We start from the raw sequence: 55789 nt of genomic DNA, 5'->3' as shown, positions 1-55789 counted from the left end.
AGGGCAAGCCTTTATCGACGGAAAATTCACCGATGCGGCATCAGGCAAGACCTTTGACAGTATTAATCCGGCCACGGGCGCGGTTCTGACCCCGGTCGCCGAATGTGACGAAGAAGATATCAATCGTGCCGTTGCCGCAGGCCGTGCTGCCTTTGAGGATGGTCGCTGGTCGCGAATGGCTCCGGGTGATCGCAAAGCGGTAATGCTTAAACTGGCTGATCTGATCCGCGACAACCTCGAAGAGATGGCTCTGTTGGACAGTCTGGATATGGGCAAGCTGGTGACGGATGCCGCCACCATTGACGCACCGGGGTCTGCGCATTTCTTTCAGTGGTACGCCGAAGCTATCGATAAGGTCTATGACGAGGTTGCCCCAACCGGCCCGGGCGATCTGGCTCTGGTCAGTCGCGTTCCGTTAGGCGTTGTCGGCGCGGTGACACCGTGGAACTTCCCGCTGGATATGGCCACCTGGAAAGCGGCTGCCGCGCTGGCAGCTGGCAACTCGGTGGTGTTGAAACCCGCAGAACAATCGCCTCTGTCGGCGCTGCGACTGGCAGAATTGGCGGCTGAGGCCGGAATTCCGGACGGTGTGTTCAACGTTGTTCCAGGTTTTGGAGTGACTGCGGGCAAGGCGCTTGGCCTGCATATGGATGTCGACTGCTTGGCCTTCACCGGATCGACCGCTATCGGCAAAATGTTCATGCAGTATTCTGGCCAGTCGAACCTGAAACAGGTCTGGCCGGAAACCGGGGGCAAAAGCCCCAATCTGGTCTTCGCCGATTGCGAGGACTTGGATGCCGCCGCCGACATGGCCGCCTTCGGTATCTTCTTTAATCAGGGTGAAGTGTGCTCCGCGAACTCTCGGCTCTACGTGGAACGATCAATCAAGGACGCGTTTGTCGAGAAATTGATTGCCCGCGCGCAGGCGATGCAACCGGGCGACCCGCTGGATCCGGCCTCGAGAATGGGCGCAATCGTCGATGAAAAGCAAACACAAGGCATCATGCGCTTTGTGGAAGAGGGCAAGAAGACAGCCAATCTGGTGACCGGCGGCGAACGCGTCAGCGTCGAGGGCAAAGGCTGCTTTGTTCAGCCAACAATTTTTGACGACGTGGCCCACGACAATCCATTGGCTCGGGATGAGATTTTTGGCCCCGTCTTGTCCGTGATCCCGTTTAACACGGAAGAGCAGGCGGTAGCGATGGCAAATGACTCGATCTATGGGTTGGCCGCGTCGGTATGGACCGACAACCTGTCCCGCGCTTGCCGGGTGTCTGACAAGCTGATGGCCGGAACCGTTTCGGTCAACACGGTGGACGCGTTGTCGGCCATGACTCCGTTCGGGGGCATGAAACAGTCGGGCTTCGGCCGCGATTTGTCATTGCACTCGCTTGAAAAGTATACTGCTTTGAAGACCACTTGGATCAAGTACAAGGCTTAATCCACGGCTAAGCGGAGATGTGCCATTGCCTTTCAGATACACGCTGCGACAGCTTGAGTATTTTGTTGCGGTCGGAAAGGCAGGCAGTATCGCTGCGGCCAGCGACAAACTGAACGTGTCGTCGCCGTCGATCTCGGCGGCGATTACGCAGCTTGAGGTCGAATTCGGTGTTACTCTCTTCGTACGCGAACATGCGCGTGGCTTGTCTCTGACCAAGGCCGGGCACAAATTCATGGAGCGCACCGAATTTGTACTGCGCGAGGCCGAATTTCTGGCCACATTGGCCGGAGAGATCACTGGCAAGGTACAGGGTATTTTGTCCGTTGGTTGTCTGGTCACGTTCGCGCAGATCATCCTGCCGGGATTGCGGCGGGACTTTGAGGCCACCTATCCAGACGTCCGGATCGAGCAACGTGAATTGAACCAGGCCGATATCTTCAGCCAGTTGCGCCGCGCCGAGCTCGACATCGCCCTGACCTATGATCTGGATATTCCCGCCGATCTGGAATTCCAGCCCCTGCACGAATTGCCGCCCTATGTGGTTTTGGGCGAAGGGCACCCGCTGGCCAACCGTGCCGAACTGGCGATAGCGGACTTACAGGACAGCCCCATGGTTCTATTGGATTTGCCATTCAGCGGCGAATATTTCCTGTCCTTCTTCCGCGACGCTAATATCAAACCCAATATCGCGGAACGCACTGCAGATATGTCGGTCATGCGATCCCTTGTTGCCAATGGGTTCGGATTCTCGATTGCCAATATTCGTCCGTTAAATGCGATGTCACCCGACGGCAAGAAACTGATCAATGTCCCCCTTGCCGGAGAATTGCGCCCGATGCGGCTGGGTCTGCTACGCGCGCGTTCCGAGAACGAGACGAACACGTCCAAAGCTTTTATTGAACACTGTGCCAGGGCCGTTCGGTCCGGGACATTGCCGGGCCTTTGCGCGCGGTAACAAGAGTGATCGGCGTGGGTTAGAGAGCGCCTAACCGTTGCTTCGCGATTCCCGGATTTATGTTTTTGGCCGGTGGTATAGGTTTGAAATGAACGCCCCTTTGCAGCCAGTGCCGCGCTGGCTGTCCAAGCGAAAGCAGGTTCAACCCGATGACCTCGACACTGGATATTCTCGACCGGCTTGTAGGCTTTGATACGGTCAGCAAAAACTCGAACCTCGATCTGGCAGCCTATGTTGAAGAGTTTCTTGAGGTGCGTGGATTTACCGTGCATCGCATCACAGATCCCGGTGGCGACAAGACCGGGTTGTATGCCCAAAAAGGTCCCCAAGGCGATGGCGTGTTGCTGTCGGCCCATACCGATGTCGTCCCGGTCGAAGGTCAAAGCTGGACCAAAGACCCGTTTCGTTTGACCCGCGAGGGCAACCGCGTCTATGGGCGCGGCACCACGGATATGAAAGGGTACGTGGCCTCGGTTATGGCGCTGGCGGATCGCTGCGCCGGGGCTGACCTGCGCGAGCCCCTTAAGATCGCGCTGTCTTATGACGAAGAGGTCGGCTGCGTTGGTATTCAGCACATGCTGGACCGTCTGGCCCCTATGCTTGGCCAGCCCCGTGCCTGTTTTGTCGGCGAACCGACCGAGATGCAGGTGGCGGTCGGGCACAAAGGCAAGGCCGCGCTGCGTGCAGTGTGCCACGGCCAAAGCGGCCATTCGGCGCTTGCTCCGAAGTTTGTCAACGCGCTGTATCTGGCGACGGATTTCGTTGGGAAACTGCGGGCCCTGCAGGAAACATACGCCAAAAGCGGTCACAGCGACCCGGCCTATTCGGTGCCCTATACCACCTTTCACGTGGGTATGATGTCTGGTGGCAGGGCGTTGAATATCGTGCCGGATCGTGCGGAACTGACCTTTGAATACCGCCATTTGGCTGCAGACCGCGGCAAGGATATTCTGGCCCAGATACAAGATGCCGCCTTCAGGGTTGGTGCCCGGTACCAGTCCCTTTGCCCAGAGGCTCGGATCGAGGTTGAACAGTACAACGCCTATCCCGGGCTGGATGTTGCGGAGACCGAGGGTGTCATCTCGTACGCCCAGAAACTTGCCCAAAGCAATGATACCACCAAGGTAGCGTTTGGCACCGAGGCCGGGTTCTTCAGCGAGTTGGGTATTCCAACCGTTGTCTGCGGGCCCGGGTCCATGGAACGCCAAGGGCATAAACCGGATGAATATCTTGAAATTGATCAACTAAACGCGTGCGACGCGATGATGGATCGCATCCTCGAAGACATCAGCCGCTAAAAAACCTTTATGGAATCGTCAAAAGCCCCCGGTTGAACCGAGGGCTTTCGCGTTTGAGATATGGCCCGACTTATTTCTTCAGGTTGGTCCAGATCTGGTCATAGACCGCCTGGGTTTCCTCATCACAGACCTCGATGAACACGCCTTGGCCAGCATTGGCATGGGGGTTCTTTTCGGGCTGCTCGGCCAATGCAGGATCAAGGAATTCGCCAACTCCGTTCACACCAGCGTTGTACTGCGCAAAGTTGGACACGGCCGCGATGTTTTCAGGTTCCAACAGGAAATCCATGAAGATCAGCGCGTTCTCGCGGTTGGGAGCGTCTTTCAGCAGAACGACATTGTCCATCCACGCGATGTAGCCTTGCGTCGGAAAGGCGTATTCCACATTTGCGCCTTCCTCGCGCGCCTTGGCCGAGAACCCGTCATAGATCTGGCCTACAGCTGCGTCACCGGAAACCAGAACTTCTTTCGCGGTATCCGAATTGAACGATGCCCAGTGCTGCTTTGCTTCTTGCAGCATGGCGTTCAGTGCCTTTAGTTGCTCGCGGTCTGTGGAACACTGCGGGATACCCATGTGCAGCGCGGCCATGGCCATGACTTCGCCCTGGCTGTCCAGCATGTTGATGCGGCCCTGCAGCTCGGCCGGAGGGTTGAACAGGATGTCGGTGGTTTGAATGTCACCGTCATAGGCGTCGCGGCTGACTGCAAAGCTGGTCGAGCCCCACTGATATGGGATCGAGGATTGGCGACCGGGATCAAAAACGGGATCAGCCCATTCTTCGGCGATGTTGCCTTTGTTCTTCAACTCACCGTCGGCGATGGTGTCCAGCATACCTTCGCCGGCCATGATCGAAACCATGTAGTCGCCAGGCACGGACACATCATAGGTGCCAATGCCGCCAGCCTTGAGCGAGGCCAGCATCGCCTCGTTCGAGTCGTATGTGTCCATTGTGACTGTTATGCCGGTTTCTTCTGTGAACTTGTCCAGCAATTCTTGCGGGATGTATTCAAACCAGTGGTAAAGAACCAGCTCACCGTCGGCCGCGGCGGCGTTTGCGCCCAATGTCAAAGCAAGAGCAGCGACGCCGCTTTTCATCGTATGTTTCATGTGTCTCTCCATCTGTTGGTTATTTTGTGTTGTCAGATTTGCTGACGAAATAACTGATCGTGACCATGACTATGGACACACTCAGCAACATGGTCGAAATCGCCATGATATTCGGTTTGATTCCCTGCTTGACCGACCCAAAGATCGCCGTGGGCAAGGTCTCAACCCCCGCACCCTTCACGAAGTTGGTGATGATGAAGTCATCCAGGCTAACGATGAAGGCCAGCAGAAAACCCGAGATGATGCCCGGCATCATCAGTGGCAGCAGGATCTTGGTAAAGGCCTGCTGTTTGGTAGCGTAGAGGTCAAGTGCGGCTTGCTCATAGCTGTCTTCGATCCCTTGCATCCGTGCCGAGATAGGCAGGTAGGCGAAGGGAATACAGAAGGCGATATGGGCCAGCAGGATCGTCAGGAGCCCGCGCTCGAACCCGATCGAGTTGAAGAAGATCAGGGTCGCGACCGCCAAGACAATCTCAGGCACCATCAGCGGCAGGCTGATCAGACCGAAGGACACTGTGCGAAAGCGGAACTTGCCACCGCGCACCATGCCCGTTGCGGCGAGCGTCGCGATAGTGGTCGCTGTGGTGGCGGCGATGATCGCAATGATAAAACTGTTCTTGGCCGCCGTTTTGAACTTGGCGCTTTCCGGGCCGGTGAACACATCCGCGTACCAGCGCAGTGAGACGCCTTCCCAGTTGGTAAGCGATTGTGAGGCGTTGAAGCTGTAGATCGTGACCACAACCAGCGGAGCATAGAGGATGACCAGACACAGCAGGGTGATCCCCTTGAAGCCTGCGTAAGACTTGATGTCGAATTGCTTGCTTGCCATCGGTCAGCCTCCCGCCTTATCAGCTTTGGCCTGCTGACGGGCAGAGAACATCAGAATGATCAAAACCATTGTCAGCAAGATCATCGAGGCGGCTGCGCCAAACGGCCAGTTGCCTGCATTGCCCTTGAACTGTTCCTCAATCAGAGAGCCGATCATGAAGTTCTTGGCGCCACCCAGAAGGTCGGGCGCAAGGAACGACCCCATCGACGGAACAAAGACCAGTATACAGCCCGCAAAGACGCCCGGTTTGACCGCAGGAAGCAGCACGCGGCGCAAGGTGGTCCACTTTGACGCGTAGAGGTCGGCAGCAGCTTCGGACAGCGCGAAGTTGTAGCGCTCAACCGCCGCATAGATCGGCAGCACCATAAAGGGCAGATAGGAATAGAACAGGCCCAACTGAACCGCAAAGTTGGTGTTGATGATATGTAGTGGACTGTCGATCAGGCCGATATTCATCAGAAAATCATTCAACGGCCCCTGATCGCGCAGAAGGAACTTCATCGACACGGTCCGGATCAGCAGATTCACCCAATAGGGGATGGTGATCAGGAACACCCAAACCGGACGCATATTCTCGGACCGGGTGGCGATGAAATAGGCCGTTGGAAAGCCGATCACGAGGCTGAGCAATGTAGCAGCACCAGCCTGCCAGATTGAACGCCAGAAAATCGCGATATAGGTCCATTCGATCTTGGGGGGATCGTCGCCAAAAAGTCCTCGGTCAAAGAAGAACTGATCGTAAGCCGCCAGCGAGAATTCCCAGATTACGCCGCCCCGGAACTCTTTCGTCAGGAAAGAGTAGATCAGCATCATGATTACCGGCGCCAGAACCAGAATGGCCAGTGTCACCCATGCGGGCAGCAAAAGCCAAGTACGGGCCTCTTTATACGTGTCTGTCGTTGCGCTGCCGCCGCTTGCTGCACCCGCTGCCATCAGTCGACCAAGAGGCGGCCAGCCCCCAGCTCCATGTTGACGTACATCTCGGTGCCCGGCTCAAAAATCCGTTTGTTGCCGCGGTCCGAGTTTGAGGTGCGCACGACAAAATCCGGGCCATCCTGCAGATCCACGATGGTCGTTATATCTGTACCGACAAAAATGTTTTCCTTGATCCGGCCCTTCAGGCTTTCGGATTCTGCTGGCGTGTCAGACATATACAGGCGCTCTGGCCGAATCGACATATGCACCTTGGAACCTATGCCAATACCGTCGACCGCGTTACAGGTGAGTTCGTGCCCGCCGCCCAGATGGCAGGTTGCGCGTCCGTTCTCGATGCCGTCTACGGACACTTCCAGCAGGTTGGTCTCACCGATGAAATCCGCCACAAACATGTTGTGTGGACGTTCGTAGATATCCGTCGGCGCGCCCAACTGCTGCATCTCGCCAGCCGACATGACCGCTATTCGGTCGGACATGGTAAGCGCTTCTTCCTGATCGTGAGTGACGAAGATAAAGGTAATCCCCGTTTCGCGCTGCAGGTGCTTCAACTCAAGCTGCATCGCTTTTCGGAGTTTCAAGTCAAGCGCAGACAAGGGTTCGTCAAGCAGCAGAACCTTGGGCTGCGGTGCCAGCGCGCGAGCCAGCGCCACACGTTGTTGCTGACCACCTGACAATTGACTGGGCTTGCGCGCAGAGAACTGAGAAAGCTGTACCAATTCCAGCATCTCACCCGCCTTTTTGCGCGCATCAGATTTAGAGGCCCCACGCATTTCCAGCCCGAACGCCACGTTGTCCAGAATGGTCCTATGCGGAAACAGGGCATAGTTCTGGAAAACCGTGTTCACAGGACGCTTGTTAGGCGGCAGATTTTCGATCTCATCGCCAAAAAGGTAGATCGCCCCCTCGGTGACGGCCTCAAACCCGGCGATCATTCTGAGTAGAGTGGTCTTACCGCAACCGGACGGGCCCAAAAGAGTAAAGAACTCATTGTCCATGATCGACAGCGAAATCTTCTTGAGCGCAGTGAAATCGCCGTAGCGCTTCACCGCATCCCGCACGTCAATCGCGATATTTTCGTTGTCAGACAATTGCGCCTCCTGAGCACCGCGAAATTCCATTCGGTTATATACGGGCCGCGCTACCGCCCTAAGAACTGACTTCCTCACTAAACATTAGGATTTGCCTAATCATTGTTTTTATTGTTATAATATCAAGGTGTTATCTTGGGTGCGCGAACTTTTTTAGCAAAAAGAAAACCGACTATATGCGTAGGAACTACGATCGTTCTTACTTGTTGTGATGAGGAGGTCGGCCAGGAACCGATGCTTCGCTTCTTCTCAGTGCAGTACGTTCTGGTTTCGGAGTTGCGCCTCTCCCTCTTTGCGCTGAGTGTTGGCAAAAGGCTGATTGGCAGGCTCGCACCTAGACGGGTTGGCGCGGGCGCTCTACCAACATCCGAGCGAGAAACGCTGTCAAAAGGCTAGTTGAAAGCGATCCGGTCATACCAGCGGCCCGCCGGATCCGAAGCACGGATCTGCGACATGAACGTATCGCGGGCGTCGCCGGTGTATGGCAGCGCGAACACGCCCAGTGCCCACCCCGGATCTGGGGCACCACCGTTATTGGGATTCCACAACAATCCGACCCCGCGCGAGAACGTACCCGTTGACGCTGTGCCCCCGATCGTATGGTTGCCATAAGGCCAGGCGTGTCTGCCCCCACCGACCAGTGCCGCCGCAACTGAGAAGTAGGGACCCGATTATGTCGACTTCGCCGTTCGCGTTGATTTCCTTACTGCGCAACGCAGTTTGCACCATTGATGTTTATGAGAAAGTGATCTCGCTTTGCCCAAACTCGACGGCCCCTGCGCGAAATGCGGAAAACATTGCTAACAATACAGCAGGAATCGCAGCGGCGTTGTCTTTGGCAGCGTTGCAGCAGAACCCACATTATGATGGAATCCAGACGTCTTTCGGTCTTGGATATTATGATGGGAAGACCGGGTATTCCGGATTGGTCGGTATGAAGTTGAACGATCTCATTTATGGCAATGTCGGTGTTTCATACGGGACAGAGCCGGGTGCCGTGGCATCAATCACCATTAGCTGGTGATCGGGTAAAGGACCTGGGTGGTAGAATCCGATGTCAGCTGTGTTAGGTTGAAAAAGAGCGCCAGACGGCGCTCAATCATAATCAACAGCGGGACTGGAGTTTTTGGGGCGTTAACCGCCCCAGCTACGGACATCGCCGCAGTCCATGTGGACAAAGTTGGAACGGTAGTATTTGCCAACACCGCCGGCGCGGCAGGATATGGCCGCTTTGGCCATTTGCGAAACCGATCGCGAAGACAGGCGCAGGTCAGCGGCCTGACCCTTCATGTGTAGCGAGTTCTTGGCCACACGGCGCGAGCGCGAGCGCAGCATTGCGTTTGTTTGTGGTGAGCGGTAGCCGGACAGAAGCGTGTAGGGCTCGTTCACGTCCAGCAGGTTGTGCGAAGCGGCCATGATGTCGATGGTGCGCAGGTCCATGGATTTGACCTGATCCGTGCGCCAGTCGCGCATGAAGTGGTTCACTTCTTTGACGGCGTCCTTGATGTATTTGCCATCCACCCAATAGATCATGTCGATCCGTTCGCCGGTGCGGCCCGAATACATGCGAATACGACGGATATCGCCGCCGCCGCGCAAAAAACCTGCTGCGTTGGAATAAGTCGGTGCTGCCACAACTGCGGTTGCTGCAAATGCGCCCAATAGGGCACGACGGGTCAAGCCCGAAGTACTGCTCGTAGTCATTTTAGTTTCGTCCCGTACTGTTCCTGCCTGCACACGATGTTACGCGCGCGGTATTAATTTTTTCCCATCCCAGATGCGGGATTTATGACACAGTCGTGAGGAGCCGCCAAGAAGTCTTTGAAATTCACCTTTTCAAGGGGGAAATTTCGGCAGTTTTTTGCGCAGGTGATGCAAATTGGTATAATATTGAGGCAATTAGGCATTGGCATACAGCAGCCGATGCAAACGCGCATCAGGCGGGAGGGGATGCATCAATTTGATGCATTTGTGAATGGACAAATCCTTCGGCTGAAAACCATATTTTACCGGTATGCGCCTCAGAACGCGCAAAGTATTGAATAATCAGGGCCATCCCATGCGAGCTTTTTTACGATTGCCAACACGACTTATTTTCGCCGCTTGTGTTTCGGCGGCAGCATCCGTGGCAAACGCCCAATCCGTGCCGGATACAGCGTTTCAAATGGCTGTGGCCGAGTTTGCACCTTCCGGATCAGGACTGGCGGATTTCTACCGCGGCAACGATTTTGCCCCGATCTGGGTTGGGGAAAGCCCAGAGCATCAAGCGCGCCGGGCCCGTTTGATCCGGGCGTTGTCGTCAACGGATTTGCATGGATTGCCCCAAGGGGACTACGACGTTTCGTCCCTCATGGTTCAGATGCAGGACGCACGTTCGTTGCGGGATCTGGGTGCGGTTGAGATCGCATTGAGCCGCGCGTTTGTGCGCTATGCAGATGACCTCTATTCCGGTGCGTTGCGCCCTGCGCAGATTGACGACGGTCTGGTCCGCAAAGTCTCTCGACGGTCCGCCGCAGAACACCTGCAGGCGCTGACGGCCGCGAATGGCGATACATATTTCGACGAACTCGCGCCACAATCTGTTCAGTACCGAGCATTGATGAAACAAAAGCTGGCTCTTGAGGCGCTCGTCCATCAGGGCGGATGGGGTGCGTCCGTTCCGGTGGATAAGCTGGAGCTCGGGGACACAGGCCCCAATGTCATTAAGCTGCGGAACCGACTGATAACAATGGGTTATCTCAAGCCCACCGCTAGCCCGGAGTTTGATGACGCGTTGCTGGCCGCTGTAAAAGATTTTCAACAGGCGCATGGTTTGGCTGCGGACGGTGTCGCCGGACAGGGGACGATTACCGAGCTGAACCGGACCGCGTCCGAGCGCCTGAAGGCCGTCTTTGTCGCCCTGGAACGCGAGCGTTGGTTGCCGCGTGAGAGGGGTGAGCGGCATATTCTGGTGAATCAAGCGGATTTCTCGGCCAAGATCGTTGATGAAGGCCGGGTCACGTTTGAAACCCGCGCCGTGATCGGCAAAAACGTTCATGATCGCCGTAGCCCTGAGTTCTCGGACGAGATGGAGCATATGGTCATCAACCCGAGTTGGTATGTTCCGCGCTCGATCATCACCAAGGAATACTTGCCCAAACTGCAGTCGAACCCCAATGCTGTGGGGCACATTCAGATCACGGATCGCAGTGGCCGAGTGGTAAACCGGGGTGCTGTGGACTTCACTCAGTTCAACACCCGGAACTTCCCATTTGCGATGCGGCAGCCGCCCAGCAAAAGCAATGCACTGGGACTGGTGAAGTTCATGTTCCCTAACAAGTACAACATCTATCTGCATGATACGCCTCAGAAGTCTCTGTTCGCGCGTGAGGTGCGGGCGTTCTCGCACGGGTGTATCCGACTGGCGCAACCGTTTGAGTTTGCCTATGCGTTGCTGGCCAAGCAAGAGGAAGACCCCAAGGCGTTTTTCCATCGCATTCTGGCGACCGGCAAGGAAACGACGGTTCAGCTTGACCAGCATGTTCCGGTCCACCTGATCTATCGCACGGCCTATATCGGGCCGAAGGGTGAGGTTCAGTATCGGCGCGATGTCTATGACCGGGATCGGAAAATCTGGGAGGCTCTGCAGAAAGCAGGGGTAGCCCTGCCGGACGTTCAGGGGTAAGCACCGGGGGCAGGTCCTTAATTCGGGAAGCCCGTCATGCAGTATACCATTCAGCAAATCGCCGAAGCCCTGGGCGCCGAAAGTCAGGGTGATCTGAGCGTTGTCATCGAACGCGCCGCAGAGCCGGCGGATGCGGGACCTTCCGATCTGGCCATGGCGATGTCGCCGAAATACGCCGACGCGCTCAGCGCCGGGTCTGCTCGTGCTGCCGTGTTGTGGGAAGGTGCCGATTGGGAAGCTCTGGGTTTAGAGTCCGCGATTTTCGTTCCGCGCCCACGCATGGCGATGGCCGGGATCACTGCGATGCTGGATCGCGGGCAGGGCGTTGAACCCGGTGTTCACCCCTCGGCAGTGATCGACCCAACTGCGGAAATTGGCGAAGGGGCCTCGATCGGCCCGCTGGCGGTTATCGGCGCACGGGTTCGCATTGGAAAGGGCGCGGTGATCGGCCCCCATTGTGTGATCGGCATGGATGCGGTTCTCGGTGACAACGCCGTTCTGCGCGAGATGGTGAGCATTGGCGCCCGGGCGCAGATTGGGGACCGGTTCATAGCCCAACCCGGCGCTCGGATCGGGGGCGATGGGTTCAGCTTTGTGACGCCCGAGGTTTCGGGTGCCGAAAACGCACGCAAGACAATGGGTGATCAAGGTGAAGCCCGTGCGCAAAGTTGGCTGCGCATCCATTCCCTTGGTGCCGTTGAAATTGGCGACGATGTCGAGGTTGGCTCGAATTGCACCGTCGATAACGGCACTATTCGGAATACGCGCATCGGCGACGGCTCAAAACTCGATAACCTGGTCCATGTGGGCCACAACACGCGCGTTGGTCGCGATTGCCTGCTGTGCGGGCAAACCGGTGTGTCGGGTTCTGTCGAGATCGGAAACAACGTCGTGTTGGGCGGTCAGACCGGAGTGGTCGACAACATCTTTATTGGTGACGGCGTGATCTCGGGCGGGGGAACGAAAATCCTGTCCAATGTACCCAAAGGACGCGTGATTATGGGCTATCCGGGCATAAAAATGGAAAGCCATACAGACATTTACAAAGCGCAGCGGCGTCTGCCGCGATTGGCGCGTGACGTAGAGGCGTTGAAAAAGGCTGTTTCCAAATTGCCTTCGAGTGATTAAATCACCCTCAACAGGATAATCAGAGGATCGTCATGAGCATCAGCGACCGCGTCATCGCAATCATTGCAGAGCAGGCCGTGCTGGAGCCGTCTGATGTGACCCCCGAAAGCACGCTTGAAGATCTTGGTATCGACAGTCTTGGTTTGGTCGAAAGCATTTTCGCGATCGAGGAAGAGTTCGACATTTCGGTTCCGTTCAACGCTAACGAACCCAGCGCCAGCGACTTTGATATCACGAACGTTGCGGCGATCATCGCCGGGATCGAAAAGCTGGTGTCGGAAAAGGTCTGACGTAGTCTCATGAAACGCGTCGTCATTACTGGGGCCGGTACTATCAATTCGCTGGGCCATTCGGTGGCCGATACGCTTGAGGCCATGCGCGAAGGGCGTTGTGGGATCTCTGAGCTCGAATTTCGGGATGTCGAGCGTTTGGCCATCAAGATTGGCGGTCAGGTTCGCGGCTTTGAAGCTGAGGGCCGGTTCAACCGGCAGCAGATGAGCCTGTATGATCGTTTCACCCAATTCACGCTGACCGCAGCGAAAGAGGCGATTGATCAATCCGGAATCGAATTTCACGGTGATCTGGCTGCGCGGTCTGGTGTGGTGCTTGGGACCGCCGGCGGCGGCGTGTCGACCTGGGACGATAACTACCGTTCCGTTTATGAGGATGGCAAAAACCGGGTTCACCCGTTTGTCGTGCCGAAACTGATGAACAACGCAGCCGCCAGCCATGTGTCGATGGAGCATAATCTGAAGGGGCCAAGCTTTACGGTCTCGACAGCGTGCGCATCGTCCAACCACGCGATGGCGTTGGCGTTTCAGATGGTGCGTAGCGGCGCTGCTCCGGCCATGGTAACCGGTGGGTCGGAATCGATGCTGTGTTTCGGTGGGGTCAAAGCTTGGGAAGGGCTGCGCGTTATGTCCAAAGACGCGTGCCGACCCTTCAGCGCAAACCGCAATGGTATGGTTCAGGGCGAGGGCGCGGGAGTCTTCGTGTTCGAGGAATATGAACATGCACGCGCCCGCGGTGCGGATATTCTGTGCGAAGTGGTCGGGTTCGCCATGTCCTCTGACGCTGCGGATATCGTGATGCCCAGCAAACAGGGTGCTTCGCGGGCAATGTCTGGTGCGTTGGCCGACGCGCGGATCAGTGCAGACAAGGTGGGCTATATCAACGCCCACGGCACGGGGACTGCGGCCAATGACAAAACCGAATGCGCGGCGGTTGCTGATGTGTTTGGCCCGCACGCGGATGAGCTGATGATCTCATCGACCAAGTCGATGCACGGTCACCTGATCGGAGGCACCGGTGCGGTAGAGCTGTTGGCCTGTATAATGGCGCTGCGTGACGGGGTGATCGCGCCCACGATTGGGTACGAAGAGCCCGATCCGGAATGCGCGTTGGACATCGTGCCGAACGAAGCACGCGAGGCGAATGTTGATGTTGTCCTGAGCAACGCTTTTGCCTTTGGCGGCCTCAACGCTGTATTGGCGCTGAAACGCGTTTAAGCCACGAACTGGACACAAAAAAAGCGCCACCGAAGCACTTCGGCGGCGCCTTTTTCTTGTACGCAGATTAGTTCTGCAGAACGTTCAAACCATCAAATCCGGCGGTGAAGCCGGCCAGCGAAACTTCCAGTTCCAGCAACTGATTGGGGGCCAAAACCGACACCAGCGACAGCTTGGCGGTCGAGCCCGCTTTCATCGCGTCTACATCTCCTTGGGTAAAGCCCAACTGAGCGAGGCAGCCGACAGGGTTGCAATGATGATAGTCATAGCGTTTGCCTGGTCCGCCATCGATCGAAAAGGCGATCTGGGCCTGCAGCAGGGTTTCCAGAGGAACCACGACAGTTGCACCCGCAACGGCGGCAACACCTTCCGGCAGCCGTTCAATGGTGATCTCTGCGATTGGTTGGCCTTGCTCACCGGTCAGGACCTGACGCATCGCGCAGGGATCTTCTTCGTTATTGGTGTTGATGCAAAGGATGGCCCAGTCGCCTTGTTCCTCTTTGACGTATTGCTCTCCCAGACGGGGACCGGTTTCGCCCAGATCCAGGTCGGTGCCGACCCCGGTCTGAGGCTGAGTTTCAGCGTCCTGGGTTGCCTCCTGGGCAAATGCAGTGCCGCAGCACAAGGCGGCGGTCACTAGGCTGACGGATAGGATGTTCTTGATCATGAGTGCCTCGGCAATGTGTGTGTTGGACTTTTTCTTTCGTCTATCACCCCTCGCCAACAGTGTCAGCGGCTAAGGTGGCGCAATTCAAGATGTGATCGGATTTTCGCCACCTTTTGGGGGCGCAGAAAGGGCAAACTCACAAACGACAAAGGGAGCCGGTGGAGCGGCTCCCTTCGATATAATTTTCTCCCCGTCGGACTGGCCGACTTAGTTATGCGCAGACGTTACGAAAGGCAGACGCAGCGGTCAACTGCTAACCTGAAATTTTAATGTTATGACCATGATTTGTGAAAAAAACCGCGCCCGGAGGCGCGGTCAGTCGACAGGGAGGAAATATGCTGACCCGCAACCAAAGCCGGGGGACAGCAATTAGACTTTCGCAGCCAAAGGTTAAATTTGTATGCTGGCCGCAGATCGGTGGAAACAAGGCCTTACATTTATGGACAAAAACATCTTTTTGGGCGGCTCTGGCAACGACTATAGCCAACCGCAATCGCTGACGCTGAAATATGCCAATCGTCACGGCATGATTGCGGGGGCGACCGGTACCGGCAAGACCGTGACATTGCAAATTCTGGCCGAGGGGTTTTCGCAAGCGGGCGTCCCGGTTTTCCTGTCAGATGTCAAAGGTGACTTGTCCGGTCTGGCCAAGGCAGGCAGCGAAGACCACAAACTCCACCAGGCGTTTCAAGATCGGGCGCAGCGTATCGGTTTTGCTGACTACGCCTATGCCGCTTGTCCGGTTACTTTTTGGGATCTGTTCGGGGAACAGGGGCATCCCGTTCGAACCACCGTCACGGAAATGGGCCCGCTTTTGCTGTCCCGTCTGATGGACCTGAGCGAGGCGCAAGAGGGTATCTTGAACATCGCGTTCCGCGTGGCTGACGAAGAAGGTTTGCCATTGCTAGACCTCAAGGACCTGCAGTCTCTGCTGGTCTGGATCGGGGAAAACCGGGCGCAGCTGTCCCTGCGCTACGGCAACGTTTCAACCGCTTCGATCGGAGCGATCCAGCGCCGTCTGTTGGTGCTTGAAAACCAAGGCGGAACAAGGTTGTTTGGCGAACCAGCGTTGGAACTGGCCGACCTGATGCGTGCGGACGAAAACGGGCAGGGGGTGGTGAACATCCTGGCCGCCGACAAGTTGATGGGCTCACCGCGCCTTTACGCAACCTTTCTGCTGTGGTTGCTGAGCGAGTTGTTCGAGGAACTGCCCGAGGTTGGCGACCCGGACAAACCCAAGCTGGTTTTCTTTTTCGACGAAGCGCATTTGCTGTTCGATGACGCGCCCAAGGTGTTGGTGGACAAGGTCGAACAGGTCGCGCGTCTTATTCGCTCCAAAGGCGTGGGCGTCTATTTCATCTCGCAAAATCCTGCGGACATTCCCGAAGACATTCTGGGTCAGTTGGGCAACCGGGTTCAGCACGCTCTTCGCGCGTTCACAGCACGGGATCGAAAGAACCTGCGCCTCGCAGCCGAGACCTATCGGGAAAATCCCGCCTTCGACACCGAGCAGGCCATCCGCGAGGTTGGTGTGGGCGAAGCCGTAACCTCGATGCTGCAGAAAAAGGGTGTCCCGGGGATCGTCGAACGGACACTGATCCGCCCGCCGGGATCGCAGCTTGGCCCGATCACAAAGGCCGAGCGCAAGGCGCTGATGGATGCCTCGGCGATGAAGGCGAAGTATGGGAAACTGACTGACCGGAAATCGGCCTTTGAAATCCTGCAAGCCCGCGCAAATTCAGCGGCTCAGGCCGCGGCCGACGCAGAAGAACAGCTTGAGACGCAATCAACGGCAGAACGGGAATTCGCGACAGCGCGGCGGTATTCCGGTAGCCGCGTCGGACGATCTTCAGCTCGCGTCATGCGCAAGAAAGACACGTTCGCTACCGCGATGAGCGAGGCCGTGATCAAAGAACTGAAAGGCACAACCGGACGCCGCATCGTGCGCGGCATTCTGGGCGGTTTGTTCAAGGCTCGCTGACGGACAAACGGTCGGGCAGGTTGGGCCTGCCCGATGCCTGACAGGTTACTTCAGACGGCGCTGGCCTTCCTGACGGCAATAAGCGTCAGCTTCGGGCACTGACATTTTGGTCGCCGGGAAGTTGATTGCGCGATCCCAGGTCACACGGTCCTGACGATACAGCTGACAGGTCACTTCGCCTTTGGGCGTCTGCACTTTGACAGGAGTGGTCTCAAGGTCTTCCGGTGTCGGAATACAGCCGGCCAGGGCAGCGAACAGCGGAACGATGAGGATTGCTTTGGTGAGAGAAGTATTCATGTGCACTCTTCTTATACTCGTAGGTTTCCCGGATGATCGCGGGCCAAGTGTCAAGTTAGCGTAAATTCTGGCCAAAAAGAGGGCTGGATCAAGGCGGTACTCGGGTTCGTCTAATCGGTATACTTCATAAAATCAAGAAACCGCGCCAAAGGTTTAGCGCGGTTTCAGGAATTGTATATTTGTGATCCTATTTTTCCGGGATCAAACCTCTTGGGCTGAACCTGAGAACGATCAGAAGGATCAGGCCCATGGTGAACAGACGCATATGCGCGGCGCTTTCGATCAGATGCGCCTTGAGCGCGCTGCCATCGGGCATTCCGGCGGTGATCAGGTTCATCAGCCACAGCCCGATCGGTTCGACCTGAACCCACAGGAACCAGATCAGGAAAGCGCCGAGAACCGCGCCAAAGTTGTTGCCGGACCCTCCGACGATCACCATGACCCAGACTAGGAAGGTGAACCGCAGCGGGTTGTAGGTGCTGGGCGTCAGCTGTCCGTCTAGTGTGGTCATCATCGCGCCTGCGATCCCGCAAATGGCCGAGCCCAGAATGAAGATTTGCAGGTGGCGGCGGGTGACGTCCTTGCCCATTGCCTCGGCAGCGACCTCATTGTCCCGGATGGCGCGCATCATGCGGCCCCAGGGGCTGTGGAGTGCTTTTTGTGCCATCCAGAGCAGAACCAGCAAAACGATCACGAACAACAGCGAATAGCCCAGCTTGACCGACAGGGTCGAGGCGGTAACCGGGTCCAGCCCGAACCATTCGGCGCGGGCGATGAAGCCCGGGTCGCTCTGCAATTCGACCTCATATCCAACCACGGGCGAGGGGCGCGGGATGCCGTAAACGTTCTTAACGCCGCGAGCCAGCCAATCCTCGTTCTTCATGATCGCAATGATGATCTCGGCAATACCCAGCGTTGCAATCGCCAGATAATCCGACCGTAGGCCCAGCGCCGTTTTGCCAATCAGCCAAGCGGCACCTGCGGCTAGTAGACCGCCTGCAGGCCACGCCAGCAGAACAGGCATGTTTAAACCGCCCAGGTTACCTGCGATGGCTGGGTCAATCGCTTCGACGCCAGCCACGTTAGGATCAAAGACGGCACGGTAGATAAAGAACCCCACGATAAGGATGGCAATGATCGTCAGCGTGCGCATCCGGCCTTTGGGCATGCGTGTTGCGACCATGACGGCGGCCACAACAGTAGCTGCCCCCAGCAGTAATGCCAGAACGATGCCAAACCCGCCCGAGGACCAGGCCCCCGGTGTCGGAGGGGTCGAGATCAGCACGACCGCAAGACCGCCCAGCGCGACAAAGCCCATGACACCAACGTTGAACAGGCCCGCAAAGCCCCATTGCAGGTTCACCCCGATCGCCATGATGGCCGAGATCAGCCCCATGTTCAGGATCAGGATCGCAGTGTTCCAGCTTTGCGTGAACCCGGTCAGTAGGATAAGGCCGCCGACGACGACGAAAAGCAGCGTGTTTTTGACGGACTCGGTCATACCGCTTTCCCCTTAAACAGGCCCGTAGGCTTGAACAGCAGCACGATCAGCAGGATGACAAAGCTGACGGCGAATTTGTAATCGGTGGACAGGAACTGTACCAAACCTGACGGGGCCAGGCTTTCTGGCGCGATATAGGTCAGCACCTTTTTCCAGGCGTAGGTGATGGTCACCTCGGAAAACGCGATAATGAACCCGCCCGCGATGGCACCCAGAGGATTGCCAAGTCCGCCCACGATGGCGGATGCAAAGATCGGCAGCAGCAGTTGGAAATAGACGAAGGGCTTAAAGCTTTTGTCCAGCCCGTAGAGCACGCCCGCCGTGGTGGCCAGAGCAGCCACGATGATCCAAGTGATCATCACAACGCGTTCCGGGTTGATGCCTGACAGCAGCGCCAAATCCTCGTTATCGGAATAGGCGCGCATCGATTTGCCGGTACGCGTCTTGTTCAGGAACCAGAACAGCAGCGCAACGGCGACAACGGCCACGATCACAGTGATGCCCTGCGATGTCTTGATCGCCAGACCTTCGCGCAGGCCGGTCATCGCTTTAAAGTCACGGGCAGAAACAATAAACCGCGCCCCGTCCGAGAACCGCTGATCATCCGGTCCGATGATGAAACGCACAAGGCCATTCATGATGAACATGACGCCCATCGACACGATGACAAGGATCACCGGTTTGGCCTTTTGCTCCCGATAGAACCGATAGACCAACCGGTCGGTTATCAACACCAGAATGATGCAGCCCAGGATCGCAAAGGGCAGAGCCAACAGAGCGGTCGGCAAAGGCCCAAAACTGACGCCTGCGGCTTGCAGGCCCCACGTGACCAGCACCGCGACCATCGCGCCAAAGGCCATGGTGTCGCCGTGGGCAAAATTCGAAAACCGCAGGATGCCGTAGATGAGTGTGACCCCCAGCGCCCCCAGAGCCAACTGGCTGCCATAAGCAACCGCAGGCACGATGACAAAGTTTGCCAGCGCGACTAACGCGTTCAGTAAATCCATTTGATCGTCTCGTTCTTTCGGGTGCGGCTTTATGGCATGCGTTTTGCCATCTGCACAATCATTCCCGCGCGTTTTCTAGGGTAATTTTGGGAAAATTCTGATCTGAAAACCACAAAGTCGGACAGGGCCGGTTCATCGATCAACCTTTGTGCGATTTCAGACGTTTTCAGGCGGGCTTATCCCCGCCTGAATAGTCTTTCCTGGCTGGCTTGCACGGCCAAATGGAACCAAATCTTTTAGTTAATGACACATGTGCCGCGTTCGTTGCGGCTGTTGGCGCCTGTTGCCCGGATGGCCAGGGAACCACTGGTGTTGTTGACCGTGTAACCAATGCTTCCGCCATTTGCGAGTTGAAGGAACTCATTGGCACCAAGGCCTTTGAAGACGTGCAACTCGGCTTCTTCACCGTTGATGGTTACAGTGCCCTTGGACTGGCCCTCGATCCGCTTCAGCGTGATCTTGGTGGGCGTGGCAAGAGGGCTGCATTTTCCGGACTTGCAAATCTCTTCAATCTGACACTCGTAAACAAACTCAGCCCCCGGTGTTTTCTGCGTTGTGGCCTGCGCGGCAGCGGGCAGGATCAAAGCAGCAAGAGCGGCCAGATATTTCATAAAAGCTCTCCTAAAGGATGTTGGCCGATGGATCGGTCCGATTGTTGAAAAAACCGGCCTTGAACGGCCCAGGTTTGGGCGCCTGACTAGGTTGGGAAAATGGCGAGAATTGATCTTTCCGGGGTCAGAATTCTGAAGTGGAAAATTTCTTTTGCTCGACGAGAATCGTTAAGATGTATCGAAAATTCAGGTAAAAATCCGCGCTCGCTTGACTGTTCGAGCAGTAGGACGGAGACGGTTGCCGTGATTTAGCCACATTCTACAGTTCGAACCTGTAACGTCAGGCCGTAGTGGGCGCGCGGGAATTGTAATATCCAGAATCGGTGACGTCGGGTTTTGTTCGCGCTCAAGAGGTTTCTTGCGACCCACGCGCTCACGCAACCTCAAGATGAAGTGAAGCGTGCCAATAGCGGCTTTGATCCTGAATGGAATTGCCTAGCTTTTCTGAACGACCCGCGGCGTTCCGCGGTGCCGGGAAAAAGGAATACGGATCACACAAAAAAGGTCCGCGGAATAGGAAGGCAAGACATGAAATACGTGGTGACGATGCTTTTGGGACTCGCAGCGCCCGGACTGGCAGCTGCGCAGAGCGATCCGCTGAACGGAGCGGATTTTGTAGTGAACTGCGTGTCTGACAGCACCGGCGGATCGGTAACATTGGCGCGGTCGGGGGCCACGGACAAAGGTTTTATTGTCACTGACGAGATCAAGGGCGAGGCCACGATCATCTCGGGGCTGAATTCGCTGACCTTCCTGCACATCATGGACAAGGACGTCGTAACTTTTGTCATCGATTTCGAGGACCGGAACTACGACATGTCAATCAAAGGCCCACATGCCGCGCAGGATTTCGGGTCTTGTGGTGAGCCAATCGGGTAATTCGTTGAATGGGGGGATCATCCCCCCAAGAAACTTTTCCGCACTTCGGGATCAGCCAACAGTTCTTTGCCGGTACCGGTGTAGGCGTTGCGTCCCTGAACCAATACATATCCCTTGTCCGCGATCTCCAGCGCCTGACGGGCGTTTTGTTCGACCATCAGGATCGGCAGTCCGGTGCGCGAGACCTCGATGATCCGGTCGAACAGCTCATCCATCACGATTGGTGAAACACCGGCAGTTGGTTCGTCCAGCATCAGAACCTTGGGCTGGGTCATCAGCGCGCGGCCTACGGCGACCTGTTGACGCTGTCCGCCTGACAGCTCTCCGGCGGGTTGGTTGCGTTTGTCGCGCAGGATGGGGAAGAGGTCATAGACCTGTTCCATCGTTTCGCTGATGTCATCGCGTCGAATGAAGGCACCCATCTCAAGGTTTTCTTCCACCGTCATCGAAGTGAAGATGTTCGAGGTCTGCGGCACAAAACCCATGCCGCGGATCACGCGATCCTGCGGGGTGAGATTGGTGATGTCCTCACCATCCAGCCGCACCGCGCCCGAGCGGACATCAAGCATGCCGAACACTGCCTTCATCGCGGTTGATTTTCCGGCACCGTTGGGGCCGACGATCACTGCGATCTCACCCTTATCGACGGCAATCGTGCAATCATGCAGGATGTCCGGCCCTTTGCCGTACCCACCCGTCATGGTGTCGCCGATCAGAAACGGGCCGCCTTCGACTTTGCGCGTTTCGCCACTTTTCGTATGAGCAGGCGTCATGGTGCCAACCCCATGCGTATTGGTGATCGAGGCATCCTTGTTGCCCTTGTCATCCTGATAAGGATTGTCGCTCATGCTCCGGCCTCCAGCTTGTCCTTGTTCTTCAGGCCGGTGCCCAGATAAGCTTCGATTACGTGCTCATTGGCTTTGATCTCGTCCAGAGTTCCCTCTGCCAGCACTTTGCCCTCGGCCATACAGATGACCGGGTCGCAGATTTTGCCGATGAAATCCATGTCGTGCTCGATGACAACGAACGTATAGCCGCGTTCTTTGTTCAGGCGCAGGATTGTGTCGGCGATGGTCATCAGCAAAGTGCGGTTCACACCCGCGCCGACCTCGTCCAGAAACACGATCTTGGCGTCGACCATCATGGTGCGGCCAAGCTCCAACAGTTTCTTCTGACCGCCCGAGACCTGACCAGCCTTATGATCAGCCAGATGTTCGATGGTCAGGAACTCCAGCACTTCATCGGCCTTGGCCCTAAGCGCGCGTTCTTCATCGGCGATGCGCTTGCGGCCGAACCACGTGTTCCACAGCGACTCACCGGACTGCGCGCCGGGAACCATCATCAGGTTCTCGCGGCAGGACATCGACGAAAACTCATGAGCAATCTGAAACGTCCGCAGCAGGCCCTTGTGGAACAGATCATGCGGGGGCAGGCCGGTGATTTCCTCGCCATCCATGAAAACTCGACCACTGGTCGGCGGCAGAACGCCCGCGATCACGTTGAACAGAGTGGTCTTGCCCGCTCCGTTCGGCCCGATCAGGCCGGTGATAGACCCTTTTTGGATTTCCAGCGATGCCCCATCCACCGCGTGAAACCCGCCGAAATGCTTGTGCACGTCTTCGACGACGATCATCTTTTCCCCTAGCCACCGTTACCGGCGTTTGTGCTTCCCCGAACCAAAAAGGTGAGGTGCGGCCTTTTTTCATTGAAACAGCCCGGACACAAGGCCCGGGCTGCTTGAATTTATGGCGTTTAGCGCCGGATCAACGGAAGTTGACGGTCTTGTTCTCGCCGTCGGTCACTTCGATCTCGCGGTAAGAACCTGCGCTTTCACCGGGGCCGATCAGCTCGACACCGGACGCACCGACATAGTCGATTTCCTGGCCAGCGGCCAACAGTTCCAGACCCTTGGCCAGTTCACCCGGATAGATCTTTTCACCCGGCTCGTTGGCAACGTCCATGATCTTGGCACCGTAATCTGCCGGGTTGGTCGAACCCGCGGCCTGCATGGCCAGCATGAACAGGGCTGCCGCGTCATAGGACTCAGGCGAGTAGGGCGACGAGCCGTCGAAACCGGCAGCTTCGGCCATGGCAAAGTACTTTTCGGCACCTTCACCACCCGAACCGGCGATCTGACCGAACGAGCCGTTCAGGTCGGGGCCGACGTTCGCGGGCAGCGAGTCACCGATCATGCCGCCGGGCAGACCGAATGTGTCGAATGCACCGCTGTCCAGCGACGACTGGATGATGCCCAGACCGCCCTGGTCCAGATAGCCTGCAACGACCAGGATGTCGCCACCGGCCGAGGCCAGCGCGCCAACTTCAGCCGAGTAGTCGGCCTTGCCGTCTTCGTGCGCGGCAACGATGGTGACTTCACCACCGGCTGCTTCGAACGAGGACTGGATCGCGTCTGCCAGACCTTTGCCGTAGTCGTTGTTGGTATATGTCAGAGCGATCGAGTTGATGCCGCGGTCCTTCAGGATGTCAGCCATCACCTGACCTTCGCGCGCGTCCGACGGTGCGGTGCGGAAGAACAGGCCGTTGTCTTCCATGGTCGACAGGCCGGGCGAGGTTGCCGACGGCGAGATCATGACCATGCCATTCGGAATCGCGACGTTCTGCAGGATTGCGCCGGTGACGCCCGAGCAGTCGCCGCCGATGATACCCGCAACGCCGTCCGCGATCATGCGTTCGCCGTTCGACGTGGACAAACCGTTGTCGATGCAGCCGGTGTCGGCGCGCGACGCGGTCACGGTTGCGCCATCCAGCAGTTTACCGGATTCGGTGACTTCGGCCATTGCCAGTTCGGCACCCGAGCCCATGGCAGGGGCAAGCGATTCAATCGGGCCGGTGAACCCGAACAGAACGCCAAGAGTGACATCTTCGGCCAGTGCCGGACCAGCCAGCAGAGCGGATGCTGCAGTTGCTGTAAGCAGCTTTTTCATATGGTTACTCCCTCATTGGAACGTATTCGTTCTGGGCTAGACCCTAGGCAAGCTATCTGGAAAAGAAAAGTCCTAACGCAAATGTGTTTTTGTCAGAAACAATCCTATTTGTTCTTATGTACTTGTCGCTGATTTTCGGAAGTGGAGATTGAAATGCTGCGGGCAGTTGCGATTCTGGTCCTGTCGATTTTGGGTGCCCCAATTTATGCCGATACCCTGCAAACCTCGGCGGGTCCGGTACGTGTGACGGCTGTCGTACAGGGGCTGGACACACCATGGGCCATTGGCATTCTGCCGGGCGGTGGTCTTTTGGTGACCGAACGCGATGGGGACCTTCTTTTCGTGTCGCAAGGCAAAGCGACGCGCGTAGGCGGTGTGCCCAAGGTGGCAGTGAACGGGCAGGGCGGTTTGTTGGACGTCACAGTGGCGAAGGACTTTGCGCAATCGCGCGAGGTGTTTCTGACCTTTTCCAAACCTCAAAGCGGCGGAGCTGGAACAGCGGTGGCCGTTGCGCGTCTTTCCGACAGCGGTGAGCGGCTGGAAAATGTGCGCGTCATATTCGAGGCCGTTCCGGGTGGATCAACAGGCCGACACTTTGGATCGCGGGTGGTCGAGGCAAGGGATGGCACGCTGTTTGCGACGATAGGCGATCGGGGCGATCGCCCAACCGCGCAGGACCGGACGAACCATATGGGCACCGTGATCCGCATCAACCGCGATGGTACGGTGCCTGCGGATAACCCTTTTGTTGGTCACGCGGGTATCCGGCCCGAAATCTGGTCTTACGGGCACCGCAACCCTCAAGGCGCAGATCTGGATCGGCAGGGGCGTTTGTGGATCTCGGAACACGGCGCTCGTGGAGGCGATGAGGTCAATTTGGTGCAAGCGGGCCGAAACTATGGCTGGCCGGTGATTTCGTATGGAGTGCATTACTCGGGCCAAAAGATCGGAGAGGGCAGGTCGAAACCGGGAATGGAACAGCCCGAATACTATTGGGATCCGTCTATCGCGCCCTCGGGCCTGTTGGTCTATTCCGGCGAGCTCTGGCCGGAATGGCGGGGTGACATTTTTGTCGGTTCTCTCAAATTCGATTACATCTCACGTCTGGTTGGGTCGCCCCTGCGCGAGGTCGAACAGATCAAAGGCCCGGAAACCGAGCGTGTCCGGGACATTGTCGAAGCGCCCGACGGTTCGATTTGGTTTATTTCGGTGGGTCAGGGCGCCGTCTACCAAATGACCCCCTAGCTTTAGACAGATAAACGCCCGCTCTGAGCACCACGCTCGCGGTAGGGCGTAGTGTTGTAGTGCGCCCGGTAGCATTTCGAGAAGTGGCTGGGCGAAGCAAAGCCGCAGGCCAGTGCCACGTTGATCACACTCATATCCGTTTGCATCAGCAGGTTCCGGGCTTTGTGCAGGCGCAGCTCCATGTAATAGCGCTTGGGTGAGCGGCTGAGATACCGGCGGAACAGACGCTCCAGCTGACGCGTGGACATGCCGACATCCTTGGCCAGTATCGAGGGCGAGATCGGTTCCTCGATGTTTTTCTCCATCATGAGGATGACCTGGCTCAACTTGGGATGGCGTACACCGATGCGGGTCGGGGTCGACAGGCGCTGCGTATCCTGATCGGTGCGGATCGACGAATAGATCATCTGATCTGCCACGGCATTCGCGAGATCCTCACCATAATCATCGGCAATAATCTTTAGCATCAGGTCAATGGACGAGGTGCCGCCCGCGGTGGTCATGCGGTTTCCGTCGATCTGGAATACGGATTTGGTCAGCTCGACTTCATCGAACTCTTCGATGAAACTGTCCGAGTTTTCCCAATGAATCGTTGCGCGCTTGCCGTCCAGTAGGCCAGCTTTGGCCAGCGTATAGGCCGCAGTGCACAAGCCACCGATCCGCAAACCGCGCCGCGCCTCACGCCGGACCCAGTTCAAAACTTTTTTGGTCGTCGCCAACTGCACGTCGACGCCACCACAGATCAGAACGACATCGTCGCGCTGAAGCTCATTCAGATCCCCGTCCAAGGCAAAGGTCGTTCCGGCCGAACACGAGACAGTCTCGCCGCCCTCGCCAATCAGCGTCCACGAATAAAGTTGCTTGTCCGCCATGCGGTTGGCAATCCGAAGGCTATCGAGTGCCGAGGCAAAAGACAGCAGAGAAAACTTGTCCAAAAGGACAAAGACGAAATGGCGAGGATTGGCCTCAGTGCCTTCCACTGTGACAACTTGGCGTTGCTCTTGCATGGCTTGGTGTCCTTGATTCGGCGCCGTGTTCCGTGGCGTCCGGCGTCGTTATTGCCAGCCACCATGACCAAAGCTTGTTTGCGCCGTCAAGAGGCGCAAAAGGGATATGGTCAGTCTTCAATGCATTTTGTATAGAGACCACCTGAATACTTCAGCGGAGATCAAAGCTATGACCGAATGGCAAAAAACGAACTGGCGCAAAAAGCCCCGGGTTCAGATGCCAGATTATACCGACGCGGCCGCGCTGGCCAAAGTCGAGGCTCAGCTTTCGCAGTATCCCCCGCTGGTCTTTGCGGGCGAAGCACGGCGTCTCAAGCAACATTTGGGTGCCGCTGGTCGCGGCGAGGCCTTCCTGTTGCAGGGCGGGGATTGTGCTGAAAGCTTTGAACAATTCAGCGCGGATGCGATCCGAGATACGTTCAAGGTAATGCTGCAGATGGCGATGGTTCTGACCTATGGCGCAAAGGTGCCTGTGGTCAAAGTGGGCCGCATGGCTGGCCAATTCGCCAAACCACGCAGCGCCCCGACCGAGGTGGTGGATGGCGTTGAGCTGCCCAGCTATCGCGGTGACATCATCAATGAACTGGCCTTCACACCCGAAGCACGCATTCCGAATCCCGGCAAGATGCTGCAGGCCTACACGCAGGCTGCCGCGACGCTGAATCTGCTGCGCGCCTTCTCGACCGGTGGTTTCGCCGATATGAGCATGGTGCATTCGTGGACCCTGGGGTTCACGGATGAGCAGGACGTTCAGAAGTACTCGGAAATCGCGGACCGCATTCAGGACACGATCGACTTCATGGGGGCTGCTGGCATCACGGCAGACACCACACATGAGTTCTCGACCGTGGAATTCTACACCAGCCACGAAGGGCTGCTGCTTGAGTACGAAGAGGCGCTGACCCGTCTGGATTCGACCTCGGGCAACTGGCTGGCCGGGTCCGGTCACATGATCTGGATCGGCGACCGGACACGTCAGCCGGACGGAGCGCATGTGGAATTCTGCCGTGGCGTGCTGAACCCGATTGGTCTGAAATGCGGTCCAACCACGACCGCCGAGGACCTTAAGGTACTTATGGCCAAGCTGAACCCGGAAAACGAAGAGGGTCGCCTGACCCTGATCGCCCGTTTCGGAGCAGGCAAAGCCGGTGAGCATCTGCCGCGTCTGGTTAAGGCTGTGAAAGAAGAAGGCGCCAAAGTCACTTGGGTCTGCGACCCGATGCACGGCAACACGATCAAGTCGGCAACCGGGTACAAAACCCGTCCGTTCGACTCGGTCCTGCGTGAAGTGCGCGACTTCTTTGGCGTACACCAGGCCGAAGGCACCATTCCCGGTGGTGTGCATTTCGAGATGACAGGACTGGACGTCACCGAATGCACCGGCGGTGTTCGTGCGGTGACCGAAGAGGATCTGTCCGATCGCTACCACACCGCTTGCGACCCGCGCCTGAACGCATCGCAATCGCTGGAGCTGGCGTTCCTTGTTGCGGAAGAGCTGACAAACCTGCGCCGCAATGGCAGCAAGCGCGCAGCCAGCTAAGGCTTTTCGCGAGAGAAATGAAAAGGCGGGCTGAAATGGCCCGCCTTTTTCGTGGCTTATTCGTCTCTCGAAACAACCAATCTCAGATGAGGGCGGGGACGTTCAAACCGCCCTTGGTCTTCGGCGAATCCGGTCTCAAGGCTTTGTGGCTGTGATTGAGGCATCTGAACTTCGGTCACTGGGTGCAGGGTGTCCTCGGAAAGTGTAAAGCGCCGCGGCGTCGCACCTATTGCGCCATCGCTTACCATGACCCCGAGAATACGGCTGACATCGCCCAGATCGCTTCGTAACGGCAACAGGATCATCCGGGCCTGCAGTTGAGCGCGCCCCATACGGCCCGCCGAGATCAGGTCCAAATTGGCAATCGCCGGTTGGCTAAAGACCTGCTCCGAGACCTCTTTGACCCGATCCCGCGCGCTGGCCTCGAAAAAAGCGGTCAGGGGCATGCCACGTACTTCCATCCCGGCCAGTTTGTTCAAATGGCTACCCGCAAGGCGGAACCGTGTCAGTCCGGGGGCAATGCGTTCCAGAACGAATGTGTATTCCAGAATGTTCTCAAGCCCGCGCGGGTCGATTTGCGACCGCATGGGAACGCCGTCTCCGGTCAGAAGTGCGGTCCAATAGGCCTCGGCCTGTCGGATGGGCGAAAGGCTACGCCCGCTGTCAAAACGATCCATTGCGACGATCTTTCCAAAACTTGACCCGAAACCGTTCCCGAAAATGGTTTTCATCATTATCACCCTGGCGTCTATCGACCGTCATTTTCCTAAAATGCGAACTACTGGGGACTTTGGGCAGTGACCAGTCTTCGCAGGTGTAAGATTGACGCGGGTTGATTCAATTTTGGAGCAAATCTTTAACGAATGGTTAACGACTGGCGAACAAAGCCAAAGTCAGCAAACACTTGCCCTGAACGCACAGTTGGCATTAGGTGCGCGCAGCAAACTGAAACGGGCAGCTATGGAAAGGGCAGGCATGATAAAATCCATGACCGGTTTCGCCTCGGGCAAAGGGGCGTTTGGGCCTCATAGCTGGACGTGGGAGCTGCGCAGTGTCAACGGCAAAGGCCTGGATATGCGTCTGCGCGTACCCGAGTGGCTGACCGGGCTTGAGGCGGCGCTGCGCGCTGAGATGTCAAAGCAACTGAGCCGGGGCAATGTGACACTGTCCTTGCGCCTCAGCCGCGATGAGTCCCAGCCTGACCTGGTCTTGAACGAAGCCGCAATGGGCGCGGTTCTTGAGGCCGTGGCCCGGACGCAAGAGATGGCTATTGCGCGCGATGTGACGCTGGCACCATCGTCGGCGGCTGATCTGGTCTCGCTTAAGGGCATGTTGGATGCAGGCAGCGATGTGGATGATCCCGGTCCCTTGGTGGCTCAACTGACGAAGGAATTCGCAGGCTTGCTGAGCGATTTTATCGAAATGCGCCAAACCGAGGGCCGGGCGTTGGCCACAATTCTTGACGAACAACTAGGTCAGGTTGCGGCTTTGACTGCGCGGGCAGCCACGCTGGCCGAACAGCGCAAAGACAAGATGGCCGAGGCGCTGCGCGAAAACTTGGCCCGCGTGATGGATAATGCCCAAGGGGCTGACCCCGATCGCGTCGCGCAGGAGTTGGCGCTGATTGCCGTCAAGGCGGATATCACCGAAGAGATCGATCGCCTTAAAGCGCATGTTGCGGCTGCTGGTGATTTGCTGGCTCAGGACGCGCCGGTCGGGCGCAAGCTGGATTTCCTAATGCAGGAGTTCAATCGCGAGGCAAATACGCTGTGTTCCAAGGCGCAAAGCGCGGACCTGACGGCAGTTGGCCTTGAGTTGAAGGCCGTTATAGATCAGATGCGCGAGCAAGTGCAGAACGTAGAATAACCAAAGGAGCGCCCAAATGGCGGATCGACGCGGCCTTTTAATCATTCTGTCCTCGCCTTCGGGGGCCGGTAAATCGACCTTGGCCAAGCGCCTGATGCAGTGGGACACGGAGTTGGAGTTCTCGGTCTCGGCCACAACACGTGCGCCGCGTCCGGGCGAGGAAGATGGTCGCGAGTACTACTTCCTGAGCGAGGATGCGTTCCGCCAGCAAGTCTCCGAGGGTCAGATGCTGGAACACGCGCATGTTTTCGGTAATTTCTACGGCTCGCCCGCCGGTCCGGTGCGCGACTCGATCAACGCGGGGCGCGACGTCCTGTTTGACGTGGATTGGCAGGGCGAAGTGCAGATCCGCAACTCGGACCTTGGTAAGCACGCACTGTCGATTTTCATCCTGCCGCCCTCGATCCCCGAGCTGCGCCGCAGGCTAGAAAGTCGCGGGCAGGACAGTGAAGAGGTCATCGCCAAGCGCATGCTGAAAAGCTGGGATGAGATCAGCCACTGGGGCTACTACGACTATGTACTGATCAATGACGATCTGGACGCCACCGAGGAAAAGCTGAAAACCATCGTCAGCGCCGAGCGCATGCGGCGTATTCAGCAACCCACGTTGCAGCACCATGTCAGAACCCTGCAGAACGAATTCGAAGGTGCGTCATGACGATTTACGCCTTGGGCGACCATCGCCCGCAAATCCACGAAGACACCTGGGTTGCGCCGGACGCCAATCTGATCGGCAAGGTCGTGCTGGAACAGGGGGCCTCGGTCTGGTTCGGCTGCACCATTCGCGCGGATCACGAAGAGATTCGCGTGGGCGAAGGCAGCAACGTGCAGGAAAACTGCGTCATGCATATCGATGCCGGGTTCCCTCTGACCATTGGGAAAAACTGCACCATTGGTCACAAGGTCATGCTGCACGGCTGTACAATCGGGGAAAACACGTTGATCGGGATGGGCGCTATTGTCCTGAATGGTGCGAAGATCGGTAAGAACTGCCTGATCGGGGCAGGGGCCTTGATCACCGAGGGTAAAGAGATTCCAGACAACTCTTTGGTCATGGGCTCACCGGGCAAGGTGGTGCGAGAATTGGATGAAGCGGCGGCGCAAAAGATCACGTTCAGCGCGCTGCATTATCAGCAGAACATGCGCAAGTTTCGCGAAACTTTGACATCTGTGCCTTAGGTCGTCCGCAAATCTGTTGAAAGTGTCTGAAATGCCCCACGATCTGCTTGCCGAAATGGTCTCGGCCGTTCCAATGCCCGCGCTCATGGTGGATCAGACCGAACGGATTATAGCCGCCAATACGGATGCCAAGACTCTATTGGGCCAAAACATCGAAGGTCGTCATTACGCGACCATCCTGCGTCAGCCACAGGTCATTGACGCGATGGAACAGAGCCTGCGCACCAAGGGTCCGGCCAAAACCCGGCATCTGGCCAATGATGGTGCCCAGGATACGACGTTCGAGGTTCAGTGCCGATACATGAAGGGTGTTGGTGCCGTTGATGGCGGCGCGGTCATGGCCGTGTTTCAGGATGTGACCCATTTGGAGCAGGCCAGCCAGATGCGTCGGGATTTTGTCGCCAATGTCAGCCATGAGTTGCGCACTCCGTTAACCGCATTGATGGGGTTCATCGAAACACTACGCGGTCCGGCGCGGGACGATTTCGCTGCGCGCGAGCGGTTTCTGCAGATCATGAACGACGAAGCCAACCGTATGAACCGGCTGGTGGGGGACTTGCTATCGCTGAACCGAGTCGAAAGCGAAGAGCGGGTCCGGCCCAAGGAACAGGTCGAGCTGATAGGGTTGTTGCAGTCCACGTTGAACTCTCTGCGACCACTGGCCGAGAACGCCAGCGTCACCCTCACGCTGGATGCGCCGTCCGAACCGATTACGTTGACGGGTGACAGCGACCAGCTGCGTCAGGTTTTCACCAACCTGATCGAGAACGCGATCAAGTACGGCGGCAGCGGCGGCGTTGTAGATGTACGGTTGACCGCATCCGAGCGGGACACTGCGATGCGGGGACCGGCCGTACGTGTACAGATTTGTGACAAAGGGCCGGGAATTGATGCTGTACATCTGCCGCGTTTGACCGAGCGATTCTATCGCGCGGACAGTCACCGGTCGCGCGAGCTGGGGGGAACCGGGCTTGGCCTGGCAATCGTGAAGCATATCGTTAACCGCCACCGCGGTCGGTTGCGCGTGGAAAGCGATTTGGGCAAGGGCTCTGTTTTCACAGTCATTTTGCCTCGCTGATTTTCACGTCTGCCTGAAACCGATTGTCCAAGGCCGCGGACCTTACGCTTCGTCAAGTTAAGAATTTCTAAGTAAATCGTGACTTGTCATAAAGCTGTTACATACCTGTCACAAAAGGCTTACGCACGGCACTTAGGGGTGCGCGCAGGATCATCATGGGGGTGATCACAATCAAACTTTTCAGGGAGACTGAAATGTCCTTTGTAAAACTGTCGGCTTCTGCGCTGGCTATCGCTGCTGTTTCGGCCACCACCGCCGCTGCTCGTGACAACGTTCAAGTCGCAGGTTCGTCGACCGTTCTGCCTTATGCTTCGATCGTCGCAGAACTGTTCGGTGAAAACACTGACTTCCCGACACCGGTTGTTGAATCGGGTGGTTCGTCCGCTGGCCTCAAGCGCTTCTGCGAAGGCGTTGGCGAGAACACCATCGACGTTGCAAACGCATCGCGCGCAATCCGCGAAAAAGAAATCAAAGCCTGTGCCGAAAACGGCGTGACCGACATCATGGAAGTCCGCATCGGTTATGACGGCATCGTCTTCGCAAGCCAGCAGTCCGGCCCCGCCTTCAACGCGTTCGAGCCGTCGGACATCTTCAACGCTCTGGGCGCAAAAGTTCTGAAAGACGGCGAAGTCGTCGACAACCCCTACAACACCTGGGCCGAATTCAACGCGGATCTGCCCGACGTTGAGATCGCTGGCTTTATCCCCGGCACCAAGCACGGCACCCGTGAAGTGTTCGAAGAAAAAGTTCTGCTGATCGGCTGCGAAGCAACCGGCGCCATGGAAGCCATGATCGCTGGCGGCATGAGCGAAGATGACGCAGAAGATGCATGCCTGAACGTGCGTACAGACGGTAAGTCGGTCGACATCGACGGTGACTACACCGAAACTCTGGCGCGTATCGACACCAACCCGAACGGCATCGGCGTCTTCGGTCTGGCGTTCTACGAGAACAACACCGACAAGCTGAAAGTCGCGACCATGTCGGGTATCGCACCGTCGACCGAGACCATCTCGACCGGTGAGTACCCTGTTTCGCGTCCGCTGTTCTTCTACGTGAAGAAAGCCCACATCGGCGTGATCCCTGGCCTGAAAGAATACGCTCAGTTCTTCACTGCTGACGAAATCGCTGGTCCTTCGAGCCCGCTGGCCAACTACGGCCTCGTTGCTGACCCTGAGCTGGCAAAAACTCAGGAAGCGATTGCCAACGAAGTGACCATGGGCTCGGGCAGCTAATCTTGGCTATCTACGAATTGCGGGGGGCGGCCATTTCGGTCGCCCCTGTGCTGCTTTGAACTTTCAATCGAGACCAGTGAGGGTGTCATGCCAATTCTTTGGCTCTTTCTGATCGTCGCCGGAATTTCGGTGATCGGTTATGTAATGGGGCGGTCCCGTGCGCTGCAGAGCGCGGGCGGAGACATACGTGGCTTGCATTCGCTGCCGAACTTCTACGGTGCGAATGTTATGCTGAAAACCATGGTGCCTGCCTTTGGTCTTTTGATCATCTGGCTGCTGGTGCAGCCTCTGTACGTCAATTCCCAGGTGTCCGGTATGATCCCGGATACAGCGATCAAGGAAGGCTCCTCGCGCAGCCTGGTCATGGCCGAGGTTCGTCGGGCAGCTTCCGGTCTGGACGCTGCGGTTTCTCAGGGTCAGTTGCCAGCTTCGGTCGCCCGTGATCCGAACGCGGACGTCGCTATCGTAACGCAAGGTCTGAAAGACGCGGGTCAGGTCGTCACCTCCGAGATCACGCAGCCCATTCTGAATGCGGCCCAAAGCTATACGAGCATGAACGCCGTCGGTTACAGCGTCATGTCTGTCGTGGTGATCCTGCTGGCATTGGCCGGAGCAGCGATTGGGTGGTGGCAAACCCACGCGGATTACCGTGCGCGCAATGTGGTAGAGCAGGGCGTCCGCGTCCTTTTGCTGGCCGCTGCCTCGATTGCCATTCTGACCACGATCGGCATCGTCCTTTCGTTGGTATTCAACACGTGGGAGTTCTTCAAACTCTACCCCGCGTCCGACTTCTTTTTCGGCACCACTTGGTCGCCCAGCTTCTCTGGCCGTGGCGGCTCGTCCGAGCTTGGGATCATCCCGCTGCTTTGGGGTACGTTCTACATCTCGATCGTTGCTCTTCTGGTCGCCGTTCCGATTGGCCTGTTCGCCGCGATCTATCTTAGCGAATATGCGTCGCCGCGTGTCCGGGCCTTTGCCAAACCGCTGCTTGAGGTTCTGGCCGGTATCCCCACCATCGTCTACGGTCTGTTCGCGCTGCTGACAGTTGGTCCGCTGCTGCTGGACGTGTTTGGCGACAACGGTTTGGGCTGGATGAAGGCCGGTACGGCCGTGATGACGGCGGGCCTGGTCATGGGCATCATGCTGATCCCGTTTGTGTCGTCCCTGTCAGATGACATCATCAACGCGGTGCCGCAGGCGATGCGCGACGGGTCTTATGGCCTTGGCGCCACTCAGTCCGAGACCATCCGTCAGGTGGTTCTGCCTGCCGCGCTGCCGGGTATCGTCGGTGCGATCCTGCTGGCGGCTTCGCGCGCCATTGGGGAAACTATGATCGTGGTTCTGGGGGCAGGTGCGGCCGCACGGCTCAGCCTCAATCCGTTTGAAGCCATGACAACGGTGACCGCCAAGATCGTTAGCCAGCTGACCGGTGACGCGGATTTTGCGTCCCCCGAGGCGCTGGTTGCGTTCGCGCTCGGCATGACCCTTTTCATCCTAACGCTGGGGCTGAACGTGTTCGCCCTTTACATCGTGCGTAAGTACCGGGAGCAGTACGAATGACCGACGCCAGCATGCAAACCCCCGAGACGGGTCGTCGCGGCACATCGCTCACGGCGACGGATGAGCGGACACGCAAGCGGGCGCGGGCTGAAAAGCGCTTTCGCTTTTACGGCATCATTGCCATCGCAACCGGTCTGTTCTTTCTGGTCGTGCTCTTCGCATCGATCCTGAAAGAGGGCATTCCAGCCTTCACCCGCACAGTTGTGAGCGTTGAGTTCACGTTGACACCGGAACAACGCGAAGAGGCAGAAGGCACACTGTTTAAAACCAAGGCCTATTCTGACCTGTTCATCGCTGAATTGAGCAAGGAACTGGCCGAAAGCGGTATCAGTGTCGACTTTGACGAAGCCGCGATCGAGCGTCTGTTGGGCAAGGTTGGCGGCACGATCCGGACTTTCTATGCTGATAACCCTGACAAGCTAGGTGAACCGATCATGTTCGATCTGGCCGCCTCAAGCCGTGTTGACGGCTATTTCAAGGGCCGCGTGTCGCGCGATACGCTCCAAGACAGCCGTTTCCTTCAGCTGAGCGACCTTGATCTGGTCGACGCGCTGAAAGAGGCGGGGATCATCAAGCAAGCTTTCAACTGGCCCTTCATCACCGGAGCGGATTCCGGTGTGGACAACCCCGGCGGGGCCGGTATCGGTGCCTCGGTCGTTGGTTCGTTCTTCATGATGCTGGTGGTTCTGGTCCTGTCGCTGCCGATTGGTGTTGCTGCCTCGATCTACCTGGAAGAGTTCGCACCGCAGAACAAGTTTACCGACCTGATCGAGGTGAATATCTCGAACCTTGCGGCGGTTCCGTCCATTGTGTTCGGTATCCTAGGCTTGGCGGTCTTCATCCAGTTCATGCACCTGCCGCAATCGGCACCGCTGGTGGGCGGGCTTGTTCTGACGCTGATGACGCTGCCCACGATCATCATCTCGACCCGCGCGTCGTTGAAGGCGGTTCCGCCGTCGATCCGCGATGCGGCACTTGGGGTAGGGGCCTCGAAAATGCAGGCCGTGTTCCACCATGTGCTGCCTCTGGCCGCACCGGGTATCCTGACTGGAACCATCATCGGCCTGGCTCAGGCATTGGGTGAAACCGCGCCGCTGCTGCTGATCGGGATGGTGGGCTTTGTTGCCCGCGGCTACCCCGACGGCTTCCTGGCCGGCTTTACCGAGCCGAACTCGGCCATGCCTGCCCAGATCTATACCTGGGCCGCACGGGCGGATGTTGGCTTCTATGAAAAAGCCTGGGGCGGAATTATCATTCTTCTGATGTTCCTGCTGACCATGAATATCATCGCAATCATCCTGCGCCGCCGCTTTGAACGCCGCTGGTAAGGAAGGGCACTACTATGAACGATATGTCGCGAGTGGAGAGACAAGTGGACACCAATTCTATCAAGCTGGAGTGCCGTGACTGCCAAGTGTACTACGGTGACACCCACGCCATCAAAGATGTGAATGTCGATATCGAAGACAAAACTGTCACGGCATTTATTGGTCCGTCCGGCTGCGGTAAATCGACCTTTCTGCGCTGTCTGAACCGGATGAACGATACGATCGACATCGCGCGTGTCATGGGCTCGTTCAAGCTGGACGGCGAGGACATCTATGACAAGCGCGTCGACCCGGTGCAGTTGCGCGCGAAGGTGGGCATGGTGTTCCAAAAGCCGAACCCGTTCCCTAAGTCGATCTATGACAATGTCGCATATGGCCCGCGTATCCACGGCTTGGCCAAGAACAAGGCTGAACTGGATGAGATCGTTGAAAAATCCCTGCGCCGCGGTGCAATCTGGGATGAGGTCAAAGACCGACTGGACGCTCCGGGCACCGGCCTGTCAGGTGGTCAGCAACAGCGTCTGTGCATTGCACGCGCCGTCGCGACCGAGCCTGAGGTTCTGCTGATGGACGAGCCGTGCTCGGCGCTTGACCCGATCGCGACCGCTCAGGTCGAGGAACTGATCGACGAGCTGCGTTCGCGCTACTCGGTTGTGATCGTGACGCACTCGATGCAGCAGGCCGCACGGGTCAGCCAGAAGACGGCGTTCTTCCATTTGGGCAATCTGGTCGAATTCGGTGAGACCGGACAGATCTTTACCAATCCCGAAGATCCCCGCACCGAAAGCTACATTACCGGCCGTATCGGTTGAGGACAGGTATTTGAATATGAGCGAACAACATATTGCATCTGCATTCGATCGCGATCTCGAGGCGATTCAGGCCCATATCATGAAAATGGGCGGTCTGGTCGAGGCCGCAATCATGGGCGCGGCCCGGTCGTTGGAAACACGCGACGAGGAATTGGCCCAAGAAGTGCGTCAGGGTGACAAGGCCATTGATGCCCTGGAAGAGCTGATCGATGAAGAGACCGCCCGCCTGATTGCTTTGCGGGCGCCGACGGCGAGCGATCTGCGTCTTGTGCTTTCGGTCTTGAAGGTCTCTGGCAACCTTGAGCGGATCGGCGATTATTCGAAAAACATCGCAAAACGCACCACGGTTCTGGTTAACGCCGGTGAGATCAATGGCAGCGCCGCCGCTCTGCGCCGTATGGCGCGCGAGGTGGAGCGTATGCTGCGCGACGCGCTGGACGCCTATATCCAGCGCGATGCCGAACTGGCGACCGATGTGATCAACCGCGACGAAGAAGTCGACCAGATGTACAACGGTCTGTTCCGCGAATTCCTGACCTTTATGGCCGAGGATCCGCGCAACATTTCATCGTGTATGCACCTGCATTTCATCGCCAAGAATATCGAGCGTATGGGCGACCACGTGACTGCGATCGCAGAACAGGTGGTCTACCTGGTGACCGGTGAACGCCCGACCGAGGCGCGGCCCAAGGCCGATATCACCTCGCAATCCGTATAGGAGTACCTGGGTATGTCGGCTGATCAACCTACAGTCCTGGTGGTCGAAGATGAACTGGCTCAGCGCGAAGTGCTGGCCTACAACCTCGAAGCCGAAGGGTTTCGTGTCTCAAAGGCGGCCAGTGGTGATGAAGCCTTGTTGCTGGTAGATGAGGACAGTCCCGACATCATCGTTTTGGACTGGATGATGCCTAACCTTAGCGGAATCGAGGTGTGCCGTCGTTTGAAAACACGGCCAGACACACGCTCGATCCCGATCATCATGCTCTCGGCCCGTTCCGAAGAGGTCGACAAGGTGCGCGGGCTAGAGACCGGGGCGGATGACTATGTCGTCAAGCCATACTCGGTTGTGGAACTGATGGCCCGCGTTCGTACACAGCTGCGCCGTGTGCGTCCGGCAACGGTCGGTATCCGGTTAGAATTCGATGACATCATTCTGGATTCCGAGACCCACAAGGTCAGCCGCGACAGCAAGCCTTTGAAACTGGGTCCGACCGAGTTTCGTCTGTTGAGCACGTTTATGGAAAAACCGGGCCGTGTCTGGAGCCGCGAGCAGCTGCTGGACCGGGTCTGGGGCCGAGATATCTACGTCGATACCAGAACGGTTGACGTGCACATCGGCCGCTTGCGCAAGGCACTGACGCAGCATGGCGGCGAAGACCCCGTGCGCACGGTACGCGGCGCGGGCTACGCCTTGGGGTGATAAAATCAGGGCAGGGCGGTTTCGCCCTGTTCTATGCGGTTTACTCATAGTTCGATGCGAAACTCTGACTGTTTTTTGCGGTGTCGGCAGGTTACCTTGCGGCAAAGCTGATTGAGCGGAGAAGCAAGATGAACGCCCCGAACACAAAACCGACTTTGCGCGCCAAAGATGCACCAGACATGGGCTCTTTTTCGTGGGACGATCCATTCCGTCTGGCGGATCAGCTCAGCGAAGACGAGCGCATGATTGCCGCCAGTGCGCAGGCCTATGCGCAGGAAAAGCTGCAGCCACGTGTTCTGGAAGCCTTTCAGAACGAAGAAACCGACCCTGAAATCTTCCGCGAAATGGGCGAAATGGGCCTGCTGGGGACCACAATTCCCGAAGAATATGGCGGCCTGGGCGCGGGTTATGTGTCGTACGGTCTGGTCGCGCGCGAAGTCGAACGCGTGGACTCGGGCTATCGTTCGATGATGTCGGTGCAAAGCTCGCTGGTGATGTATCCGATCTATGCCTATGGCAGCGAAGAACAGCGCCGGAAATACCTTCCGAAATTGGCAAGCGGAGAATGGATCGGGTGTTTTGGCCTGACCGAACCTGATGCGGGTTCGGACCCGGCAGGCATGAAAACCCGCGCTGAAAAGATCGACGGCGGCTATCGTCTGACCGGCAGTAAGATGTGGATATCGAACTCTCCGATTGCTGATGTGTTTATCGTGTGGGCCAAATCCGACGCGCATGACGGCAAGATCCGCGGCTTTGTTCTGGACAAAGGCCTCAAAGGTCTGAGCGCGCCGAAGATTCAAAACAAGATGAGCCTGCGCGCCTCGATCACCGGTGAAATCGTTCTGGATGGCGTCGAAGTGGACGAGGGCGCTTTGCTGCCGCATGTCCAAGGTCTCAAAGGTCCGTTCGGCTGTCTGAACCGCGCGCGCTATGGGATCAGCTGGGGCGTTATGGGGGCCGCGGAATGCTGTTGGCATGGTGCACGGCAATACGGGCTGGATCGCAAGCAGTTCAACAAGCCTCTGGCGCAGACGCAGCTGTTCCAGCGTAAGCTGGCAGACATGCAAACCGAAATCGCGTTGGGCCTGCAAGCCAGTTTGCGCGTTGGACGTCTGATGGATGAAGCCGAAGCTGCGCCCGAGATGATCTCGATCGTGAAACGCAACAACTGCGGCAAAGCCTTGGACATTGCACGCATGGCGCGGGACATGCACGGCGGCAACGGCATCTCGCTGGAGTTTCAGGTGATCCGCCATATGGTCAACCTGGAAACCGTGAACACCTATGAAGGGACGCACGATGTGCACGCGTTGATCCTGGGGCGGGCGCAAACCGGTTTGCAGGCCTTCTACTAGGATACTTCAAATATCGTGTAATCGGTATTATGGTAAATAAATGGCATTGCGCGATTGGGGCTTTCCTCATATCGCCAATGCCTTAGGATCCTTTCCTGAACGTGTCTTACGGAGGTTTGGATGCACCTGAACGGTAAAACTGTCGTCGTAACCGGTGCCGCGAACGGCATTGGTAAAGGTCTGGCCATCCGCTTTGCGCGCGAAGGTGCAACGGTTGTCTGCGCCGACATCGACACGGCTGCCGCCCAGTCCGTCGCAAAGGAAATTGGTGGCCATGCGTTCACCTGCGACGTCGCGGATGAAAACAGTATCAAGGCGCTGATCGATCACGTCGAAGTTCAGATCGCTCCGATTGATCTGTTCTGTGCGAATGCCGGTATTCTGACGCTTGGCGGTTTGGATGTGCCGGACGAAGACTGGGACCGGATCTGGAAGATCAACGTTATGTCGCATGTCTGGACTGCGCGGCATCTGGTGCCGCGCATGATCTCACGCGGCGGCGGTTACATCATGACCACGGCCTCAGCTGCCGGATTGCTCAACCAACCTGGTGCTGCGCCTTATGGCGTCACGAAACACGCGGCAGTTGGGTTTGCCGAGTGGCTGTCGTTGACTTACGGCCACAAAGGTTTGCGCGTTTCAGTGTTGTGTCCGCAGGCTGTCCGGTCAGAAATGATCCGCGGCCATGAGGATTCGGTTGCATCCATAGACGGAATGCTGGAGCCGGAAGATGTGGCTCAGGCCTGTGTCGATGGTATCGAGGCCGAGCAGTTCCTAATTCTGCCGCACGGTCAGGTGCTGGATTACATCCGGCACAAGGCTGGCGACTATGATCGCTGGCTGGGCGGAATGCGGAAGCTAAATCAAGCGTTTATCGAGGATTCCTAAGGCTTGGGCTGTGTTTTGCGCATCAAACCTTCCTGCGTGACCGAAGCGACCAAAGTGCCATCCTGCGCGTAGATCGATCCTCGGTTGAAGTTGCGCCCTCGCCCGCTCCACGGAGAATCCATTGAATACAGGTGCCAGTTTTCAAAGTGAATTGGCGCGTGGAACCACATCGCATGGTCCAGACTGGCCGCGTTGACTTCTCCCGTGAACCAACTGAGCCCGTGCGGTCGCATGCCCGAGCCCATCAGATACATATCCGACGCGTAAGTCAGCAGAAGTTGTTGTGTGGCAGCATCCGCTCCGGCGGCTCCGGGCATGCGGAACCAGACCTGATTTCGGTCATCTGACTTTTCCGGATTGAACGGATCAAGATGACTGGCCTCACGCACCTCGATCGGGCGCTCTCGGGTCAGTTCCATGCGCAGTTTCTCTGGCAGCAACGGAGCGTATTTTTCACGTAATTCAGTACGAGACGGATAGCTTTCCGGTGCCTCCATCTGCGGCATCTGGTGATGATGATCCCAGCCTTCATCCTGAATATGAAAGGACGCGGACAGGTTCAGGATTTGTTTTCCATGCTGAATGGCTACGACGCGTCTGGTCGTGAAAGAACCTCCATCTCGCGCTCTATCAACTTGATAAATAACGGGAATAGATGGATCTCCTGGACGGATGAAATACGCGTGCAAAGAATGGCACATGCGATCGTCGACCGTTCGATACGCCGCTGCCAAAGCTTGGGAAACCACTTGCCCGCCAAAGATCCGGGTTGGCGTTTCACCCCCCGACCCTGTGCCCCGGAACAAATCCACTTCGAGTCTTTCAAGGTCCAAAAGGTCAAGAAGGACACGTTCGGCTTCGGTCATGTGCGAGTCTCCGGTTGGCTATGGGCAAGGCGTATCAGGGCGGCGTTTGTCATTCAATCAACGCGCCCAACACAAGTGCCTTTAGTTCGGCCCGCGATGGATAAGAACTGGACGGAGACAGTTGCGTGAAAAACACGACGGAAAAATCGTTAGAGCGGTCGATCCAGAAAAAGGTCGACGCCATACCGCCCCAGCTAAAGTCCCCCAAGGACCCGGCTGTTCGCGTTCTGCCGGGGTTCACAACGACCGCACCGGCCAGACCAAAACCCATACCTTCCATCGGTTGCTCGGCAAAACTAAGCGGTCCCATCGAGGCAATGTCGCCCGGTAAGTGGTTGTGCAACATGAAGTCTACCGTCTTAGGGCTCAGCATTTTGCTGCCGTTGCCCTGTCCCCGATTTCGTATCATCTCGGCAAACTTGGCGTAGTCATCGATTGTGCTGATCAAGCCGCCACCGCCCGAGAATGTGGTCGTATGTTCGAACGGCGACGTACCGGCCTGATCGGTCAGGCGCAGCGTATCGTCTCCGGTCTCAGCAGAGTTCAAAGCCATCGCATCCCCGGCTAGCGGAGTGTAGAGCGACGCAAACCGATCCCCTGCCCCTTTGGGCACGGCAAAGCCGGTCTGCGTCATGCCGAGCGGCTCAAATATTTCCTCCGCAAAGAACTGGTCCAGAGACCGACCCGAGACCACCTCGACGACACGGCCCAGAACATCGGTAGAAACCGAATACTCCCACCGACTGCCGGGCTGAAATGCCAGCGGCAGGCTCGCAAGCGCGTTGACACGATCCTTTAGCGGACCCTGATTGGGGCCAAAGATCAGATCCTGCGCGTCCATCGCCCTTGGCAGAACACCGGGGTTGAACGGATAGCTGAAACCGCTGGTATGCGTCAGCAATTGATGCAGCGTCGGAGGCGGCGCATCCTCGGTGTGATCCAAGCGCTCTGCTCCTGGAAGGAGGGCCTTCATGGACCCGAATTCTGGCAGAAAGTCAGAGAGTTGTGCGTCAAGGTGAAACAACCCACGCTCGGCAAGAATCATAACGGCGACCGAGGTGACCGGCTTGGTCATCGAATAGATGCGCACCAGCGTATCGCGATCAAACGGCAGCCTCTGTTCCACGCTTCGGAAACCGCAGGCATGGAAAAACGCCTCGTTCCCGCGATGCGTCACCAGCAATGAGCTGCCGGGATACTTCCGTTCGTCCACATAGCGCTGCATCCAGTCCCGTATACGATTCAAACGGTCAGGATCAAAACTCGACTGGCTGCTCATAGTTGACGGAACCTCCTGGGCACAATTGTCCAATCATGGCCGGTGAAGCACTGAATTAACAGGGTAATTCGCATTTGGGTTATCAGTTGCTGCGTCCCGCTTCGCGCAACTGTTACACTGAACGCGTTACAGATTCGCCTGGTGGTTCTGAGTACAATTCGTTGATCGTCTTATCGGAGGCAGACCATGACGCAGCCCATAGAGTTCCTTTTCGATTTCTGCAGCCCCAATGCCTATTTGGCGCATAAGGTTTTGCCCGAAGTGACGAACAAGCATGATCAGGCCCTGAATTACGTGCCGGTGTTACTGCCAACGATTTTCAAGGCCACCAATAACCAAAACCCGTTTGAGGCGTTCTCGGAAAACCGCCAAAAGACTGCCTATCTGACCCATGACTTGCATCGCTATGCCAGACGACGTGGGCTGAGCTTTCACATGAGTCCGCACTTCCCGGTGAATACAAAGTTTGCCATGCGCGGTGCACTCTTTGCGTCCGGTAAAGCTTGGGAATCCAAGTATATAGACGCAATATTTGATGCGATCTGGGTGCATGGTCAAAAGGTGGATGAACTGAATGTGCTGATGGACATCCTACAAGAGAACGAATTGCCCGCCCGCAAGATACGAGAGGCAATGACCGATGCCGCGATCAAGCAGCGGCTCAAGGACCAATCCAAAGCGGCCGTAAAACGTGGTGTTTTTGGGGTGCCCACAATGTTTGCGGGCACCGAGATGTTCTTTGGCAAAAACAGCCTGACGAACCTCGAACTGGAGTTGTCGCAGGCGTCAGCCTGAAGGACCTAGGATTTCAACGCGGCAAGCCCGTGTTGTGCGAATATCGGAACGTATGCTCCGAACACCTGTGCGCGTTTAGGGTCAGAGGCATTGCCATCCAGCGCGCGTTTGTAGACTCCTTGCAAGATTCCGGCCATTCGGAAGAAGTTGAAGGCCAGATAGAACCCAAAGTTGTCAATCCTCGGCAATCCGCGCCTGTGGCAATAGCGTTCGATAAACTCTTGATCTGATGGCAATCCTAGCGCTTGGCGGTCGACGCCGGCCAGACCGCGCCCCTCTTTTCCGGGGGGCAGTTGCCACTGCATGATCACCGCGGCCAGATCCGCATAGGGGTGGCCGATCGTTGACAGTTCCCAGTCCAGAACACCGATGCAGCGTGTCCCGTCCCGTTCAAACATCAGATTGTCGATGCGATAGTCGCCGTGCACCAGAGTGCGTTGGCCATCGTCCTCGGGGATGGACGCCTCAAGCAACCCGATCAGTTCGTCCATTTCGGGGACGGTTGCGGTCTCGGACGCGCGGTATTGTTTGGTCCAGCGCGCGATTTGACGTTCGAAGTAGTTTCCCGGCGGACCGTAGTCCGACAGGCCAACAGCATCGATGTCGACATCATGCAGGTCGGCCAGCACGCGGTTCATCTCGTCCAGCACACCGGTGCGAGTGGCCTTGTCGACATCGTCCATCGTGGGCTCCAGAAACACGCGCCCTTCCAGTCGCTCCATCACGTAGAAAGCCGAGCCGATGACGTCGTCATTCTCGCAAAGCAACATCATGCGCGGTACTGGAACGGCACTGTCGGCCAACGCGGTTTGCACGCGAAATTCTCGATCAACGGCATGCGCGGATTTCAACAGCACGCCCGGCGGCTTGCGGCGCAGCACGAAGGTTTTGGCCGGAGTGCGCAGTTCGAACGTTGGGTTGGATTGGCCGATTGCGAACTTCGTGGCTTCGAGCGGACCCTGATAACCGTCCAGATGCGTGCTGAGATAGGCATCCAGCGCGTTGAGGTCGAGTTGTGATTTCGTATCTGTTTCAGACATCTAATCACCAGACCCTAAAGTGCTTCGGCAAAGATGTTACCAGCTGTCACGACATTGATGCCACCGGAAACAGGGATCACGGCCCCGGTCACATAACTTCCGCCGCGTCCGCACAGAAACAGCATGCAACCGGCGATGTCTTCGTCCCGTCCGACACGGCCCAGAGGCACCGATTTGCCAACCTTGTCGCGGGTTCCTTCATCGCCTGTCGCAAAGGCAGTCATGCGCGAGACGAACGGTCCGGGCGCAAGGGCGTTGACGGTGACATGGTACGGCGCAAGCTCCTTTGCCAGAATCTTTGTCAGATGCAGTACTGCGGCTTTGGAGGCGGAATAGCTATAGGCTCCGTCGCCCATAGGTACCTCGCCCATAACCGAGCCGATATTGACGACACGCGCCGGGTCATCTGGCGTTCCCGATTTCATCAGCATCGGCAACAAGCGCTGCGTGAGTTCAAACAGGCCCGCAACGTTGATCGACATGACCTTTTCCCAGGCGTGATAGGGGAACTGACCCATTGGTGATCCCCAAGTGATACCTGCATTATTCATCAGGATATCAATGGTGTCGGTCCGGCTCTTCACCTCGTCGACCATGGCTTGAACACCCTCTTCCGTGCCAACATCGCCGCTGAACCCCTCGGCACGGTCCGGCGCATCCAGCGCGTTTAGCTCGGCGGCAACTGCCTCACACGCGTCTCCCTTGCGCGATGCGATCAGGACGCGGGCCCCTGCCCTGACAAGCGCTTCGGCCGCCATCCGGCCAATCCCTGTGGCGCCGCCGGTCACAAGCGCGGTTTTGCCCTGCAGCGAGAATAAGGTTTCAGGGGTCATGGTCTGCTCCTCGGTTTTTTGCGTGTCGGCGTGCGCGGTGGTCATGAGCGAGACTTCCATCCCGCTGAATTCTTGACAACATCCGCTGCTGCGCCAAAGTTCCTCCTAAACTGAATAACAAGGACAACAGGATCATTATGCAAGCTTTACTCAGCGTCGCTCCGGGCGGGCCGGACACATTAGAACTGACGACACTGCCCGATCCCGAACCTAAAAAAGGCGAGTTGCTGGTCGGCGTCAAAGCAGCCGGGGTCAATTTCCCCGACACGCTGATGATCCGCGACATGTATCAGATCAAACCGCCCCGTCCCTTCGCCCCGGGCGGAGAGATCGCGGGCGAGGTTCTGGCAGTTGGCGAGGGCGTAACGGGGTTTGAGCTTGGCGACCGGGTTCTTGCGCTGACCGGACATGGTGGCTTTGCCACTCGACTGACGGTCAAGGCGGCCTCTGCCATCAAATTTCCTGAAACGATGCCGTTTGAAGACGCGGCCTGCTTTATCTTCACCTATGGCACCTCGTATCACGCGCTGAAAGACCGCGCCGCGTTGCAACCCGGCGAAACGCTGTTGGTTCTGGGCGCTGCGGGTGGTGTCGGAAGCGCCGCGATCGAGCTTGGCAAGGCGATGGGAGCGCGCGTGATCGCCGCTGTGTCGTCCGAGGAAAAGGCCGAGTTTTGCCGTCAGATCGGTGCGAACGAAACCATCGTTTATTCCCGAGACATGGACCGAGACGCGCAAAAGGCATTCTCGTCCGAAATCAAGACATTGGCGGGCGCGAATGGTGTTGATGTCGTGTATGACGCTGTCGGGGGTGACTATGCCGAACCAGCGTTGCGCAGCATGGCGTGGAATGGACGGTTTCTGGTTGTTGGCTTTCCCGCTGGCATTCCGAAAATTCCGCTCAATCTGCCGTTGCTGAAAGGGTGTCAGGTCGTGGGCGTTTTCTGGGGCGCTTCGGTTTTTCGCGATCCCAAGGGTCACAGCGAAAACATCAGCGAATTGTTTGACCTCTACGCAAAAGCTCAGGTCAAACCGCAGATCAGTGCGCGTTTTTCCTTGGATCGGGCCAGCGAAGCCCTGACCCTTTTGAACGACAGAACCGTACTCGGGAAGGTTGTGGTCACTATGCCGGAAAACTGAACTGAGGTGGGTCGCTTCCACACAGGTGCCGGTCGTATGATCCGGGGCCGGTGGACATTCATACCTATTCACGTTTATGAACCGGTAACGAGGACAGTGAATTGATGAATAAAGTTCTGATTTTGAACGGTCCGAACCTGAACTTGCTGGGCACACGGCAACCTGAGGTTTACGGACATACAACGTTGAAAATGGTTGAAGAAACCTGTGTCAGCCACGGCGTCTCTATTGGGTTGGAGGTGTCGCATCTCCAATCGAACCATGAGGGCGTTCTGATTGACGCCATCCATGCTGCCAAGGGCAAACAGGACGGTATCGTGCTGAACGCAGGGGCTTATACCCACACGTCTATCGCGTTGATGGATGCGATCAGCTCGGTTGAGCTGCCTGTGGTCGAGGTTCACTTGTCCAACATCCACGCGCGCGAACCGTTCCGCCATAAGTCCTACATCGCTCCGGTCGCGCTCGGCCAGATTTGCGGGTTTGGGTTGCAGAGCTATGTTGTGGCGCTGGATGCGCTGTCTGCGCATTTGCAGGACAAGGGGGCTGTATGAAGCTAAGCGAGTATCTGAATTTCCTCAGCTACGTTAAGACGCTGGAAGAGCTTTGGGATGCCCATTGCCGTCAGATGGCGAAGTTCGGATTTGATCGCTTGCTCTATGGCTATACGCGCTACAGAACGGAAACCTCTTTGGGCGACCCCGAAGACTTTACGATTCTGACGAACCACGGAAAGGCTTATCTGGACGGTTTTCTGCGTGACGGCTTGTACTTCAACGCCCCTATGCTGAAATGGGCGCTGAACAACGAGGGCGCGGCCAGTTGGAAAATGATCCAGGATATGAGCGCCGACGGCTCAATGAGCGCCGAGGAGCGTCGGGTCTACGAATTCAACCGCTCAAAAGGCGTGGTTGCGGGCTATACGGTCAGCTTCACTTCGGTCTCTATGCGATCAAAGGGGGCCATTTCCCTTTCAGCAGGTGGTGGGCGCAGCCAGCAAGAGGTTGACGCCGTGTGGGCCGAACATGGTGAAGACATCCTGCTGATGAATAATGTGGCGCATCTGAAGATCCTCACCCTGCCCTATAACGCTCCCAACCGGGCGCTGACCAAACGCCAGCGCGAGGCGCTGGAATGGGTCGGCGATGGAAAGACCACGCAGGACATCGCGCTGCTCATGGGGCTGACTGCGGCAACCGTTGAAAAGCACCTCAGGCTCGCGCGCGAGGCGCTTTGTGTTGAAACGACGGCACAGGCGGTCCTAAAGGCTTCGCTGCAGAATCAGATGTTCATCATGGAAGCGTGATGTGTTCTTTTTGACGCTAATTTGCGTCAATTTACGTAGGGTAAGGAAAACATGACTTCCCGAATCTGGGGCCCAGTTGCAAAGTGATATTGTTCCGTGAGTGGTGGCTTTAGCCTGGGAACATTTTGGTCGGATCTTTGCAATTTCAGGGCTCTCCGATCACTCTGGCATAAGGGCGTTTATTTTTCCGCGTTTCTGTGTTGGAATCTTTGAGGGGCCTCGACCATCCCCATCTGCGGGGCCCCTCAATCTCTTCAAGTGAGTGATGGATATGTGCTCAAATAAGCACGAAAAAACCGACTACGTTTCCGTAGTCGGTTTTCCAATTTGCGCTGGTTGAGGCCCCTTGCAGGGCCTCTGTCAGGCTTAGCCTTGGGCAGCTTTAGCAACTTCGGCTGCGAAGTCTTCTTTTTCGACCACGATGCCTTCGCCAACTTCCAGACGGACAAAGCCGGTGATGGTTGCGCCTGCTTCTTTGGCGGCTGCTTCAACGGTCAGGTCAGGGTTCACAACGAACGACTGGTTCAGCAGAGTCGATTCCGCGACGAATTTCTTCATGCGGCCTTCGATCATCTTTTCGATCACCTGCTCCGGCTTGCCGGATTCGCGGGCGATGTCCATCTGAACCTGCTTTTCCTTCTCGACAACAGCCGGGTCCATGTCCGCTTCGGACAGAGCTGCCGGGTTCACAGCTGCAATGTGCATTGCAACCTGTTTGCCGATTGCTTCGTCACCGCCGGTCAGAGCCACCAGAACACCGATTTTGCCCATGCCGTTGGTGGCCGCGTTGTGGACGTAGGACACAACGGTGTCGCCCGACAGTTTGGCCATACGGCGCACCGACATGTTCTCGCCGATGGTGGCGATCTTGTCAGTCAGGGTGTCCGCAACGTTCTTGCCGCCAAGGTCAGCCGCCAGCAGAGCTTCGACATTGTCGACGCCTTCAGCTGCGTAAGCGATCTTGCCAACCATTTCCTGGAACTCGGCGTTCTTGGCGACGAAGTCGGTTTCCGAGTTCACCTCAACAGCAACACCGTTGCCGCCGTCGACGTGTACTGCAACCAGACCTTCGGCTGCGGTACGGCCGGATTTTTTGGCCGCTTTCGCCAGACCTTTGGTACGCAGCCAGTCAACGGCTTCGTCCATGTTGCCGCCGGTTTCGGTCAGCGCTTTTTTCGCGTCCATCATGCCTGCGCCGGTCGAGTCGCGCAGTTCTTTAACCATTGCTGCTGTGATTGCCATCTTTAGGCTCTCCTCAATTCAAACGGAATTGGGGCAGGTCATACCCTGCCCCATATGTCATTTACGTGACGGGCAGCTTACGCTTCGGCAGATGCTTCTGCTTCTGCCGGGGCTTCTTCTGCAACGGCTTCTTCAACCGGAGCTTCTTCGAAGGCACCCAGGTCAACACCTGCTGCACCCATCTGAGCGGTCATACCGTCCAGAGCGGCACGAGCGGCCAGGTCGCAGTACAGCGAGATTGCGCGGGCTGCGTCATCGTTGCCAGGGATGATGTAATCAACACCGTCGGGCGAGCAGTTGGTGTCGACAACAGCCACAACCGGGATACCCAGCTTGTTGGCTTCCGCGATGGCCAGTGCTTCTTTTTTGACGTCGATGACGAACAGCAGGTCAGGAACGCCGCCCATCTCACGGATACCGCCCAGCGAAGCTTGCAGCTTGGCCTGGTCACGTTCCATGCCCAGACGCTCTTTCTTGGTCAGGCCTTCGGCGCCCGATTCCATGGCTTCGTCGATCTGGTTCAGACGGTTGATCGACTGGGAAACGGTTTTCCAGTTGGTCAGCGTGCCGCCCAGCCAGCGGTGGTTCATGTAGTACTGAGCCGACTTTTCAGCCGCTTCAGCGATCGGGCCAGCGGCCTGACGCTTGGTACCAACGAACAGAACGCGGCCACCTTTTGCGACGGTGTCACGAACGGCCTGCAGAGCCTGGTCCAGCATCGGAACGGTCTGGGTCAGGTCCATGATGTGGATGCCATTGCGCGAGCCGTAGATGAACGGGCCCATGCGGGGATTCCAACGCTGTGTCTGGTGACCAAAGTGAACGCCAGCTTCCAGCAGCTGACGCATGGTGAACTCGGGAAGAGCCATGCTATTTTCCTTTTCCGGTTTACGCCTTGGCGGGGGTGAAAGAAGCGGATGCTCCAACCGGCGGGCCGGATAAGGATGTCTCCCCTACGCAGCCCAAACCCCGCCTGCGGGTTTGAATGGCGCGCGTATACGGCAGGTTTGAATGCAGTGCAAGGGCCAATCGCCCTTATTTTTCAAGGCGCGCCAGAGAATGTGCGTGGCGCACGGCCTCTTCGCAATGCGCGGCCAGTGCTTTGCGGTTTTCGAAGTCTCTTACTTTGGCCGGGGCGTGATAGATCAGCTCAACTGATCCTTGCCGACGCGCGCCCAAGGTCTTGAGCAGATGTGGCCCGAACTCCATATCTCCCCACCAGCCATAGAACCTGTCGGGCTGGCCTTTGGGCGCATGAAAGATCACCGAGACCGGCTGCACATACATGAAATCCCGCAGCTCATCCGCGAAGAACGCGGCGAAGAGCGTTGTTTTAAATGGCAAAACCCGCAAGCCGTCGGTCGATGTACCCTCCGGGAAAAACAGCAGTTTGTGCCCCGCTTTCAAGCGTTCCTCGAACACCTGTGTCTGTTCTCGGGCCTTCTTCCGGTCGCGCTCAATGAACACGGTGCCGGTCGCACGGGCCAGCCAGCCGATGCCGGGCCATTTGGCAACTTCGGCCTTTGATACGAAATAGACCCGTTTGCGCGCATTGAGCGCGAAGATGTCCAGCCAGGATGTGTGGTTGGCAACCACGGCGCCCCTCTCGGTCATCAACTCACCAGAGTAACGAATACCAATACCCAAAAGCCGAAGTGCATTGCGGCAGACAAACTGCACGATGAACGGCGTAACTGGACGGCGAAGACCAAACAGCGGGTATTCGACAAGGCGGACGGCCAGCAGGACAATCAGCCCGCCAAAAACCAGCAATGCAAGCGGTACGCCGCGAAGGATCACCAGAAGCCAACCCAGCACACCCAGTTCGATTGGGTCGGGTGCGTCCTCACTATCCCAAAGTGGTTCGGACACCGGATCAAGCTCCACCATAGATGCGGCGCTGGCGTTCGTTCATGCGCGCAGTGTCCAGGATCAGACAGACATCGGTGGTGTTGAAGGCATGGTCGATAAACGCCCCCTCGCCCACAAAGCCGCCCAGGCGCAGATAGGCTTTGATCAATGCAGGGACCTGCACCATCGCCGCGCGTCGATCCAGCGCGTCGACTGCGACCAGATCCATGGATTGAAACACATCCGGTTGCGCCCGAACCCTCAGGTCCTCAGGGGCGAGGTGGTTGTGGTGCAGCATAGACAGCGGTTGCGCCAGTTTCTGTACGTCGATGCCATGAAAACTGGCGACCCCGAACAGAACCTCGATCTGGCGCTCGTTGACATAGGCGGCCAACCCGTTCCACAGGTGGTACATCGCTGTGCCACCGCGATAGTCAGGATGCAGGCAAGAGCGGCCAAGCTCCAACAGCTTACGGCCGCTCTGTTTCAGGACGGTCAGGTCGTATTCGTCTTCGGAATAGAACTGTCCCAATTCTGCGGCACGTTCACCTGGTAACAGCCTGTAAACGCCAATAACTTCGCCTGTCGCATCGTCATAGGCCAGCATGTGGTCAAAATAGGGATCGAACCGGTCCTGCTCCAACCCGGCCTCATGATCCACCATCTCACCGCCGCCGCCCAGCTCGCGGACAAACACGTCGTAGCGCAGCCTTTGGGCGGCGCGCAATTCGGCCTCGGACTCTGCGAGTTTGACGGTGAAAGTGGGGCCTGCATCCGGCATCGGCGTTTCCGTTCTTGTTTGCGCGCTGATACCGCAGATTTCGGGAGAATGGCAACCGGCGGCGCTGTTGCAGGCGTTAACCAATCTTAAACCAGTTTCACGGATCAAAGACGGGCGTCAGGGCGATGCGATTTCCGTCAATCACCACTTTTCCCTGTTCCTGGAAATTCACGGTGATCTTGCCAGCGATGTTGGACTGTACCTGTCCAATGCCCCAGTCGGGGAAATCGGGGTGGCGGACGTACATGCCCGGTGCAAGAATAGCATTAAGGTCTGTCATGTTCGAGCTCCGGTCCGGCGGCAGATACAACAGGAGAGGTACGCATGGGCGACACCAACGTCAATCTGGCCGAGCTTATCGGATCGCGAATTTGCCACGATCTGATCAGCCCGATTGGAGCGATCACCAACGGGCTGGAACTGCTTGAAATGGTCGGATCCGTGCAAGGCCCCGAGATGGAGTTAATCTCGGGCAGTGTCGGCAGTGCCGGGGCCAGAATCCGGTTCTTTCGCGTCGCGTTCGGCTCGGCCAGTGACCAGCCGCTGGGCCGCGCCGAGGTTACCGAACTGTTGAAGGATGTTGAAAGCGTCGGTCGAGTGCGCGTCAACTGGCACGTGACCGAAGCCGTGCCGCGCAATCAGGTAAAGCTCGCCTTTTTGGCCCTGATGTGCTGTGAAAGCGCGATGCCGATGGGTGGAGACGTAACCGTCGAAAACAACGGTGGCGCATGGACCGTGACCGGGGTTGCCGACAAGCTGAATGTCGACATGGACCTTTGGAAAAACCTGCCCAAAGGACAGTTTGCCAACAAGGTCACGCCGGCGCATGTTCAATTCGCGCTTTTGCCGCAAACGGCTGCGTCAATGGGGCGGCGGGTTGCGGCGGAAACCACCTCAACCCGCGTCGTGATCCGGTTTTAGGACCGAACGGTCCCGTTGCCACGCACCAAGTATTTGAAACTGGTCAACTGAGCGGCCCCGACCGGGCCGCGCGCGTGCATCTTGCCTGTGGCAATCCCGATCTCGGCGCCCATGCCAAATTCGCCCCCGTCGGCGAATTGCGTCGATGCGTTGTGCATCAGGATTGCACTGTCCAGCCGCTCAAAGAAGCGGGCGGCGGCACTGGCATCTTCGGTCATGATGCAATCGGTGTGGTTCGAACCATATTGGCGGATATGCGCAATCGCTGCGTCGATATCCGCGACCGGCTTGGCGGCGATGATGCTGTCGAGGAATTCTTTTCCCCAATCCTCGGCGGTGGCGGCAATTGTACCGTCGACGGCCAGATCGCCTTCGGCATGAACTTCAACACCGGCTGCAAGCAGCGCCGAAATGATGTCACGGCCCAGTGTTTCGGCCACGTTCTGATGGATCAACAGACATTCAGCGGCGCCGCAGATTCCAGTGCGCCGGGTCTTGGCGTTCAGCACGACCTCCAGCGTTTTCTGCGGATCGGCGGCCTTGTCGACATAGATATGCACGATACCTTCAAGGTGGGCGAAAACCGGCACACGTGCCTCGCGCTGCACCAGCCCGACAAGACCTTTGCCACCGCGAGGGACGATCACGTCCACATAGTCCGTCATGGTCAGCAATTCCTGCACCGCGGCGCGGTCGCGGGTGGGGACCAGTTGGATCGCGTCTTCGGGCAGGTTCGCGGCCTTCAACCCTTCGACTAGACAGGCGTGAATGGCGGTTGAGGAGTGGAAGCTTTCCGACCCACCCCGCAGGATCACCGCATTGCCCGACTTCAGGCACAACGCGCCTGCATCGGCAGTCACGTTCGGACGGCTTTCATAGATCACGCCGATCACGCCCAGCGGAGTGCGCACGCGCTGGATGTTGAGGCCCGAGGCCATGTCCCATTCAGACAGAACTTCGCCTACCGGGTCGGCCTGATCGGCGACTGTGCGCAGGCCGTCGACCATGCCCTGAACACGCGCTTCATCCAGCATCAGGCGGTCCATCATCGCCGGGCTCAGGCCCTTTTCGCGACCGAATTCCAGGTCTTTTTTGTTTGCCTCGATGATCTGGGCGCGGTTAGCCCATACCGCATCGGCAGCGGCGATCAGGGCCGCGTGTTTACGCTCGGCACTCGCGAAGGCCAGATCGGCCGAAGCTGCCTTGGCGCGTTTTCCAAGATCGGCCATCAGGGCGGGAATATTGTCGAAATCCTTCATCTCATATGCCTTTCGGTCGGTCTTATTTGTCTATCATTGCGCCGTTACAGCGCCAAATCATCGCGGTGGATCAAAACGGCCCGACCGGGATAGCCCAGCGTGGCCTCGATCTCGGAGGACTTTCGCCCCTTTATCGCGTCAGCTTCTTGCGCGGTATAGCGGCTTAGGCCCTGCGCCAGTCGACGCTCCTGTGGATCGACGATGGCAACCGGGTCGCCGCGGCCAAAATCACCGGTGACTTCGACAATGCCTGCGGGCAGCAGACTTTTGCCATTGCCCAACGCTTTGGCCGCCCCGGCATCAACCACGATCTCGCCGCGCGGCTTCATGGCCGAAATCCAGCGCTTGCGCGCCGCATGCGGATCAAGTGTAGCGGTAAACCACGTGCAGTTTGCACCTTCTTCCAGCGTTTTCAGAGGGTTCAGGGTCGACCCTTCAGTAATCGCCATGTCGCAACCTGCTGCCGTTGCCATCTTGGCCGCCAGCAGCTTGGTCTTCATCCCGCCCTTGGATAGACCGGAACCGGCGTCGCCCGCCATTTCTTCGATCTCGGGCGTGATGGCTTCGATGACATCGAACCGCTTGGCTGTGCTGTCCTCATTGGGGTTGCCCGTGTAGAACCCGTCCACATCCGACAACAGGATCAATTGGTCAGCCCCAACGGTTACAGCGATTTGTGCTGCAAGTCGGTCATTGTCGCCATAACGGATCTCATCCGTTGCAACTGTATCGTTTTCGTTAACAATCGGCACCACGCCCAGGCTCAACAAGGTCTCAAGCGTTGCCCGTGAATTCAGATAACGCCTGCGGTCTTCGCTGTCTTCTAGGGTTACCAGAACCTGCGCGGTGGTGATGCTGTACGGGGTCAGAGCCTCTTCATAAGCGCGGGCCAGTCTGATCTGGCCCACTGCAGCGGCCGCCTGTGACTGCTCCAGCGGCAAAGCCGCCATCGGCAGAGCCAAAACACCGCGCCCCAGAGCGATTGAGCCGGACGAGACCAAGACTACGTCCGTCCCCTGCCCCTTTAGCCACGCGACGTCCTGCGCCAGCGAGTGCAACCAATCCGACCTCAACAAACCCGTGTCGCGGTCCACCAGCAAGGCGGACCCGATTTTGACGACAAGGCGACGTGCGGCGGTCAGGGTTGCCACGTCTTCGTCTCCTCTACGGGTTTTTGGCGCAGGCGGTTTTCGTCGATTTGGGTGCGAAGCGCACGAAGCACCTCGGTCACACCCAGATGCGCCACGCCGGACATGGTCATTACGGGGCCGCCCACAGCCTCTTCCAGTTCGGCTTTCTGGATCTCCAGTTCCTCTTCATCCAGTGCATCGACCTTGTTCAGGACCGTGATCCGAGGTTTTTCGGCCAGTTCGCCGCCATATGCCTCAAGCTCATGAATGATGGTGCGGTAGTCTTCGGCCACCGTTTCCGAGGTGCCATCGACAAGGTGCAACAGAACGGCGCAGCGTTCGACGTGCCCAAGGAACCGATCCCCGATCCCGCGCCCTTCGTGTGCGCCTTCGATCAGACCCGGAATGTCGGCGACCACGAACTCTACGTTGTCGACACCGACAACGCCCAGATTCGGGTGCAGAGTCGTAAACGGATAATCAGCAATTTTGGGGCGGGCGTTCGATGTGGCCGCCAGAAAGGTTGATTTGCCGGCATTCGGCATGCCCAACAGACCCACATCTGCAATCAGTTTCAACCGCAGCCAGATTGTGCGGTCGATCCCCGCCTGCCCCGGATTAGCGCGGCGCGGGGCCTGGTTGGTGGCCGATTTGAAGTGCAGGTTGCCAAAGCCACCATTGCCGCCCTTGGCCAGCAAAACACGCTGTCCAACTTCGGTCAGGTCGCAGATGACGGTTTCTTCATCCTCGTCCAGAATCTCGGTGCCGACAGGCACGCGCAGCACGATGTCGTCACCGTCCTTACCGGTGCGTTGCTGACCGCGACCCGGTTGGCCGTTTTTGGCAAAGAAGTGCTGCTGATACCGGAAATCGATCAGGGTATTCAGCCCATCCACGACTTCGGCCCAGACAGACCCGCCTTTACCGCCGTCACCGCCATCGGGACCGCCGTATTCGATGTACTTTTCGCGCCGAAAGCTGACGCAGC

The 55789-nt window shown here is 57.4% G+C and carries 57 protein-coding genes (2 of these 57 cut by a window edge); 29 read left to right on the top strand and 28 right to left on the bottom strand.

Translation table 11 applies throughout. From position 1 onward, the window contains the following. The 3 genes from ACR0MV_RS02515 to argE form a co-directional block, all read left to right on the top strand. Window positions 1-1441, top strand: partial view of an aldehyde dehydrogenase gene (locus tag ACR0MV_RS02515; RefSeq protein WP_170424758.1) — the 3' portion only. The gene continues 56 nt to the left of window position 1, outside the view; the window shows 1441 of its 1497 coding nt (coding positions 57-1497); its start codon lies beyond the left edge, outside the window; its stop codon occupies window positions 1439-1441. 25 nt (window positions 1442-1466) lie between these two features. Next, the gene (locus tag ACR0MV_RS02510; protein ID WP_170424760.1) at window positions 1467-2396 is read left to right on the top strand and encodes a LysR substrate-binding domain-containing protein; all 930 of its coding nucleotides are present in this window, start codon (window positions 1467-1469) and stop codon (window positions 2394-2396) included. Between the two features lie 149 nt (window positions 2397-2545). Continuing rightward, entirely contained in the window at window positions 2546-3694 is a 1149-nt protein-coding gene (argE, locus tag ACR0MV_RS02505; protein ID WP_480700871.1) for an acetylornithine deacetylase, read from the top strand. Window positions 3695-3764: 70 nt separating this feature from the next. Here argE and ACR0MV_RS02500 read toward each other — a convergent pair whose 3' ends face one another. The 5 genes from ACR0MV_RS02500 to ACR0MV_RS02480 all read right to left on the bottom strand — a co-directional run bounded on the left by ACR0MV_RS02500 (window position 3765) and on the right by ACR0MV_RS02480 (window position 8203). Then, entirely contained in the window at window positions 3765-4802 is a 1038-nt protein-coding gene (locus tag ACR0MV_RS02500) for an extracellular solute-binding protein (protein WP_480700870.1), read from the bottom strand. Window positions 4803-4821: 19 nt separating this feature from the next. Next, a complete protein-coding gene (locus tag ACR0MV_RS02495) occupies window positions 4822-5631 on the bottom strand; it encodes an ABC transporter permease (RefSeq protein ID WP_170424769.1) in 810 nt (269 codons plus the stop codon). A 3-nt stretch (window positions 5632-5634) separates the two neighbouring features. Then, the gene (locus ACR0MV_RS02490; RefSeq protein ID WP_170424772.1) at window positions 5635-6564 is read right to left on the bottom strand and encodes an ABC transporter permease; all 930 of its coding nucleotides are present in this window, start codon (window positions 6562-6564) and stop codon (window positions 5635-5637) included. Continuing rightward, entirely contained in the window at window positions 6564-7685 is a 1122-nt protein-coding gene (locus ACR0MV_RS02485; RefSeq protein ID WP_480700869.1) for an ABC transporter ATP-binding protein, read from the bottom strand. The genes ACR0MV_RS02490 and ACR0MV_RS02485 overlap by 1 nt, the downstream gene beginning before the upstream one ends. Window positions 7686-8047: 362 nt before the next feature. Then, complete coding sequence (locus ACR0MV_RS02480) at window positions 8048-8203, bottom strand: hypothetical protein (RefSeq protein WP_170424778.1); 156 nt, start codon at window positions 8201-8203, stop codon at window positions 8048-8050. A gap of 125 nt (window positions 8204-8328) precedes the next feature. Between ACR0MV_RS02480 and ACR0MV_RS02475 the strand changes: the two genes are divergently transcribed. Next, window positions 8329-8679 (top strand): hypothetical protein, encoded by a 351-nt coding sequence (locus tag ACR0MV_RS02475; protein ID WP_170424781.1) that lies wholly within the window; start codon window positions 8329-8331, stop codon window positions 8677-8679. Window positions 8680-8789: 110 nt separating this feature from the next. On the opposite strand, the gene mepK is transcribed toward ACR0MV_RS02475, so the two are convergent. Beyond that, complete coding sequence (mepK, locus tag ACR0MV_RS02470) at window positions 8790-9359, bottom strand: peptidoglycan L,D-endopeptidase MepK (protein ID WP_170424783.1); 570 nt, start codon at window positions 9357-9359, stop codon at window positions 8790-8792. A 355-nt stretch (window positions 9360-9714) separates the two neighbouring features. Between mepK and ACR0MV_RS02465 the strand changes: the two genes are divergently transcribed. Genes ACR0MV_RS02465 through ACR0MV_RS02450 form a run of 4 tightly spaced genes read left to right on the top strand, consistent with a single transcriptional unit; the run spans window position 9715 to window position 13955 of the window. Further along, window positions 9715-11319: a L,D-transpeptidase family protein gene (locus ACR0MV_RS02465; RefSeq protein ID WP_480700868.1), complete on the top strand. Its 1605-nt coding sequence runs from the start codon at window positions 9715-9717 to the stop codon at window positions 11317-11319. 36 nt (window positions 11320-11355) lie between these two features. Continuing rightward, window positions 11356-12447: a UDP-3-O-(3-hydroxymyristoyl)glucosamine N-acyltransferase gene (gene lpxD, locus ACR0MV_RS02460; RefSeq protein WP_480700867.1), complete on the top strand. Its 1092-nt coding sequence runs from the start codon at window positions 11356-11358 to the stop codon at window positions 12445-12447. Between the two features lie 32 nt (window positions 12448-12479). Then, a complete protein-coding gene (locus ACR0MV_RS02455; RefSeq protein WP_170424789.1) occupies window positions 12480-12737 on the top strand; it encodes an acyl carrier protein in 258 nt (85 codons plus the stop codon). 9 nt (window positions 12738-12746) lie between these two features. Beyond that, window positions 12747-13955, top strand: a complete 1209-nt coding sequence (locus tag ACR0MV_RS02450) for a beta-ketoacyl-[acyl-carrier-protein] synthase family protein (protein WP_170463647.1) — start codon at window positions 12747-12749, stop codon at window positions 13953-13955. A 67-nt stretch (window positions 13956-14022) separates the two neighbouring features. Here ACR0MV_RS02450 and ACR0MV_RS02445 read toward each other — a convergent pair whose 3' ends face one another. Beyond that, window positions 14023-14622 carry an invasion associated locus B family protein gene (locus tag ACR0MV_RS02445; protein WP_480700866.1) on the bottom strand — a complete coding sequence of 200 codons (600 nt, stop codon included), beginning with the start codon at window positions 14620-14622 and terminating at the stop codon, window positions 14023-14025. A 439-nt stretch (window positions 14623-15061) separates the two neighbouring features. Here ACR0MV_RS02445 and ACR0MV_RS02440 point away from each other — a divergent pair, with 439 nt between their 5' ends. Next, a complete protein-coding gene (locus tag ACR0MV_RS02440; protein WP_480700865.1) occupies window positions 15062-16603 on the top strand; it encodes a helicase HerA-like domain-containing protein in 1542 nt (513 codons plus the stop codon). A gap of 45 nt (window positions 16604-16648) precedes the next feature. Here ACR0MV_RS02440 and ACR0MV_RS02435 read toward each other — a convergent pair whose 3' ends face one another. From ACR0MV_RS02435 to ACR0MV_RS02420, 4 genes are all read right to left on the bottom strand, one after another. Further along, window positions 16649-16900, bottom strand: coding sequence for a hypothetical protein (locus ACR0MV_RS02435; RefSeq protein ID WP_170424797.1), 252 nt, complete (start codon window positions 16898-16900; stop codon window positions 16649-16651). Between the two features lie 187 nt (window positions 16901-17087). Further along, window positions 17088-18401 (bottom strand): branched-chain amino acid ABC transporter permease, encoded by a 1314-nt coding sequence (locus ACR0MV_RS02430; protein WP_170424799.1) that lies wholly within the window; start codon window positions 18399-18401, stop codon window positions 17088-17090. Then, a complete protein-coding gene (locus ACR0MV_RS02425) occupies window positions 18398-19408 on the bottom strand; it encodes a branched-chain amino acid ABC transporter permease (protein WP_170463655.1) in 1011 nt (336 codons plus the stop codon). Before ACR0MV_RS02425 ends, ACR0MV_RS02430 begins: the two co-directional genes overlap by 4 nt. Before the next feature lie 236 nt (window positions 19409-19644). Beyond that, window positions 19645-20019 (bottom strand): hypothetical protein, encoded by a 375-nt coding sequence (locus ACR0MV_RS02420; RefSeq protein WP_170424804.1) that lies wholly within the window; start codon window positions 20017-20019, stop codon window positions 19645-19647. A 528-nt stretch (window positions 20020-20547) separates the two neighbouring features. Between ACR0MV_RS02420 and ACR0MV_RS02415 the strand changes: the two genes are divergently transcribed. Then, on the top strand, window positions 20548-20898 hold the full coding sequence (locus ACR0MV_RS02415; protein ID WP_480700864.1) for a hypothetical protein: 351 nt from the start codon (window positions 20548-20550) through the stop codon (window positions 20896-20898). Window positions 20899-20915: 17 nt separating this feature from the next. Here ACR0MV_RS02415 and ACR0MV_RS02410 read toward each other — a convergent pair whose 3' ends face one another. The 3 genes from ACR0MV_RS02410 to ACR0MV_RS02400 form a co-directional block, all read right to left on the bottom strand. Beyond that, window positions 20916-21746 (bottom strand): ABC transporter ATP-binding protein, encoded by an 831-nt coding sequence (locus ACR0MV_RS02410; RefSeq protein WP_480700863.1) that lies wholly within the window; start codon window positions 21744-21746, stop codon window positions 20916-20918. Then, window positions 21743-22531 (bottom strand): ABC transporter ATP-binding protein, encoded by a 789-nt coding sequence (locus tag ACR0MV_RS02405; protein ID WP_170424812.1) that lies wholly within the window; start codon window positions 22529-22531, stop codon window positions 21743-21745. The genes ACR0MV_RS02410 and ACR0MV_RS02405 overlap by 4 nt, the downstream gene beginning before the upstream one ends. Window positions 22532-22661: 130 nt before the next feature. Then, entirely contained in the window at window positions 22662-23843 is a 1182-nt protein-coding gene (locus tag ACR0MV_RS02400) for an ABC transporter substrate-binding protein (RefSeq protein ID WP_475203138.1), read from the bottom strand. Between the two features lie 153 nt (window positions 23844-23996). On the opposite strand from ACR0MV_RS02400, the gene ACR0MV_RS02395 reads away from it, so the two are divergent. Beyond that, window positions 23997-25088, top strand: coding sequence for a PQQ-dependent sugar dehydrogenase (locus tag ACR0MV_RS02395; protein WP_480700862.1), 1092 nt, complete (start codon window positions 23997-23999; stop codon window positions 25086-25088). Window positions 25089-25090: 2 nt separating this feature from the next. Here ACR0MV_RS02395 and ACR0MV_RS02390 read toward each other — a convergent pair whose 3' ends face one another. Continuing rightward, on the bottom strand, window positions 25091-26095 hold the full coding sequence (locus tag ACR0MV_RS02390) for a GlxA family transcriptional regulator (protein ID WP_480700861.1): 1005 nt from the start codon (window positions 26093-26095) through the stop codon (window positions 25091-25093). A gap of 169 nt (window positions 26096-26264) precedes the next feature. Between ACR0MV_RS02390 and ACR0MV_RS02385 the strand changes: the two genes are divergently transcribed. Continuing rightward, entirely contained in the window at window positions 26265-27635 is a 1371-nt protein-coding gene (locus ACR0MV_RS02385) for a class II 3-deoxy-7-phosphoheptulonate synthase (RefSeq protein ID WP_480700860.1), read from the top strand. A gap of 56 nt (window positions 27636-27691) precedes the next feature. Here the strand turns inward: ACR0MV_RS02385 and ACR0MV_RS02380 are convergent, their stop codons facing one another. Continuing rightward, the gene (locus tag ACR0MV_RS02380) at window positions 27692-28312 is read right to left on the bottom strand and encodes a PAS domain-containing protein (protein WP_480700859.1); all 621 of its coding nucleotides are present in this window, start codon (window positions 28310-28312) and stop codon (window positions 27692-27694) included. Between the two features lie 298 nt (window positions 28313-28610). Here ACR0MV_RS02380 and ACR0MV_RS02375 point away from each other — a divergent pair, with 298 nt between their 5' ends. The 12 genes from ACR0MV_RS02375 to ACR0MV_RS02320 all read left to right on the top strand — a co-directional run bounded on the left by ACR0MV_RS02375 (window position 28611) and on the right by ACR0MV_RS02320 (window position 40359). Further along, a complete protein-coding gene (locus ACR0MV_RS02375) occupies window positions 28611-29501 on the top strand; it encodes a YicC/YloC family endoribonuclease (RefSeq protein WP_480700858.1) in 891 nt (296 codons plus the stop codon). A gap of 16 nt (window positions 29502-29517) precedes the next feature. Further along, window positions 29518-30159 (top strand): guanylate kinase, encoded by a 642-nt coding sequence (gmk, locus tag ACR0MV_RS02370; protein WP_475203159.1) that lies wholly within the window; start codon window positions 29518-29520, stop codon window positions 30157-30159. Then, a complete protein-coding gene (locus ACR0MV_RS02365) occupies window positions 30156-30680 on the top strand; it encodes a gamma carbonic anhydrase family protein (RefSeq protein WP_170424836.1) in 525 nt (174 codons plus the stop codon). The genes gmk and ACR0MV_RS02365 overlap by 4 nt, the downstream gene beginning before the upstream one ends. A gap of 31 nt (window positions 30681-30711) precedes the next feature. Then, the gene (locus ACR0MV_RS02360; protein ID WP_480700857.1) at window positions 30712-31758 is read left to right on the top strand and encodes a sensor histidine kinase; all 1047 of its coding nucleotides are present in this window, start codon (window positions 30712-30714) and stop codon (window positions 31756-31758) included. A gap of 194 nt (window positions 31759-31952) precedes the next feature. After that, on the top strand, window positions 31953-32993 hold the full coding sequence (locus ACR0MV_RS02355; protein WP_170424842.1) for a substrate-binding domain-containing protein: 1041 nt from the start codon (window positions 31953-31955) through the stop codon (window positions 32991-32993). Between the two features lie 87 nt (window positions 32994-33080). After that, window positions 33081-34553: a phosphate ABC transporter permease subunit PstC gene (gene pstC, locus ACR0MV_RS02350; protein WP_480700856.1), complete on the top strand. Its 1473-nt coding sequence runs from the start codon at window positions 33081-33083 to the stop codon at window positions 34551-34553. After that, complete coding sequence (gene pstA / locus ACR0MV_RS02345; RefSeq protein ID WP_480700855.1) at window positions 34550-35881, top strand: phosphate ABC transporter permease PstA; 1332 nt, start codon at window positions 34550-34552, stop codon at window positions 35879-35881. Before pstC ends, pstA begins: the two co-directional genes overlap by 4 nt. 23 nt (window positions 35882-35904) lie before the next feature. Then, window positions 35905-36693: a phosphate ABC transporter ATP-binding protein PstB gene (pstB, locus tag ACR0MV_RS02340; protein WP_437436787.1), complete on the top strand. Its 789-nt coding sequence runs from the start codon at window positions 35905-35907 to the stop codon at window positions 36691-36693. A gap of 16 nt (window positions 36694-36709) precedes the next feature. Beyond that, the gene (phoU, locus tag ACR0MV_RS02335; protein WP_170424853.1) at window positions 36710-37411 is read left to right on the top strand and encodes a phosphate signaling complex protein PhoU; all 702 of its coding nucleotides are present in this window, start codon (window positions 36710-36712) and stop codon (window positions 37409-37411) included. A gap of 12 nt (window positions 37412-37423) precedes the next feature. Beyond that, window positions 37424-38113, top strand: a complete 690-nt coding sequence (phoB, locus tag ACR0MV_RS02330) for a phosphate regulon transcriptional regulator PhoB (protein WP_170424856.1) — start codon at window positions 37424-37426, stop codon at window positions 38111-38113. A 128-nt stretch (window positions 38114-38241) separates the two neighbouring features. Next, window positions 38242-39471 (top strand): acyl-CoA dehydrogenase, encoded by a 1230-nt coding sequence (locus ACR0MV_RS02325; protein WP_475203179.1) that lies wholly within the window; start codon window positions 38242-38244, stop codon window positions 39469-39471. Window positions 39472-39591: 120 nt separating this feature from the next. Next, window positions 39592-40359: an SDR family oxidoreductase gene (locus ACR0MV_RS02320; protein ID WP_480700854.1), complete on the top strand. Its 768-nt coding sequence runs from the start codon at window positions 39592-39594 to the stop codon at window positions 40357-40359. Here ACR0MV_RS02320 and ACR0MV_RS02315 read toward each other — a convergent pair. Together ACR0MV_RS02315 and ACR0MV_RS02310 are read right to left on the bottom strand one after the other, a co-directional pair. Further along, on the bottom strand, window positions 40356-41225 hold the full coding sequence (locus ACR0MV_RS02315) for an acyl-CoA thioesterase (RefSeq protein ID WP_480700853.1): 870 nt from the start codon (window positions 41223-41225) through the stop codon (window positions 40356-40358). The genes ACR0MV_RS02320 and ACR0MV_RS02315 overlap by 4 nt on opposite strands. 49 nt (window positions 41226-41274) lie before the next feature. Then, window positions 41275-42504 (bottom strand): serine hydrolase domain-containing protein, encoded by a 1230-nt coding sequence (locus tag ACR0MV_RS02310; RefSeq protein WP_480700852.1) that lies wholly within the window; start codon window positions 42502-42504, stop codon window positions 41275-41277. Between the two features lie 186 nt (window positions 42505-42690). Here ACR0MV_RS02310 and ACR0MV_RS02305 point away from each other — a divergent pair, with 186 nt between their 5' ends. Further along, entirely contained in the window at window positions 42691-43299 is a 609-nt protein-coding gene (locus ACR0MV_RS02305) for a DsbA family protein (protein WP_480700851.1), read from the top strand. 5 nt (window positions 43300-43304) lie between these two features. On the opposite strand, the gene ACR0MV_RS02300 is transcribed toward ACR0MV_RS02305, so the two are convergent. Together ACR0MV_RS02300 and ACR0MV_RS02295 are read right to left on the bottom strand one after the other, a co-directional pair. Beyond that, window positions 43305-44339, bottom strand: coding sequence for a phosphotransferase (locus ACR0MV_RS02300; protein ID WP_480700850.1), 1035 nt, complete (start codon window positions 44337-44339; stop codon window positions 43305-43307). Window positions 44340-44353: 14 nt separating this feature from the next. Continuing rightward, window positions 44354-45172, bottom strand: a complete 819-nt coding sequence (locus tag ACR0MV_RS02295) for an SDR family oxidoreductase (protein WP_480701234.1) — start codon at window positions 45170-45172, stop codon at window positions 44354-44356. Window positions 45173-45309: 137 nt separating this feature from the next. Between ACR0MV_RS02295 and ACR0MV_RS02290 the strand changes: the two genes are divergently transcribed. From ACR0MV_RS02290 to ACR0MV_RS02280, 3 genes are all read left to right on the top strand, one after another. Further along, on the top strand, window positions 45310-46311 hold the full coding sequence (locus tag ACR0MV_RS02290) for an NADPH:quinone oxidoreductase family protein (RefSeq protein WP_480700849.1): 1002 nt from the start codon (window positions 45310-45312) through the stop codon (window positions 46309-46311). 104 nt (window positions 46312-46415) lie between these two features. Further along, complete coding sequence (gene aroQ, locus ACR0MV_RS02285) at window positions 46416-46865, top strand: type II 3-dehydroquinate dehydratase (protein ID WP_480700848.1); 450 nt, start codon at window positions 46416-46418, stop codon at window positions 46863-46865. Continuing rightward, complete coding sequence (locus tag ACR0MV_RS02280) at window positions 46862-47617, top strand: helix-turn-helix transcriptional regulator (protein WP_170424882.1); 756 nt, start codon at window positions 46862-46864, stop codon at window positions 47615-47617. The genes aroQ and ACR0MV_RS02280 overlap by 4 nt, the downstream gene beginning before the upstream one ends. Window positions 47618-47983: 366 nt before the next feature. Here the strand turns inward: ACR0MV_RS02280 and tsf are convergent, their stop codons facing one another. The 5 genes from tsf to ACR0MV_RS02255 all read right to left on the bottom strand — a co-directional run bounded on the left by tsf (window position 47984) and on the right by ACR0MV_RS02255 (window position 51771). Next, window positions 47984-48859: a translation elongation factor Ts gene (tsf, locus tag ACR0MV_RS02275; RefSeq protein WP_480700847.1), complete on the bottom strand. Its 876-nt coding sequence runs from the start codon at window positions 48857-48859 to the stop codon at window positions 47984-47986. Window positions 48860-48936: 77 nt separating this feature from the next. Then, entirely contained in the window at window positions 48937-49728 is a 792-nt protein-coding gene (gene rpsB, locus ACR0MV_RS02270; RefSeq protein ID WP_170424888.1) for a 30S ribosomal protein S2, read from the bottom strand. 166 nt (window positions 49729-49894) lie between these two features. Continuing rightward, a complete protein-coding gene (olsA, locus tag ACR0MV_RS02265) occupies window positions 49895-50749 on the bottom strand; it encodes a lyso-ornithine lipid O-acyltransferase (protein ID WP_480700846.1) in 855 nt (284 codons plus the stop codon). Next, the gene (olsB, locus tag ACR0MV_RS02260; RefSeq protein ID WP_170424896.1) at window positions 50736-51491 is read right to left on the bottom strand and encodes an L-ornithine N(alpha)-acyltransferase; all 756 of its coding nucleotides are present in this window, start codon (window positions 51489-51491) and stop codon (window positions 50736-50738) included. The genes olsA and olsB overlap by 14 nt, the downstream gene beginning before the upstream one ends. Before the next feature lie 97 nt (window positions 51492-51588). Then, the gene (locus ACR0MV_RS02255; RefSeq protein ID WP_170424898.1) at window positions 51589-51771 is read right to left on the bottom strand and encodes a DUF3553 domain-containing protein; all 183 of its coding nucleotides are present in this window, start codon (window positions 51769-51771) and stop codon (window positions 51589-51591) included. A gap of 44 nt (window positions 51772-51815) precedes the next feature. On the opposite strand from ACR0MV_RS02255, the gene ACR0MV_RS02250 reads away from it, so the two are divergent. Then, the gene (locus ACR0MV_RS02250) at window positions 51816-52412 is read left to right on the top strand and encodes a histidine phosphotransferase family protein (protein ID WP_170424901.1); all 597 of its coding nucleotides are present in this window, start codon (window positions 51816-51818) and stop codon (window positions 52410-52412) included. Here the strand turns inward: ACR0MV_RS02250 and ACR0MV_RS02245 are convergent. The 3 genes in view from ACR0MV_RS02245 to obgE are tightly spaced (at most 44 nt apart) and all read right to left on the bottom strand, a layout consistent with a single transcriptional unit that may run on beyond the window. Beyond that, entirely contained in the window at window positions 52409-53671 is a 1263-nt protein-coding gene (locus ACR0MV_RS02245; protein WP_480700845.1) for a glutamate-5-semialdehyde dehydrogenase, read from the bottom strand. The genes ACR0MV_RS02250 and ACR0MV_RS02245 overlap by 4 nt on opposite strands. A 44-nt stretch (window positions 53672-53715) precedes the next feature. Further along, entirely contained in the window at window positions 53716-54822 is a 1107-nt protein-coding gene (proB, locus tag ACR0MV_RS02240; RefSeq protein ID WP_480700844.1) for a glutamate 5-kinase, read from the bottom strand. Then, on the bottom strand, window positions 54810-55789 hold the 3' portion of the coding sequence (obgE, locus tag ACR0MV_RS02235; protein ID WP_170463717.1) for a GTPase ObgE. The gene runs 55 nt beyond the window's last position; only the last 980 of its 1035 coding nucleotides appear in the window; its start codon lies off the right edge, out of view; its stop codon occupies window positions 54810-54812. Before obgE ends, proB begins: the two co-directional genes overlap by 13 nt.

It is taken from the genome of Ruegeria sp. BC3 (assembly GCF_056539265.1).
This window is presented reverse-complemented; position numbering and strand designations above follow the sequence as displayed.

Coding starts and splice junctions, on each gene's coding strand:
- ACR0MV_RS02490 (WP_170424772.1), bottom strand. CDS start 6,564: ATGGCAGCGGGTGCAGCAAGCGGCGGCAGCGCAACGACAGACACGTAT.
- ACR0MV_RS02390 (WP_480700861.1), bottom strand. CDS start 26,095: ATGCAAGAGCAACGCCAAGTTGTCACAGTGGAAGGCACTGAGGCCAAT.
- pstB (WP_437436787.1), top strand. CDS start 35,905: ATGTCGCGAGTGGAGAGACAAGTGGACACCAATTCTATCAAGCTGGAG.
- ACR0MV_RS02320 (WP_480700854.1), top strand. CDS start 39,592: ATGCACCTGAACGGTAAAACTGTCGTCGTAACCGGTGCCGCGAACGGC.
- ACR0MV_RS02430 (WP_170424799.1), bottom strand. CDS start 18,401: ATGACCGAGTCCGTCAAAAACACGCTGCTTTTCGTCGTCGTCGGCGGC.
- ACR0MV_RS02475 (WP_170424781.1), top strand. CDS start 8,329: ATGTCGACTTCGCCGTTCGCGTTGATTTCCTTACTGCGCAACGCAGTT.
- ACR0MV_RS02295 (WP_480701234.1), bottom strand. CDS start 45,172: ATGACCCCTGAAACCTTATTCTCGCTGCAGGGCAAAACCGCGCTTGTG.
- ACR0MV_RS02375 (WP_480700858.1), top strand. CDS start 28,611: ATGATAAAATCCATGACCGGTTTCGCCTCGGGCAAAGGGGCGTTTGGG.
- ACR0MV_RS02455 (WP_170424789.1), top strand. CDS start 12,480: ATGAGCATCAGCGACCGCGTCATCGCAATCATTGCAGAGCAGGCCGTG.
- ACR0MV_RS02300 (WP_480700850.1), bottom strand. CDS start 44,339: ATGTCTGAAACAGATACGAAATCACAACTCGACCTCAACGCGCTGGAT.
- olsA (WP_480700846.1), bottom strand. CDS start 50,749: ATGGTGGAGCTTGATCCGGTGTCCGAACCACTTTGGGATAGTGAGGAC.
- ACR0MV_RS02465 (WP_480700868.1), top strand. CDS start 9,715: ATGCGAGCTTTTTTACGATTGCCAACACGACTTATTTTCGCCGCTTGT.
- ACR0MV_RS02425 (WP_170463655.1), bottom strand. CDS start 19,408: ATGGATTTACTGAACGCGTTAGTCGCGCTGGCAAACTTTGTCATCGTG.
- ACR0MV_RS02405 (WP_170424812.1), bottom strand. CDS start 22,531: ATGATCGTCGTCGAAGACGTGCACAAGCATTTCGGCGGGTTTCACGCG.
- ACR0MV_RS02380 (WP_480700859.1), bottom strand. CDS start 28,312: ATGGATCGTTTTGACAGCGGGCGTAGCCTTTCGCCCATCCGACAGGCC.
- pstA (WP_480700855.1), top strand. CDS start 34,550: ATGACCGACGCCAGCATGCAAACCCCCGAGACGGGTCGTCGCGGCACA.
- ACR0MV_RS02435 (WP_170424797.1), bottom strand. CDS start 16,900: ATGAATACTTCTCTCACCAAAGCAATCCTCATCGTTCCGCTGTTCGCT.
- pstC (WP_480700856.1), top strand. CDS start 33,081: ATGCCAATTCTTTGGCTCTTTCTGATCGTCGCCGGAATTTCGGTGATC.
- aroQ (WP_480700848.1), top strand. CDS start 46,416: ATGAATAAAGTTCTGATTTTGAACGGTCCGAACCTGAACTTGCTGGGC.
- ACR0MV_RS02315 (WP_480700853.1), bottom strand. CDS start 41,225: ATGACCGAAGCCGAACGTGTCCTTCTTGACCTTTTGGACCTTGAAAGA.
- ACR0MV_RS02410 (WP_480700863.1), bottom strand. CDS start 21,746: ATGAGCGACAATCCTTATCAGGATGACAAGGGCAACAAGGATGCCTCG.
- ACR0MV_RS02500 (WP_480700870.1), bottom strand. CDS start 4,802: ATGAAACATACGATGAAAAGCGGCGTCGCTGCTCTTGCTTTGACATTG.
- ACR0MV_RS02450 (WP_170463647.1), top strand. CDS start 12,747: ATGAAACGCGTCGTCATTACTGGGGCCGGTACTATCAATTCGCTGGGC.
- ACR0MV_RS02280 (WP_170424882.1), top strand. CDS start 46,862: ATGAAGCTAAGCGAGTATCTGAATTTCCTCAGCTACGTTAAGACGCTG.
- phoB (WP_170424856.1), top strand. CDS start 37,424: ATGTCGGCTGATCAACCTACAGTCCTGGTGGTCGAAGATGAACTGGCT.
- gmk (WP_475203159.1), top strand. CDS start 29,518: ATGGCGGATCGACGCGGCCTTTTAATCATTCTGTCCTCGCCTTCGGGG.
- ACR0MV_RS02485 (WP_480700869.1), bottom strand. CDS start 7,685: ATGGAATTTCGCGGTGCTCAGGAGGCGCAATTGTCTGACAACGAAAAT.
- ACR0MV_RS02415 (WP_480700864.1), top strand. CDS start 20,548: ATGAAATACGTGGTGACGATGCTTTTGGGACTCGCAGCGCCCGGACTG.
- ACR0MV_RS02395 (WP_480700862.1), top strand. CDS start 23,997: ATGCTGCGGGCAGTTGCGATTCTGGTCCTGTCGATTTTGGGTGCCCCA.
- ACR0MV_RS02420 (WP_170424804.1), bottom strand. CDS start 20,019: ATGAAATATCTGGCCGCTCTTGCTGCTTTGATCCTGCCCGCTGCCGCG.
- ACR0MV_RS02495 (WP_170424769.1), bottom strand. CDS start 5,631: ATGGCAAGCAAGCAATTCGACATCAAGTCTTACGCAGGCTTCAAGGGG.
- ACR0MV_RS02385 (WP_480700860.1), top strand. CDS start 26,265: ATGACCGAATGGCAAAAAACGAACTGGCGCAAAAAGCCCCGGGTTCAG.
- ACR0MV_RS02255 (WP_170424898.1), bottom strand. CDS start 51,771: ATGACAGACCTTAATGCTATTCTTGCACCGGGCATGTACGTCCGCCAC.
- ACR0MV_RS02245 (WP_480700845.1), bottom strand. CDS start 53,671: ATGAAGGATTTCGACAATATTCCCGCCCTGATGGCCGATCTTGGAAAA.
- tsf (WP_480700847.1), bottom strand. CDS start 48,859: ATGGCAATCACAGCAGCAATGGTTAAAGAACTGCGCGACTCGACCGGC.
- ACR0MV_RS02325 (WP_475203179.1), top strand. CDS start 38,242: ATGAACGCCCCGAACACAAAACCGACTTTGCGCGCCAAAGATGCACCA.
- argE (WP_480700871.1), top strand. CDS start 2,546: ATGACCTCGACACTGGATATTCTCGACCGGCTTGTAGGCTTTGATACG.
- ACR0MV_RS02290 (WP_480700849.1), top strand. CDS start 45,310: ATGCAAGCTTTACTCAGCGTCGCTCCGGGCGGGCCGGACACATTAGAA.
- ACR0MV_RS02355 (WP_170424842.1), top strand. CDS start 31,953: ATGTCCTTTGTAAAACTGTCGGCTTCTGCGCTGGCTATCGCTGCTGTT.
- ACR0MV_RS02440 (WP_480700865.1), top strand. CDS start 15,062: ATGGACAAAAACATCTTTTTGGGCGGCTCTGGCAACGACTATAGCCAA.
- phoU (WP_170424853.1), top strand. CDS start 36,710: ATGAGCGAACAACATATTGCATCTGCATTCGATCGCGATCTCGAGGCG.
- ACR0MV_RS02445 (WP_480700866.1), bottom strand. CDS start 14,622: ATGATCAAGAACATCCTATCCGTCAGCCTAGTGACCGCCGCCTTGTGC.
- ACR0MV_RS02250 (WP_170424901.1), top strand. CDS start 51,816: ATGGGCGACACCAACGTCAATCTGGCCGAGCTTATCGGATCGCGAATT.
- rpsB (WP_170424888.1), bottom strand. CDS start 49,728: ATGGCTCTTCCCGAGTTCACCATGCGTCAGCTGCTGGAAGCTGGCGTT.
- mepK (WP_170424783.1), bottom strand. CDS start 9,359: ATGACTACGAGCAGTACTTCGGGCTTGACCCGTCGTGCCCTATTGGGC.
- ACR0MV_RS02365 (WP_170424836.1), top strand. CDS start 30,156: ATGACGATTTACGCCTTGGGCGACCATCGCCCGCAAATCCACGAAGAC.
- olsB (WP_170424896.1), bottom strand. CDS start 51,491: ATGCCGGATGCAGGCCCCACTTTCACCGTCAAACTCGCAGAGTCCGAG.
- ACR0MV_RS02400 (WP_475203138.1), bottom strand. CDS start 23,843: ATGAAAAAGCTGCTTACAGCAACTGCAGCATCCGCTCTGCTGGCTGGT.
- lpxD (WP_480700867.1), top strand. CDS start 11,356: ATGCAGTATACCATTCAGCAAATCGCCGAAGCCCTGGGCGCCGAAAGT.
- ACR0MV_RS02310 (WP_480700852.1), bottom strand. CDS start 42,504: ATGAGCAGCCAGTCGAGTTTTGATCCTGACCGTTTGAATCGTATACGG.
- ACR0MV_RS02360 (WP_480700857.1), top strand. CDS start 30,712: ATGCCCCACGATCTGCTTGCCGAAATGGTCTCGGCCGTTCCAATGCCC.
- ACR0MV_RS02305 (WP_480700851.1), top strand. CDS start 42,691: ATGACGCAGCCCATAGAGTTCCTTTTCGATTTCTGCAGCCCCAATGCC.